At 74.6% G+C, this 46,713-nt stretch carries 42 protein-coding genes and 1 pseudogene (1 of these 43 cut by a window edge); 23 read left to right on the forward strand and 20 right to left on the reverse strand.

The annotated features are described in order from the left end of the window. The 11 genes from cobN to cobC form a co-directional block, all read left to right on the forward strand. On the forward strand, positions 1-2,207 hold the 3' portion of the coding sequence (gene cobN / locus ACZ56B_RS12870; RefSeq protein WP_468789194.1) for a cobaltochelatase subunit CobN. 1,459 nt of this gene lie to the left of the window's left edge; only the last 2,207 of its 3,666 coding nucleotides appear in the window; its start codon lies off the left edge, out of view; its stop codon occupies positions 2,205-2,207. Next, entirely contained in the window at positions 2,204-4,282 is a 2,079-nt protein-coding gene (locus ACZ56B_RS12875) for a putative cobaltochelatase (protein WP_468789196.1), read from the forward strand. The genes cobN and ACZ56B_RS12875 overlap by 4 nt, the downstream gene beginning before the upstream one ends. Then, the gene (gene cobO / locus ACZ56B_RS12880; RefSeq protein ID WP_468789198.1) at positions 4,282-4,881 is read left to right on the forward strand and encodes a cob(I)yrinic acid a,c-diamide adenosyltransferase; all 600 of its coding nucleotides are present in this window, start codon (positions 4,282-4,284) and stop codon (positions 4,879-4,881) included. The genes ACZ56B_RS12875 and cobO overlap by 1 nt, the downstream gene beginning before the upstream one ends. Beyond that, positions 4,875-6,278, forward strand: coding sequence for a cobyrinate a,c-diamide synthase (locus tag ACZ56B_RS12885; RefSeq protein ID WP_468789200.1), 1,404 nt, complete (start codon positions 4,875-4,877; stop codon positions 6,276-6,278). Before cobO ends, ACZ56B_RS12885 begins: the two co-directional genes overlap by 7 nt. Next, positions 6,275-7,006: a precorrin-2 C(20)-methyltransferase gene (cobI, locus tag ACZ56B_RS12890; RefSeq protein ID WP_468789202.1), complete on the forward strand. Its 732-nt coding sequence runs from the start codon at positions 6,275-6,277 to the stop codon at positions 7,004-7,006. The genes ACZ56B_RS12885 and cobI overlap by 4 nt, the downstream gene beginning before the upstream one ends. Positions 7,007-7,146: 140 nt before the next feature. Then, positions 7,147-7,965, forward strand: coding sequence for a precorrin-4 C(11)-methyltransferase (gene cobM / locus ACZ56B_RS12895; RefSeq protein ID WP_468789204.1), 819 nt, complete (start codon positions 7,147-7,149; stop codon positions 7,963-7,965). Continuing rightward, a complete protein-coding gene (gene cbiE / locus ACZ56B_RS12900; RefSeq protein ID WP_468789206.1) occupies positions 7,962-9,215 on the forward strand; it encodes a precorrin-6y C5,15-methyltransferase (decarboxylating) subunit CbiE in 1,254 nt (417 codons plus the stop codon). The genes cobM and cbiE overlap by 4 nt, the downstream gene beginning before the upstream one ends. Further along, on the forward strand, positions 9,212-10,975 hold the full coding sequence (gene cobJ, locus ACZ56B_RS12905) for a precorrin-3B C(17)-methyltransferase (protein WP_468789208.1): 1,764 nt from the start codon (positions 9,212-9,214) through the stop codon (positions 10,973-10,975). The genes cbiE and cobJ overlap by 4 nt, the downstream gene beginning before the upstream one ends. Next, the gene (locus tag ACZ56B_RS12910; RefSeq protein WP_468789210.1) at positions 10,972-11,568 is read left to right on the forward strand and encodes a precorrin-8X methylmutase; all 597 of its coding nucleotides are present in this window, start codon (positions 10,972-10,974) and stop codon (positions 11,566-11,568) included. The genes cobJ and ACZ56B_RS12910 overlap by 4 nt, the downstream gene beginning before the upstream one ends. Then, the gene (locus ACZ56B_RS12915; RefSeq protein WP_468789212.1) at positions 11,565-12,482 is read left to right on the forward strand and encodes a sirohydrochlorin chelatase; all 918 of its coding nucleotides are present in this window, start codon (positions 11,565-11,567) and stop codon (positions 12,480-12,482) included. Before ACZ56B_RS12910 ends, ACZ56B_RS12915 begins: the two co-directional genes overlap by 4 nt. Continuing rightward, entirely contained in the window at positions 12,454-13,545 is a 1,092-nt protein-coding gene (gene cobC, locus ACZ56B_RS12920; protein WP_468789214.1) for an Rv2231c family pyridoxal phosphate-dependent protein CobC, read from the forward strand. The genes ACZ56B_RS12915 and cobC overlap by 29 nt, the downstream gene beginning before the upstream one ends. A gap of 167 nt (positions 13,546-13,712) precedes the next feature. Here the strand turns inward: cobC and ACZ56B_RS12925 are convergent, their stop codons facing one another. Then, a complete protein-coding gene (locus tag ACZ56B_RS12925; protein ID WP_468789216.1) occupies positions 13,713-14,648 on the reverse strand; it encodes an SCO1860 family LAETG-anchored protein in 936 nt (311 codons plus the stop codon). A 176-nt stretch (positions 14,649-14,824) separates the two neighbouring features. Next, complete coding sequence (locus tag ACZ56B_RS12930) at positions 14,825-15,916, reverse strand: amidohydrolase family protein (RefSeq protein ID WP_468789218.1); 1,092 nt, start codon at positions 15,914-15,916, stop codon at positions 14,825-14,827. Positions 15,917-16,080: 164 nt separating this feature from the next. On the opposite strand from ACZ56B_RS12930, the gene ACZ56B_RS12935 reads away from it, so the two are divergent. From ACZ56B_RS12935 to thpD, 6 genes are all read left to right on the forward strand, one after another. Then, the gene (locus ACZ56B_RS12935) at positions 16,081-17,181 is read left to right on the forward strand and encodes a pyridoxal-phosphate-dependent aminotransferase family protein (protein ID WP_468789220.1); all 1,101 of its coding nucleotides are present in this window, start codon (positions 16,081-16,083) and stop codon (positions 17,179-17,181) included. 93 nt (positions 17,182-17,274) lie between these two features. Then, a complete protein-coding gene (locus ACZ56B_RS12940; RefSeq protein ID WP_468789222.1) occupies positions 17,275-17,814 on the forward strand; it encodes a DinB family protein in 540 nt (179 codons plus the stop codon). Between the two features lie 353 nt (positions 17,815-18,167). Beyond that, complete coding sequence (gene ectA / locus ACZ56B_RS12945; RefSeq protein WP_468789224.1) at positions 18,168-18,674, forward strand: diaminobutyrate acetyltransferase; 507 nt, start codon at positions 18,168-18,170, stop codon at positions 18,672-18,674. 71 nt (positions 18,675-18,745) lie between these two features. Beyond that, a complete protein-coding gene (gene ectB, locus ACZ56B_RS12950; protein ID WP_468789226.1) occupies positions 18,746-20,017 on the forward strand; it encodes a diaminobutyrate--2-oxoglutarate transaminase in 1,272 nt (423 codons plus the stop codon). A 62-nt stretch (positions 20,018-20,079) separates the two neighbouring features. Next, positions 20,080-20,478, forward strand: a complete 399-nt coding sequence (locus tag ACZ56B_RS12955; protein ID WP_468789228.1) for an ectoine synthase — start codon at positions 20,080-20,082, stop codon at positions 20,476-20,478. Between the two features lie 6 nt (positions 20,479-20,484). Further along, a complete protein-coding gene (thpD, locus tag ACZ56B_RS12960) occupies positions 20,485-21,396 on the forward strand; it encodes an ectoine hydroxylase (RefSeq protein ID WP_468789230.1) in 912 nt (303 codons plus the stop codon). A 99-nt stretch (positions 21,397-21,495) separates the two neighbouring features. Here thpD and ACZ56B_RS12965 read toward each other — a convergent pair whose 3' ends face one another. From ACZ56B_RS12965 to ACZ56B_RS12980, 4 genes and pseudogenes are all read right to left on the reverse strand, one after another. Further along, positions 21,496-22,548 (reverse strand): aminotransferase class V-fold PLP-dependent enzyme, encoded by a 1,053-nt coding sequence (locus ACZ56B_RS12965; protein ID WP_468789232.1) that lies wholly within the window; start codon positions 22,546-22,548, stop codon positions 21,496-21,498. Positions 22,549-22,617: 69 nt separating this feature from the next. Then, on the reverse strand, positions 22,618-23,391 hold the full coding sequence (locus ACZ56B_RS12970) for a DsbA family oxidoreductase (RefSeq protein WP_468789340.1): 774 nt from the start codon (positions 23,389-23,391) through the stop codon (positions 22,618-22,620). 162 nt (positions 23,392-23,553) lie between these two features. After that, a pseudogene (locus ACZ56B_RS12975) lies at positions 23,554-23,973 on the reverse strand (GNAT family N-acetyltransferase); the annotation flags it as partial. A 114-nt stretch (positions 23,974-24,087) separates the two neighbouring features. Then, a complete protein-coding gene (locus tag ACZ56B_RS12980; RefSeq protein WP_468789234.1) occupies positions 24,088-25,617 on the reverse strand; it encodes an aldehyde dehydrogenase (NADP(+)) in 1,530 nt (509 codons plus the stop codon). 142 nt (positions 25,618-25,759) lie between these two features. On the opposite strand from ACZ56B_RS12980, the gene ACZ56B_RS12985 reads away from it, so the two are divergent. The 5 genes from ACZ56B_RS12985 (at position 25,760) to ACZ56B_RS13005 (ending at position 29,938) form a co-directional block, all read left to right on the forward strand. Continuing rightward, positions 25,760-26,533, forward strand: a complete 774-nt coding sequence (locus ACZ56B_RS12985) for an IclR family transcriptional regulator (protein WP_437091868.1) — start codon at positions 25,760-25,762, stop codon at positions 26,531-26,533. 3 nt (positions 26,534-26,536) lie between these two features. Continuing rightward, the gene (locus ACZ56B_RS12990; protein WP_468789236.1) at positions 26,537-27,055 is read left to right on the forward strand and encodes a GNAT family N-acetyltransferase; all 519 of its coding nucleotides are present in this window, start codon (positions 26,537-26,539) and stop codon (positions 27,053-27,055) included. Positions 27,056-27,495: 440 nt separating this feature from the next. Further along, positions 27,496-28,101, forward strand: a complete 606-nt coding sequence (locus ACZ56B_RS12995) for a SigE family RNA polymerase sigma factor (RefSeq protein WP_468789238.1) — start codon at positions 27,496-27,498, stop codon at positions 28,099-28,101. Then, positions 28,098-28,979: a hypothetical protein gene (locus ACZ56B_RS13000; protein ID WP_468789240.1), complete on the forward strand. Its 882-nt coding sequence runs from the start codon at positions 28,098-28,100 to the stop codon at positions 28,977-28,979. Before ACZ56B_RS12995 ends, ACZ56B_RS13000 begins: the two co-directional genes overlap by 4 nt. Before the next feature lie 128 nt (positions 28,980-29,107). Continuing rightward, on the forward strand, positions 29,108-29,938 hold the full coding sequence (locus ACZ56B_RS13005; protein WP_468789242.1) for a pectate lyase: 831 nt from the start codon (positions 29,108-29,110) through the stop codon (positions 29,936-29,938). Positions 29,939-30,065: 127 nt separating this feature from the next. Here ACZ56B_RS13005 and ACZ56B_RS13010 read toward each other — a convergent pair whose 3' ends face one another. Further along, positions 30,066-30,557: a hypothetical protein gene (locus ACZ56B_RS13010; protein ID WP_468789244.1), complete on the reverse strand. Its 492-nt coding sequence runs from the start codon at positions 30,555-30,557 to the stop codon at positions 30,066-30,068. Positions 30,558-30,641: 84 nt separating this feature from the next. Here ACZ56B_RS13010 and ACZ56B_RS13015 point away from each other — a divergent pair, with 84 nt between their 5' ends. Then, positions 30,642-31,283 (forward strand): TetR/AcrR family transcriptional regulator, encoded by a 642-nt coding sequence (locus ACZ56B_RS13015; protein WP_468789246.1) that lies wholly within the window; start codon positions 30,642-30,644, stop codon positions 31,281-31,283. A 69-nt stretch (positions 31,284-31,352) separates the two neighbouring features. On the opposite strand, the gene ACZ56B_RS13020 is transcribed toward ACZ56B_RS13015, so the two are convergent. The 13 genes from ACZ56B_RS13020 to ACZ56B_RS13080 all read right to left on the reverse strand — a co-directional run bounded on the left by ACZ56B_RS13020 (position 31,353) and on the right by ACZ56B_RS13080 (position 46,233). Further along, entirely contained in the window at positions 31,353-32,426 is a 1,074-nt protein-coding gene (locus ACZ56B_RS13020; protein WP_468789248.1) for a dienelactone hydrolase family protein, read from the reverse strand. Then, positions 32,423-33,544, reverse strand: coding sequence for a pectinesterase family protein (locus tag ACZ56B_RS13025; RefSeq protein WP_468789250.1), 1,122 nt, complete (start codon positions 33,542-33,544; stop codon positions 32,423-32,425). The genes ACZ56B_RS13020 and ACZ56B_RS13025 overlap by 4 nt, the downstream gene beginning before the upstream one ends. A 97-nt stretch (positions 33,545-33,641) precedes the next feature. Next, positions 33,642-34,973 (reverse strand): pectate lyase family protein, encoded by a 1,332-nt coding sequence (locus tag ACZ56B_RS13030; RefSeq protein ID WP_468789252.1) that lies wholly within the window; start codon positions 34,971-34,973, stop codon positions 33,642-33,644. Between the two features lie 27 nt (positions 34,974-35,000). Continuing rightward, positions 35,001-35,798, reverse strand: coding sequence for a rhamnogalacturonan acetylesterase (locus ACZ56B_RS13035; RefSeq protein WP_468789254.1), 798 nt, complete (start codon positions 35,796-35,798; stop codon positions 35,001-35,003). A 145-nt stretch (positions 35,799-35,943) separates the two neighbouring features. Continuing rightward, positions 35,944-37,305: an ABC transporter substrate-binding protein gene (locus tag ACZ56B_RS13040; protein WP_468789256.1), complete on the reverse strand. Its 1,362-nt coding sequence runs from the start codon at positions 37,303-37,305 to the stop codon at positions 35,944-35,946. A gap of 69 nt (positions 37,306-37,374) precedes the next feature. Next, positions 37,375-38,904: a glycoside hydrolase family 43 protein gene (locus ACZ56B_RS13045; RefSeq protein ID WP_468789258.1), complete on the reverse strand. Its 1,530-nt coding sequence runs from the start codon at positions 38,902-38,904 to the stop codon at positions 37,375-37,377. Further along, positions 38,901-39,746 carry a DUF6807 domain-containing protein gene (locus tag ACZ56B_RS13050; protein WP_468789260.1) on the reverse strand — a complete coding sequence of 282 codons (846 nt, stop codon included), beginning with the start codon at positions 39,744-39,746 and terminating at the stop codon, positions 38,901-38,903. The genes ACZ56B_RS13045 and ACZ56B_RS13050 overlap by 4 nt, the downstream gene beginning before the upstream one ends. After that, on the reverse strand, positions 39,743-40,945 hold the full coding sequence (locus tag ACZ56B_RS13055; RefSeq protein ID WP_468789262.1) for a Gfo/Idh/MocA family protein: 1,203 nt from the start codon (positions 40,943-40,945) through the stop codon (positions 39,743-39,745). The genes ACZ56B_RS13050 and ACZ56B_RS13055 overlap by 4 nt, the downstream gene beginning before the upstream one ends. Continuing rightward, positions 40,942-41,838 (reverse strand): carbohydrate ABC transporter permease, encoded by an 897-nt coding sequence (locus tag ACZ56B_RS13060; RefSeq protein ID WP_468789265.1) that lies wholly within the window; start codon positions 41,836-41,838, stop codon positions 40,942-40,944. The genes ACZ56B_RS13055 and ACZ56B_RS13060 overlap by 4 nt, the downstream gene beginning before the upstream one ends. Further along, positions 41,835-42,770, reverse strand: a complete 936-nt coding sequence (locus tag ACZ56B_RS13065; protein ID WP_468789267.1) for a carbohydrate ABC transporter permease — start codon at positions 42,768-42,770, stop codon at positions 41,835-41,837. Before ACZ56B_RS13065 ends, ACZ56B_RS13060 begins: the two co-directional genes overlap by 4 nt. Before the next feature lie 96 nt (positions 42,771-42,866). Beyond that, positions 42,867-44,618 carry an L-arabinonate dehydratase gene (araD, locus tag ACZ56B_RS13070; protein WP_468789269.1) on the reverse strand — a complete coding sequence of 584 codons (1,752 nt, stop codon included), beginning with the start codon at positions 44,616-44,618 and terminating at the stop codon, positions 42,867-42,869. Then, complete coding sequence (locus ACZ56B_RS13075; protein WP_468789271.1) at positions 44,615-45,523, reverse strand: dihydrodipicolinate synthase family protein; 909 nt, start codon at positions 45,521-45,523, stop codon at positions 44,615-44,617. Before ACZ56B_RS13075 ends, araD begins: the two co-directional genes overlap by 4 nt. Next, the gene (locus ACZ56B_RS13080) at positions 45,520-46,233 is read right to left on the reverse strand and encodes a GntR family transcriptional regulator (RefSeq protein ID WP_468789273.1); all 714 of its coding nucleotides are present in this window, start codon (positions 46,231-46,233) and stop codon (positions 45,520-45,522) included. Before ACZ56B_RS13080 ends, ACZ56B_RS13075 begins: the two co-directional genes overlap by 4 nt. Positions 46,234-46,713: the final 480 nt, after the last annotated feature.

Genomic DNA, 46,713 nt, shown 5'->3' on the forward strand with positions numbered 1-46,713 from the left:
TGGCGGCCTACCGGTGGCTGGAGAACAGCTTCGGCGCCGACGCGATCGTGCACATGGGCAAGCACGGCACCATGGAGTGGCTGCCGGGCAAGGGGCTCGGGCTGAGCGCCGGCTGCGCGCCGGACGCGGTGCTCGGCGACCTGCCGCTGGTCTACCCGTTCATCGTCAACGACCCCGGCGAGGGCACCCAGGCCAAGCGGCGCGGGCACGCCACGGTGGTCGACCACCTCGTCCCGCCGATGGCCCGCGCGGACACCTACGGCGACCTGGCGAAGCTGGAGCAGCTGCTCGACGAGTACGCGCTGGTCTCCGACCTGGACCCGGCGAAGGCCCCGGCGGTGCGCGCCCAGATCTGGACGCTGGTGAAGGCCGCCGAGCTCCACCACGACCTGCACGTCGACGAACAGCCGGACGACGACGACTTCGACGAGTTCGTCATGCACATCGACGGCTACCTGTGCGAGATCAAGGACGTGCAGATCAGGGACGGCCTGCACATCCTGGGCGGCGGGCCCGTCGGCGAGCCCCGGGTGAACCTGGTGCTGGCCGTGCTGCGCGCCTCGCAGGTGTGGGGCGGGCGGGCGAACGCCCTGCCGGGCCTGCGGGCCTGCCTGGCCGAGCACTTCGGGCTGGTGGAGAAGGAGCTGCTGGCCGAGCCGGGCGCCCCCGTCAAGGTGCCGGTGGAGCTGACGGACCTGGTGGACGGCCCGGCCCGTACGGGCGCCGACGCGATCGACCTGCTGGAGCTGCTGTGCCGGCGGATCGCGGAAGGCATGGAGGAGCGCGGCTGGGCGGCCGGCGCGGCTCCCGCGCTGGTCCGGGAGGTGGTGGGCGCGGACCTCCCGGACGCCGTGGCCGTGGTGGAGTTCGCCTGCACCGAGGTCGTGCCGCGGCTCGCGCGCACGACGGACGAGATCGGGCACATCCTGCGGGCGCTGGACGGCGGTTACGTCCCGGCGGGACCGTCGGGCTCGCCCACCCGCGGGCTGGTCAACGTGCTCCCGACCGGGCGGAACTTCTACTCCGTCGATCCCAAGGCGATCCCCTCCCGGCTGAGCTGGGAGGTCGGGCAGTCGCTGGCGGACTCGCTGGTGCAGCGGTACCTGAGCGACACCGGTGCGTACCCGAAGTCCGTCGGCCTGACGGTGTGGGGCACGTCCGCGATGCGCACCCAGGGCGACGACATCGCCGAGATCCTGGCGCTGCTCGGGTGCCGGCCGGTGTGGGACGACGCCTCGCGCCGGGTGACCGGGTTCGAGATCGTCCCCCTGACGGAGCTGGGGCGGCCGCGCATCGACGTCACGGTCCGCATCTCCGGGTTCTTCCGGGACGCGTTCCCGCACGTGGTGGGGCTGATCGACGACGCGGTACGGGCGGTGGCGGAGCTGGACGAGCCCGCCGAGTCCAACTTCGTGCGCGCCCACGCCGACGAGGACACCGCCGAGCACGGCGACCGCCGGCGGGCCACCGCCCGCATCTTCGGCTCGAAGCCCGGTGCGTACGGCGCGGGCCTGCTGCCGCTGATCGACGCCCGCAACTGGCGCTCCGACGCCGACCTCGCCGAGGTGTACGCGGTCTGGGGCGGCTACGCCTACGGGCGCGGGCTCGACGGGCGGGCGGCGCGCGGGGACATGGAGACGGCGTTCCGGCGGATCGCGGTGGCGGCGAAGAACGTCGACACGCGCGAGCACGACCTCGTCGACGCCGACGACTACTTCCAGTACCACGGCGGCATGGTCGCCATGGTCAGGCACCTGACGGGTGCCTCACCCGAGGCCTACGTCGGCGACTCCGCCACTCCCGACCAGGTGAGGACCCGCACGCTGGGCGAGGAGACCCACCGGGTCTTCCGCGCCCGGGTGGTCAACCCGCGCTGGATGGCCGCGATGCGGCGCCACGGCTACAAGGGCGCCTTCGAGATGGCGGCCACCGTCGACTACCTCTTCGGCTACGACGCCACGGCCGGGGTCGTGGACGACTGGATGTACGAGAAGCTCAGCGCGGAGTACGTCTTCGCCCCGGAGAACCGGGACTTCATGAAGAAGTCCAACCCGTGGGCGCTGCGCGGCATCACCGAACGGCTGCTGGAGGCCGCCGACCGCGGGCTGTGGGCCGAACCGGACGCGGACACGCTGGAGCGGCTGCGCGCCACCTACCTGGAACTCGAAGGCGATCTCGAAGGCGACTCGGAGGGCGACCACCAGTGACCACCCCCTTTCCGTTCACGGCCGTCGTCGGCCAGGACGACCTGCGGCTCGCGCTGCTGCTGAACGCCGTCTCCCCGGCGGTCGGCGGTGTGCTGGTGCGCGGGGAGAAGGGCACCGCCAAGTCGACGGCGGTGCGGGCGCTCTCGGCGCTGCTCCCGGAGGTGGCCGTGGTGCCCGGCTGCCGTTTCTCCTGCGACCCCGCGGCCCCCGACCCCGGGTGCCCGGACGGTCCGCACGAGAGCGGCGGCGGCACGGCCCGGCCCGCCCGCATGGTCGAGCTGCCCGTCGGCGCCTCCGAGGACCGGCTGGTCGGGGCGCTCGACATCGAGCGGGCGCTGGCCGAGGGCGTGAAGGCCTTCGAGCCGGGGCTGCTCGCCGACGCGCACCGGGGCATCCTGTACGTCGACGAGGTCAACCTCCTGCACGACCACCTGGTCGACCTGCTGCTGGACGCCGCCGCGATGGGCGCCTCGTACGTCGAGCGCGAGGGTGTCTCGGTGCGGCACGCCGCGCGGTTCCTGCTCGTCGGGACCATGAATCCCGAGGAGGGCGAGCTGCGGCCGCAGCTCCTCGACCGGTTCGGGCTGACCGTCGAGGTGACCGCCTCGCGCGAGCCCGGCCAGCGGGTCGAGGTCGTCCGGCGGCGGCTGGCGTACGACGACGACCCGGCCGGCTTCGCCGCGCGGTGGGCCGACGAGGAGGCCGCCGTGCGGGCGCGGATCGCGGCCGCGCGGGAGTTGCTGCCGTCGGTGCGCCTCGGTGACGGGGCGCTGCGGCAGATCGCGGCGACCTGCGCCGCGTTCGAGGTGGACGGCATGCGGGCCGACATCGTGATGGCGCGCACCGCGACCGCGCTGGCGGCCTGGGCCGGGCGGACCGACGTGCTGGCCGAGGACGTGCGGCAGGCCGCCCTGCTGGCCCTCCCCCACCGGCGGCGGCGGAACCCGTTCGACGCGCCCGGACTGGACGAGGACAAGCTCGACGAGACGCTGGAGCGGTCCGGGGACGACGACGGTCCCGACACCGATCCGGACGGGCCGGACGGACCGGGCGGGGGCGGCGGGCAGCCGCCCGCCGACGGTCCCGGGGGCGGTGACGCGGGGACCCCGCCGGAGCCCCGGGGGTCCGGGGCGGCCGAGGAGTCCGGCGGGGCGGAGCCCGCGGGCGCCGGCTCCGGTGAGCGGTCCCCGGTGGGCGCCGCCGAGCCCTTCCGGACGAAGGCGCTGAGCGTCCCCGGGATCGGCGAGGGCGCCGCCGGCCGGCGCTCCCGGGCGCGGACCGAGCACGGGCGGACCACGGGCGCGCGGCGGCCGGACGGCGCGCTGACCAAGCTGCACCTGGCGGCGACCGTGCGGGCGGCGGCACCGCACCAGCGGGCACGGGGGCGGTCGGGGCCGGGTCTGGTGATCCGCCGGGACGACCTGCGGCAGGCGGCGCGCGAAGGGCGCGAGGGCAACCTCGTGCTGTTCGTCGTCGACGCCTCCGGGTCGATGGCGGCGCGGCAGCGGATGGGCGCCGTGAAGGGCGCCGTGCTGTCGCTGCTTCTGGACGCCTACCAGCGGCGGGACAAGGTGGGGCTGGTGACCTTCCGGGGATCGGCGGCCGAGGTCGCGCTGCCGCCGACGTCGTCGGTGGACGCGGCGGCGGCGCGGCTGGAGTCGCTGCCGACGGGCGGGCGCACCCCGCTGGCGGCCGGGCTGCTCAAGGCGCACGACGTGCTGCGGGTGGAGCGGCTGCGGGACCCCGCGCGGCGGGCGCTGGTGGTCGTGGTGACCGACGGCCGGGCCACAGCAGGAGGGGCGGCGCGAAGCGCCTTTGGCCGGGGTGGTGGCCGGGTGACGGGCGGGGCCGAACCGGTCGCCCTCGCCGGGCGGGCGGCGCGGCTGTTCGCCGCCGACGGGACCGCGTCGGTGGTCGTGGACTGCGAGTCGGGGCCGGTGCGGCTGGGACTGGCCGGGCGGCTCGCGGACGAACTGGGCGGTACGGCGGTGACGCTGGACGGACTGCGGGCCGACTCGATCGCCGGGCTGGTCAGGGACGTGCAGGGAGCCGGGAATCCGAGGAGGGCCGCGTAATGCCGAAGGGACAGCCGAGCGTCGTGCCGGACGACGGACTGACGACCCGTCAGCGGCGCAACCGGCCGCTGGTCGTCGTGCACACCGGGGTCGGCAAGGGCAAGTCGACGGCCGCGTTCGGGCTGGCGCTGCGGGCCTGGAACCAGGGCTGGCCGATCGGGGTGTTCCAGTTCGTCAAGTCGGCCAAGTGGAAGGTCGGCGAGGAGCGGGCGCTGCGCGTCCTCGGCGACTCCGGCGAGGGCGGGACCGTCGCCTGGCACAAGATGGGCGAGGGCTGGTCCTGGGTGCAGCGCGACGCGCAGATGGACAACGAGGAGAAGGCCCGGGAGGGCTGGGAGCAGGTCAAGCGGGACCTGGCCGCCGAGACGTACCGGCTGTACGTGCTCGACGAGTTCGCCTACCCGATGCACTGGGGGTGGATCGACACCGACGAGGTCGTGTCCGTGCTGCGGGACCGGCCGGGCACCCAGCACGTGGTGATCACCGGGCGGAACGCGCCGGAGAAGCTCGTGGACCTCGCGGACCTCGTGACCGACATGTCCAAGGTCAAGCACCCCATGGACGTCGGGCAGAAGGGGCAGAGGGGCATCGAGTGGTGACCCCGTCCCCGTCCGTGCCCCGGCTGGTGATCGCCGCGCCCTCCTCGGGCAGCGGGAAGACCACCGTCGCCACCGGGCTGATGGCCGCGCTCACCGCGCGGGGGCTCGCCGTGTCCCCGCACAAGGTGGGCCCGGACTACATCGACCCCGGGTACCACGCGCTCGCCACCGGGCGGGCGGGACGCAACCTCGACGCGTACCTGTGCGGGCCGGAGCTGGTCGCTCCGCTGTTCCTGCACGGGGCGCGCGGGTGCGACGTCGCCGTGGTCGAGGGCGTGATGGGGCTGTACGACGGGGCCGCGGGGGAGGGCGAGCTGGCGTCCACCGCGCAGGTGGCGAAGCTGCTGCGGGCACCGGTGGTGCTGGTCGTCGACGCGTCGAGGCAGTCGCGGTCGGTGGCGGCGCTGGTGCACGGGTTCGTGAGCTGGGACCCCGGGGTGCGGGTCGGGGGCGTGATCCTGAACAAGGTCGCCTCCGACCGGCACGAGGCGCTGCTGCGGGAGGCGCTGGAGTCCGTCGGGGTGCCCGTGCTCGGTGCGGTGCGGCGGGCCGGCCGGGTCGGTGTGCCGTCGCGGCACCTGGGGCTGGTGCCGGTCGCCGAGCGGCGCCGTGAGGCGGTCGAGGCCGTCGAGGCGATGGGCGCGCAGGTGGCGGCCGGGTGCGATCTGGAGGGCCTGGTCGCGCTGGCGCGGGGCGCGGGCGCGGTGCCGGGCGCGGCCTGGGACGCGGCCGGGGCGGTGGCTCCCTCGTCCCCGCCCCTGCCCTCCCCCGCCCCGGGGGCCGCGTCCCCGGGCGGGCCGGTGGTCGCCGTCGCCGCGGGAGCGGCGTTCAGCTTCTCCTACGCCGAGCACACCGAGCTGCTCGCCGCCGCCGGCGCCGAGGTCGTCCCCTTCGACCCGCTGCGGGACGAGGAGCTGCCCGAGGGGACGCGCGGGCTGGTCGTCGGGGGCGGGTTCCCCGAGGTGTACGCCGCCGAGCTGTCCGCCAACGAGCCGCTGCGGAAGGCCGTGGCCGGACTGGCGCACGGCGGGGCGCCCGTCGCCGCCGAGTGCGCCGGACTGCTGTACCTGTGCCGGGAGCTGGACGACCGGCCGATGTGCGGGGTGCTGGACGCCTCCGCGCGGATGTCGGAGCGGCTGACGCTGGGGTACCGGGACGCCGTGGCCGTGACCGGCAGCGCGCTGGCCGCCGCCGGGACGCGGATGCGCGGGCACGAGTTCCACCGGACCGTCGTGGAACCGGGGGCCGGGCCCGCGCCCGCCTGGGGGGTGCGGGCGCCCGCGCGGCGCGTCGAGGGGTTCGTGCAGCACGGGGTGCACGCGAGTTATCTGCACACGCACTGGGCGTCCGAGCCCGGTGTCGCCCGTCGGTTCGTGGAGAGGTGCCGGACGTCATGAGCAGCAGGCTGGTCGGGGTCGGGGTCGGGCCGGGAGACCCGGAACTGGTGACCGTGAGGGGCGTGAACGTCCTGCGCGCGGCCGAGGTCGTCGTCGTGCCCGTGATGGACACCGGGGAGCGGGGGCGGGCCGAGGCGACCGTGCTGCACTACGTGCCCGCCGAGAAGGTGGTCCGGGTGGTGTTCGCGCTGAACGAGCGCACCGACCGGGCGCGGCGGGAGGCCGCCTGGGACGCGGCCGGGGAGCGGGTCGCGGGGCTGCTGCGGGACCACGGGTCCGTCGCCTTCGCGACCATCGGGGACCCCAACGTGTACTCGACGTTCACGTACCTCGCCCAGACCGTCGCGCGGTCGGTGCCGGGGACGGTGGTGGAGACCGTGCCGGGGATCACCGCCATGCAGGACCTCGCCGCGCGGTCGGGCGCGGTGCTCACCGAGGGGACCGAGCCGCTCACGCTGGTGCCGGTGACCGCCGGGGCGGCCGCGCTCAAGGACGCGCTCGCCGGGCCCGGGACCGTCGTCGCGTACAAGTTCGGGCGGCAGGCGGGCGAGGTCGCCGAGGCGCTGCGGGAGACCGGGCGGATCGGCGACGCGGTGTGGGGGTCGGCGCTCGGGCTGCCGGAGGAGTCGGTCCGGCCGGCCGCCGAGCTGGACGGGACGCCCCTGCCCTACCTCTCGACGCTCATCGCGCCCCCGCGGCGCGACGGCGGGCGGGGCGGCAAGCTGTGACCCCTTCGGGCCCGCGCGGCGGGCGTCCGGCGCACGGTGCCCGCCACCGGCCCGGCCCCGCGGCATCCGCGGCGTCCGCGGCGTCCCCCGACGCCTCCCGACACCCCTGACATCCCTGACACAGGAGAGGACCGATTCCCATGGCCGATGCCCCCGCCGGCAAGGTGACCTTCGTCGGTGCCGGCCCCGGCGCCGCCGATCTGCTGACGTTCCGCGCCGCGCGCGCCATCGCCGGGGCCGACGTCGTGATCTGGGCCGCCAGCCTGGTCCAGGCGGAGGTCCTCGAGCACGCGCGCGAGGACGCGGAGATCCTCGACTCGGCGGTGATGTCCCTGGAGGACGTCGTGGCCGTCTACGAACGGGCCCACGCGCACGGGCTGAAGGTCGCGCGGATCCACTCCGGCGACCCGGCGCTGTGGGGCGGCACGCAGGAGCAGCTCGACCGGTGCGCGCGGATCGGCATCGCGACGGAGGTCGTGCCCGGCGTGTCGTCGTTCTCCGCCGTCGCGGCGCTCGTCCAGCGGGAGCTGACCGTTCCCGAGGTGGCGCAGTCCGTCGTCCTGACCCGGCTCGGCGGCGGCAAGACGCCGATGCCGCCCGGGGAGGAGGTCCGCGAGTTCGCCCGGCACGGCACCACCATGGCGGTCTTCCTGTCGGCCGCCCGCAGCGGGCAGCTGGTGCGGGAGCTGCTGGAGGGCGGCTACCCGACGACCACGCCGGTCGTCGTCGCGTACCAGGCCACCTGGCCCGAGGAGCTGGTGGTGAGGTGCACGGTCGGCACGCTGGAGGAGACGGTCAAGGAGCACCGGCTCTGGAAGCACACCCTGTTCCTGGTCGGACCGGCCCTCGACGCGCACGGCACCCGCTCGCACCTGTACCACCCCGGGCACTTCCACGGCTACCGCCGGGCCGATCCGCAGGCCCGCAGGGAACTGCGGGAGCGGGGCGCGCGCACGTGATCACCGTCGTCGGGATGGGGACGGGGGCGCCGGTCCGCGAGGACGTGGCGGCCGGGGCGGAGCTGGTGGTCGGCGGACGGCGGCACCTGGACGCCGTGCGGCTGCCGGAGGGGGCCGAGCGGGTGGTCCTCGGACCGCTGGCGCCCGCGCTGGACACCGTGGGGAAGTACGTCGCCGCGGAGCGGCCGGTCGTGGTGCTGGCCTCCGGGGACCCCGGGTTCTTCGGGATCGTGCGGGCGCTGGCCGAGCGGTTCGGGGCCGAGCGGCTGACCGTGCGGCCCGGTGTCTCCTCGGTGGCCGCCGCCTTCGCGCGGGTGGGACTGCCCTGGGACGACGCCGTGGTGGTCAGCGCGCACGGGCGGGATCCGCGGACGGCCGTGAACCTGTGCCGGGCCCACCCGAAGGTCGCCGTGCTGACCGGGCCGGGCGCCGGGCCGGCCGAACTGGGGGCCGCGCTGGCCCGCCACCGTCCCGGCCGCCTCCTGGTCGTCGCCTCCGCGCTGGGCGACCCGGAGCGCGAGCGCGTCGAGCGGGTCACGCCCGCCGAGGCCGCGGCGCGGGACTGGGGGCCGGCGGTGAGCGTCGTGCTGTGCCTGGACGCCTCCCGGGCCCTCGGTCCGGTGCGGACCGTCGCGGGCGGGGCCGCCGGGCGGCCCGCCGGCTGGGCGCTGGAGGAGTCCGCGTTCACCCACCGCGACTCCATGATCACCAAGTTCGAGGTGCGGGCCCTGGCCCTGGCCCGGCTCGGGCCGCGCCCCGGTGACCTGGTGTGGGACGTCGGCGCGGGCTCCGGGTCCGTGGCCGTGGAGTGCGCGCGGCTGGGGGCCGCCGTGACCGCGGTGGAGAAGACCCCGGACGGGGTGGAGCGGATCCGCGCCAACGCCGCCGCGCACGGGGTCGACGTGCGGGTGGTGCACGGGACGGCGCCGGAGGTGCTGTCCGGGCTCGACGGTCCCGCGGAGCCCGACGCCGTGTTCGTCGGCGGGGGCGGGCGGGAGCTGCCCGCCGTCGTCGCCGCGTGCGCGCGGCGGGCCCGGCGCACGGTCGTCGTCGCCCTGGCCGCGCTGGACCGCGTGCCGGCCGCGCGCGCGGCGCTGACCGGGGCCGGCCTCGTCTGCGACGGGGTGCTGCTGCAGTCGTCGCGGCTGGCGCCGCTGCCGGGGGACGTGACCCGGCTGGCGGCCGCCAATCCCGTTTTCCTGCTGTGGGGCGTCCGGCCCCCGGCGCACAGTGAAGGAGTAGTCCAGTGATCGGCCTCATCTCCGCCACCGCGGCGGGAGCGGCTGCGCGGGACCGGCTGGCCGCCGCCTGGCCGGACCGCACGCGCGTGTACGAGGGTCCCGTCGCGGACGCCGTGCGGGCCGCGTTCGCGAGTTGCGAGCAGCTCGTGTGCTTCCTCGCCACCGGGGCCGTGGTGCGGCTGGTGGCCCCGCTGCTGGCCGGCAAGACGGCCGACCCGGGCGTGGTCTGCGTCGACGAGGGCGGACGGTTCGCGGTGTCGCTGCTGGGCGGGCACGGGGGCGGGGCGAACGACCTCGCCCGCGAGGTCGCCGAGGTGCTGGGCGCCGAGCCCGTGGTCACCACGGCGACCGACGCCGTGGGCCTGGCCGGCCTGGACACCCTGGGACTTCCCGTGGAGGGCGACGTCGCCGCCGTCTCGCGGGCCCTGCTGGACGGCGAGGCGGTGGCGCTGCGCGCCGAGGTGGCCTGGCCGCTGCCGCCGCTGCCGGTGTCCGGCGAGGGGGCGTACACGATCCGCCTCACGGACCGTCTGGTCGAGCCGCGGGAGGGGGAGGCGGTCCTGCGGCCGCCGACCCTCGTCGCCGGGGTCGGCGCCTCGAGGGGCGCTCCCGTCGAGGAGGTGCTCGCCCTGGTCGAGGACGCCCTGCGCGAGGCCGGGCTGTCGGCCGCGTCGCTCGCCGAGCTCGCCACCGTGGACGCCAAGGCCGGGGAGCCCGGCATCGTGGCGGCGGCCCGGCGCCTGGGCGTGCCCCTGGTGACGTACGGCGCCGAGGAGCTGGCCCGCGTCGAGGTGCCCCACCCCTCCGACGCGCCGCTGGCCGCCGTCGGCACCCCGTCGGTCGCGGAGGCCGCCGCGCTGGTGCGCGGGGGCGACCTCCTCGTGCCCAAGCGGAAGTCGCGGCGCGCCGACGGACGGCCCGCGATGGCGACCTGCGCCGTGGTGCGGCGGCCGGGGCGCGGGCGGCTCGCGGTGGTCGGGCTGGGGCCGGGGGCCCGGGACCTGCTCACCCCGCGGGCGAGGGCGGAGCTGCGGCGCGCCTCCGTACTGGTCGGACTCGACCAGTACGTCGACCAGGTACGGGACCTGCTGCGGCCCGGCACCCGGGTCCTGGAGTCGGGGCTCGGGGCGGAGGAGGAGCGGGCGCGCACGGCCGTCGAGGAGGCCCGCCGGGGCCGGGCGGTCGCGCTGATCGGCAGCGGGGACGCGGGCGTGTACGCCATGGCCTCCCCGGCGCTCGCCGAGGCGTCCGACGACATCGACGTGGTCGGCGTGCCGGGCGTGACGGCGGCGCTGGCGGCCGGGGCGGTCCTGGGGGCCCCGCTGGGGCACGACCACGTGTCGATCAGCCTGTCCGACCTGCACACGCCGTGGGAGGTCATCGAGCGGCGGGTGCGGGCGGCGGCCGAGGCGGACCTCGTCGTGACGTTCTACAACCCGCGCAGCCGGGGCCGTCACTGGCAGCTGCCGAAGGCGCTGGCGATCCTCGCCGGGCACCGGGAGCCGACCACGCCGGTCGGCGTCGTGCGCAACGCGTCCCGGCCGGACGAGTCGAGCCGGCTGACGACGCTGGCGGCGCTGGACCCGGCGACGGTCGACATGATGACGGTCGTGACCGTGGGCAACACGGCGACCCGTGAGGTCGCGGGGCGCATGGTCACCCCGCGCGGCTACCGCTGGCAGGAGGCCCCGGAGGACCGGGACGCCCCGAAGGCGCAGGAGGCCCGGGAGACCCCCGGAGCCCGGCAGGCCCAGGAGGAGGCCCGGTGAACCGCGTGGTCCACCCCATCGAGCAGGAGTCCTTCCGCCGGCTGCGCGCCCGGCTGGACACCTCGCACTTCCCGCCGCTGACCCGGGCGGTCGTCGAACGGGTCGTCCACTCCTCCGCCGACCTCGGCTACGCCGACGAACTCGTCATGGACGAGGCGGAGCTGGTGAGGGCCCATGCCGCGCTGCACGCCGGGGCGCCGGTCGTGGCGGACGTGGAGATGGTCGCGGCCGGGATCACGCGCCGGGCGACCGTGTGCCGGCTGAAGGACGCGCAGGCCGGGCCGGGCCTGACGCGTTCGGCGCACGCGGTGCGGCTGGCGTACGAGGAGGTCGGGCCCGGCGCCCTGTGGGTGATCGGCTGCGCGCCGACCGCCCTGGAGGAACTGCTGGCCCTGGACGTCTCCCCGGCGCTCGTCGTCGGCCTGCCCGTCGGGTTCGTCGGGGCGGCCGAGTCCAAGGCCGCGTTGCGCGAGAGCGGACTGCCCGCCGTGAGCAACGTGTCCGAGAAGGGCGGCTCGGCGGTCGCCGCCGCCGCGCTCAACGCCCTGCTGTACCACCCCGCTTCACCCGAGACGTCCGAGGAGAACCTGTGACCACCCCGCCCGCCCTGCTCATCGCCGGCCACGGCACCCGGGACGACGCCGGCGCGGAGGCGTTCCGCGCCTTCGTGCGGGAGCTGGGACTCCGCCACCCCGGACTGCCCGTCGCCGGCGGTTTCATCGAACTGTCCCCGCCGCCGCTGGGCGAGGCCGTCGCCGAACTGGTGAAGCGCGGCGTGCGCCGGTTCGCGGCCGTGCCGCTGATGCTGGTGTCCGCCGGGCACGCCAAGGGCGACATCCCGGCGGCGCTGGCCCGCGAGAAGGAGCGCCACCCGGGGGTCTCGTACACCTACGGCCGCCCGCTGGGCCCGCACCCCTCCCTGCTGGAGGTGCTCCAGCGGCGGCTGGACGAGGCGGTGGACCCCTCCTGGGACCGCTCGGAGGTGACCGTGCTGCTGGTGGGCCGCGGGTCGACGGACCCGGACGCCAACGCGGAGGTGTTCAAGGCGGCGCGGCTGCTGTGGGAGGGGCGCGGGTACGCGGGCGTGGAGACGGCGTTCGTGTCGCTGGCGGCGCCGGACGTGCCGGGCGGGCTGGACCGCTGCGCGCGGCTGGGGGCGCGGCGGATCGTCGTCCTGCCGTACTTCCTGTTCACCGGGATCCTGCCGGACCGGGTGCGGCGCCAGACCGAGGAGTGGGCGGCGGCGCACCCGGGGACGCAGGTGCGCTCGGCGGACGTCATCGGTCCGGAGCCGGAGCTGCTGGACCTGGTCATGGAACGGTACGAGGAGGCCCTGAAGGGCGACCTCAGGATGAACTGCGACAGCTGCGTGTACCGGATCGCGCTGCCGGGCTTCGAGGACAAGGTGGGGCAGCCGCAGCAGCCGCACTTCCACCCCGACGACGACGGCTCCCACCACCACGGGCACCATCACGGGCATGGACACGCACATTCCCACGCGCACTGAGCCCCGGGGCGCCGCGCCCGCGCACGACCTGCGCCACCACGGGGACGCGGAGGTCCGCGACGACGGCGCGGCGCTGGTCGACCTCGCCGTGAACGTCCGCGCGGACACCCCGCCGGACTGGCTGCGCGAGCACATCGCCGCGTCGCTGTCCTCGCTGGCCGCCTATCCCGACGGCCGGGCCGCGCGGGCGGCGGTGGCCGGGCGGCACGGGCTGCCGGTGGAGCGGGTGCTGCTGACGTCCGGTGCGGCGGAGGCGTTCGTGCTGCTGGCGCGGGCGCTCGGGGCGCGCCGGCCGGTGGTGGTGCACCCGCAGTTCACGGAGCCGGAGGCGGCGCTGCGGGACGCGGGGCACACGGTCGGCCGGGTGCTGCTGCGGGAGGCGGACGGGTTCCGGCTGGACCCGGCGGCGGTGCCCGAGGACGCGGACCTGGTGGTGGTCGGCAACCCGACGAACCCGACGTCGGTGCTGCATCCGGCCGCGGACGTCGTCCGGCTCGCCCGTCCCGGGCGGACCCTGGTGGTGGACGAGGCGTTCATGGACGCGGTGCCGGGCGAGCGGGAGGCGCTGGCCGGGCGGACGGACGTGCCGGGCCTGGTGGTGCTGCGCAGCCTCACCAAGACGTGGGGGCTGGCCGGGCTGCGGATCGGTTACGTGCTGGCGGCGCCGGAGACCGTCGCGGAGCTGGAGCGCGCCCAGCCGCTGTGGCCGGTGTCCACGCCCGCGCTGGCGGCGGCCGAGGCGTGCGTGGGACCCGCGGCGCTCGCGGAGGCGGCGCGGGCGGCCGAGCGCGTCGCGGCGGACCGGGCGCACCTGATCGCGGGGCTGCGGAACCTCGCCGGGCACGGCCTGCGGGTCGCGGAGCCCGCCGAGGGCCCCTTCGTCCTGGTCCGGCTGGAGCACGCGGCGACCGTGCGCAGCCGGCTGCGCGGCCTCGGCTACGCGGTGCGCCGCGGGGACACGTTCCCGGGACTGGACGAGCGGTGGCTGCGGCTGGCGGTACGGGACCGGGAGACGGCGGACGGGTTCCTCGCGGCCCTGGGGCGGGTGCTGGCGGGCGGCTGAGCCGTGTGCCGCGCCCGCCCCGCCCCGGCGCCGGTCCTCCCGCGCGGTGGGCCGGGCCGTGCGGGGCGGGCCCCGGCGGGGCGGGAGACACCGCCCCCCCCCCCCCGGTCCGGATCCCCGCCGGGTCAGGGCGGCGGGGACCCGGGTGCGCGGGCCGCGCCCCGGCGTCAGCCCCGCCGGCCCCGGCGGGCCAGCGCCACCGCTCCCCCGCCCGCCGCGAGGAGGACGACCGCGCCGCCCGCGACGTACGGGGTCACCGGGTCGCCGCCGGTCTCGGCGAGGTCCTCCCCGGCGGGCGCGGCCCGCTCCGCCCGTGCCCCCTGGGGCCGGACGCCGGGGGTCCCGGGCGCGCCCGCGGCCCCCGGCCGCTCGCCGGAGGGGGCGGGCGCCTCGCACGTGGCCTCCGCCAGGGTGAGGGTGCCCCCGACCGCGGCGACGTTCAGCTTCAGCGGGTCGACCGCGACCTCCAGCCGCAGCGCGGTGGCGGCGGCCGTACGGGACGTGGTCCGCGTCCGCGACAGGTCGAGGCGCACCTCGCCGACGCCCGGCACCTTCACCTCGGCCGGTCCTGCGGAGGTCAGCGCGACGCGTCTGCCGAGCACCGTCACGGAGCCGGGCAGGGTCGCCGAGGCGAAGGGAGTCCCCCCGGCCTCGCAGACCGCCTTCGACGCGACCTTCTCGAGCTCGATCAGCCCCAGCAGCGGCAGTCCGGGCACGTGGACCCGGGCCTCGGCGAGGGTGGCGAAGGCCTCGGCCCGGTTCCCCTCCACCGTCGCCCCGGCGTCGGCGGCCCCGGCGCGCAGCACGGTGAACGGCCGGCCGCCGTCCACGCCGTCCACCCGCGCGGTCAGCGTGGTCCTCCGCGCGCTCCGCGGCGCCCGGACCTCGTCGAGGGAGACGTCGAGCGGCACGTCCGCGCTCTCGTCGAGCAGGGACACCTCCAGTGCGGTGCGCAGCACGGCGGCGCCGGCGGTGCCGCCGTGCTCCCCGGTGGCGTGCGCGGGGCCCGCGCCGACCGGCGCGGCGGGGCCGGCGGCGAGGGCGGTGGCCGCGGCGACGGTGGCCAGACGGCGTGCGGGCGTGCGGAAACCGGCGCTGTTCAAGGTGGTGGGACCCCCGGGAGACAGGTGTGGGACCCGGAAAGGATGTCCGTGCGGGAAGCGGGCCGTCAGCGATCCGGCGACCCTTCACCCCATCGTGGCGAGTTGACGCACGCTTTCGAATCCCGGGGCACGGCTGTTCCCCGGCGTCACCCCCTGGTGCCCCACCGAGGGGCGCCCTACCCGACCACGCGCCCGTTCAGTACCACCCGGCGCGGATCCGTCAGCACCCGTACGTCCGCGCGCGGGTCGGACGCGTAGACCACCAGGTCCGCCGGGGCGCCCTCCTCCAGGCCCGGCCGGCCCAGCCACCTGCGGGCCGCCCAGGTGCCGGCCGCGAGGGCCTCGACGGGCGGGAGGCCGGCCCGGACCAGTTCGGCGACCTCGTCCGCCACCAGGCCGTGCGGGAGGCTGCCGCCGGCGTCCGTGCCGACGAAGACGGGGACGCCGGCGTCGTGGGCGGAGCGCACGGTGTCGTAGCGGCGCGCGTGGAGCCGGCGCATGTGGGCCGACCAGCGCGGGAACTTGGCCTCGCCGCCGTCGGCGAGTTCCGGGAAGGTGGCGATGTTGACGAGCGTGGGGACGATCGCCACGCCCCGCTCGGCGAACAGCGGGATGGTCTCGTCGGTCAGGCCCGTCGCGTGCTCGACGCAGTCGATGCCGGCCTCGACCAGGTCCCGCAGCGAGTCCTCGGCGAAGCAGTGCGCGGTGACGCGGGCGCCCAGCCGGTGCGCCTCGGCGATCGCCGCCTCGACGGCGCCGCGCGGCCAGCAGGCCGACAGGTCGCCCAGGTCGCGGTCGATCCAGTCGCCCACCAGCTTCACCCAGCCGTCGCCGCGCCGGGCCTCCCGGGCCACGTGGGCGACGAGGTCGTCCGGCTCGACCTCCCAGGCGTAGCCCCGGATGTAGCGGCGGGTGCGGGCGATGTGCCGGCCGGCCCGGACGATCTTCGGGAGGTCGTCGCGGTCGTCGGTCCAGCGGGTGTCGGAGGGCGAACCCGCGTCCCGCAGCAGCAGGGCGCCGGCGTCGCGGTCGGTGAGCGCCTGCTTCTCGGCGACCTCCTCGGGAACCGCGCCGTGCCGGTCGAGGCCCACGTGGCAGTGGGCGTCGACCAGGCCGGGCAGCACCCAGCCCTCGACGGTCCGGACGTCGCGGGCCCCGACGGGGCGGTCGTAGGAGATCCGGCCGCCGACCACCCACAGCTCGTCGCGGACCTCCTCCGGCCCGACGAGCACCCGTCCCCTCACGTGCAGCACCGCGCGTTCGCTCATACCCGGCACCCTAGTGAGGCGCCGCCCGTCCCTGTCCAGCCCCCGTCCACCGGGGCCGGGAGCCCCGCGGTCGGGCGGGGGCCCCGGGGTCGGGCGGGGGCCCCGGGGCCGGTTACGCTCGACCGCGTCGACCCGCGAAGCCGTGAAGTGAAGAGAGCACCGCCGTGACCCATCCCCTCCTCGACCTGGCCCCGCTGAGCGCCGCCCGCTTCGCCTCGATCGAGGACCGCGTGGCGCGCCTGCTCCGCACCGGGCAGGACGTCGTCGTCATGCAGGGCGAGGCGCTGCTGCCGCTGGAGGGCGCGATCCGCGCGACCGCCGGCCCCGGCACGACCGCCCTGAACGTCGTCACCGGCCCCTACGGGCAGACCTTCGGCGACTGGCTGCGGGACTGCGGTGCCACGGTGATCGACCTGACGGTGCCCTTCCACACGGCGGTGACGGCCGGGCGGATCCGCGACGCCCTCGCCGGGCACCCGGAGATCGACTTCGTGTCCCTGGTGCACGCGGAGGCGGCCACCGGGAACACCAACCCGGTCGCGGAGATCGGCGAGGTGGTGCGGGCGCACGGGGCGCTGTTCTACCTGGACGCGGTGGCGTCGGTGGGCGCCGAGCCGGTGCTTCCGGACGCGTGGGGCGTGGACCTGTGCGTGATCGGCGCGCAGAAGGCGATGGGCGGCCCGGCCGGGGTGTCGGCGGTGTCGGTGAGCGAGCGGGCCTGGGCGCGGATGGCCGCGAACCCGCGGGCGCCGCGCCGCTCCTACCTGTCCCTGCTGGACTGGAAGGAGCGCTGGATCGACGGCGGCCGCACGGCGCTGCCGCACGCGCCGGCGCAGCTGGAGATGCTGGCGCTCGAGGCGTGCCTGGAGCGCATCGAGGCGGTGGGCCTGGAGGCGGTCACGGCCCGGCACGCGTCGGCCGCGGCGGCCACCCGGGCGGGTGCGCTCGCGCTGGGCGGCGGCCTGGAGCCGTACGTGCGCGAGGCGGCGGACGCCGCCCCGGTGGCCACGACCCTGCGGGCTCCGGCGGGCACGGTGGCCGCCGACCTGGTGGCCCGCGCCCTGGCCGCCGACCCGGCGCTTCCCCTGGCCGCGGGCGGCGGCGCCCTCGCCGGGGAGATGATCCGCGTCAACCACTACGGCCCCGACGCGACACCGGGCGCGGTGCGGGCGGCGCTCACGGCCCTGGGCACCGTCCTGGCGGAGGAGGGCCTGGCGGTGGACCTGGCGGCGGCCCTGCGCGCGGCCGGGGAGGCCTGGCGGTAGCGGGGCGGGCCGGGGCACGGCGCCACCGGCCCGAACCGGCCGTCGTGCGGCTTTCCCGGGCCGGCCCGCGGGTTCCCGTGCCATGCTCCCCCCATGCCCTCGACGAACCCGCCCCGGCCGCCCCTCGCCCTCCCCGACGGCCGTCCGGTCCCCCGGCTGACCGGTGACGAGCGGTCCATGCTGGAGGAGTGGCTGGAGTACCACCGCGGGACGCTGGCGCTGAAGTGCGCGGGGCTGGACGACGGGCAGGCGCGGCTGGCCTCGGCCGCGCCGTCGGCGCTGACCCTGCTGGGGCTGGTGCAGCATCTCGCCGAGGTCGAGCGGAACTGGTTCCAGCGGGTCGTCGCCGGCCTCGACGTGCCGCCGGTGTTCGAGGACCCGACCGGGTACGCCCTCGACCCGGCCCGGGGGCTCGACGAGGCGCTCGGGATCTGGCGCCGGGAGGTCGCGCGCGGGCGGGAGCTGTGCGCGGAGCGGGAGCTGGACGACACCGGGCGGATCACCGACGGGCCGATCGCCGGGGCGGAGGTCAGTCTGCGCTGGGTGCTCATCCACCTGATCGAGGAGTACGCGCGGCACAACGGCCACGCCGATCTGCTGCGCGAACGGATCGACGGGGTGACCGGGACATGAATTCCACACCGTTCCAGAAATCCCTCGCGCACACCTTTCCGCGACTTTCTTCCACTTATTCAGCGAATACATTCCAGAGCAGTTTCCCCTCCTCTCCTGCCCGCTCTTCCCGGTCCTAAACGCAGCGATTCCGGGAGCCGGAACCGGCGGGCCGCAGCCACCGGCCGAGGGAGTTACACAGTTGTGACCGGTTCCACATCGCGCCCGTTCTGCGCCGTATGCCCCCGGGAAAAGAGGGCATTTCGCCGATCCCTCGCGCAGACACACACGCTCGCGCGATAACACAGATCAGGCTCACACGTAACCCCGGCAGGCGATGCAATTTTGAATTTACCTGGGTAAGTTCAATTTGCATGACTGCCGCACAAGCAGACCTGCAAATCGACCGCCCCACCGTGGCGGACGGAGCCGTGCTGTGGCGGATAGCCAGGGACTCGAAGGTCCTCGACCTGAACTCGTCGTACAGCTATCTGCTGTGGTGCCGGGACTTCGCCGCCACCTCCGCCGTCGCCCGCGACGAGCACGGGGAGCCGATCGGCTTCGTCACCGGATTCCTGCGGCCGGACAGCCCGCGCACCCTGCTCGTCTGGCAGGTGGCGGTGGACGAGGCGCACCGCGGGCGCGGCCTCGCCGCCGCCCTGCTCGACGGGCTGGCCGCCCGGACCGCCGAGGAGCACGCCGTGGACACCGTGGAGACCACCATCACCCCGGGCAACACCGCGTCCGAGCGGCTGTTCACCGCGTTCGCCGAGCGCCACGGCGCCCTGCTGGAGCGCGAGGTGCTGTTCGAGGCCGGCCACTTCCCCGACGGGCCGCACGACCCCGAGGTCCTGTACCGCATCGGTCCCCTCGCGCTCTGACCGCGCGTACGGCCTCCGTCCCGATCTTCCGACTCCCTCTGACCTCCCACGCCACCGAGGAGCGATTCGTCGTGACCATCACCCAGCCCGACCTGAGCGTCTTCGAGACCCTCGAGTCCGAGGTGCGCAGTTACTGCCGCGGCTGGCCCACCGTCTTCGACCGTGCGCACGGCAGCCGCATGTACGACGAGGACGGCCACGAGTACCTCGACTTCTTCGCCGGAGCCGGCTCACTCAACTACGGACACAACAACCCCGTCCTGAAACGGGCGTTGATCGACTACCTGGAGCGGGACGGCGTCACGCACGGGCTCGACATGTCGACGACGGCCAAGCGCGCGTTCCTGGAGTCCTTCCAGAACTGGATCCTGCGCCCGCGCGACCTGCCGTACAAGGTCATGTTCCCGGGGCCGACGGGCACCAACGCCGTGGAGTCCGCGCTGAAGCTGGCGCGGAAGGTGAAGGGACGCGAGGCGATCGTGTCGTTCACCAACGCCTTCCACGGCATGTCGCTGGGTTCCCTCGCCGTCACCGGCAACGCCTTCAAGCGGGCCGGGGCGGGCGTCCCGCTGGTGCACGGCACGCCGATGCCGTTCGACAACTACTTCGACGGCACCGTCCCGGACTTCCTGTGGTTCGAGCGGCTCCTGGAGGACCAGGGCTCCGGCCTCAACAAGCCCGCCGCCGTGATCGTCGAGACGGTGCAGGGCGAGGGCGGCATCAACGTCGCCCGGCCCGAGTGGCTGCGGGCCCTGGCCGAGCTGTGCGAGCGCCAGGACATGCTGCTGATCGTCGACGACATCCAGATGGGCTGCGGCCGCACCGGCGCCTTCTTCTCCTTCGAGGAGGCCGGCATCACGCCCGACATCGTCACCGTGTCCAAGTCGATCAGCGGCTACGGGCTGCCGATGGCGCTGACCCTGTTCAAGCCCGAGCTGGACGTCTGGGAGCCGGGCGAGCACAACGGCACCTTCCGCGGCAACAACCCCGCCTTCGTCACCGCCACCGCGGCGCTGGAGGCCTACTGGGCCGACGGCTCCGCGATGGAGAAGCAGACCCGTGCGCGCGGCGAGCAGGTCGAGCGGGCGCTGGCCGCCGTCGCCGAGGAGCACCCCGCCGCCGTGAAGGAGTACCGCGGCCGCGGACTGGTGTGGGGCGTGGAGTTCCACGACAAGGAGCGCGCGGGACGGATCGCCCGGCGCGCCTTCGAGCTCGGCCTGCTGATCGAGACGTCCGGCCCGGAGGGCGAGGTCGTCAAGCTGCTCCCGGCCCTGACCGTCACCCCGGACGAGCTGGACGAGGGACTGACCACGCTCGCCCGCGCCGTCCGCGAGACCGCCTGAACCACCGGGCCGACGGCCCGGACACCTGGCAGACACCACCATCTAGGAGGCATCGCAGCACCGTGATCGTCCGTTCGTTCAAGGAGATCGAAGGCACCGACCGGCACGTGAAATCGGCGTCCGGCACCTGGGAGAGCAAGCGCATCGTCCTCGCCAAGGAGAAGGTCGGCTTCTCCGTGCACGAGACGATCCTCTACGCGGGTACCGAGACGTCGATGTGGTACGCCAACCACATCGAGGCCGTCGTCTGCACCCGGGGCGACGCCGAGCTGACCGACCACGAGACCGGGAAGACGTACCGCATCACGCCCGGGACCATGTACCTCCTGGACGGCCACGAGCGGCACACGCTCAAGGTCAAGGAGGACTTCCACTGCATCTGCGTCTTCAACCCGCCGGTCACCGGACGGGAGGACCACGACGAGAACGGCGTCTACCCGCTGCTCACCGAGGAGGTGTGAGGTTCCATGACCACCGCGACCACCACCACCGGCACCCGGGTCCCCGACCTCTACCCGACGCGCGGCACCTCCGAGGTGCTCACCCCGCGCCAGGACCCGGTCGTCTGGGGCGCCCCCGACGCGCCCGGCCCGATCACGCCGGCCGACCTCGGGGCGTTCGAACGTGACGGCTTCCTCGCCGTCGACCAGCTGATCGGCGAGGACGAGGTCGCCGTCTACCGGGACGAGCTGAACCGCCTGGTCGCCGACCCGGCGGTCCGGGAGGACGAGCGGTCGATCGTCGAGCCGAAGTCCCAGGAGATCCGCTCGGTCTTCGAGGTGCACAGGATCAGCGAGGTGTTCGCGCGCCTGGTGCGCGACGAGCGCGTCGTCGGCCGCGCCCGGCAGATCCTCGGCTCGGACGTCTACGTCCACCAGTCGCGGATCAACGTCAAGCCGGGCTTCGGGGCCAGCGGCTTCTACTGGCACTCGGACTTCGAGACCTGGCACGCCGAGGACGGGCTGCCGCGGATGCGGACGGTGTCCGTGTCGATCGCGCTGACCGAGAACTTCGACACCAACGGCGGGCTCATGATCATGCCGGGGTCGCACAAGACCTTCCTCGGCTGCGCGGGGGCCACGCCGAAGGACAACTACAAGAAGTCGCTGCAGATGCAGGACGCGGGCACGCCGTCCGACGAGGCGCTGACCTCGCTGGCGTCCGAGTACGGCATCAAGCTGTTCACCGGCAGGGCGGGCTCGGCGACCTGGTTCGACTGCAACGCCATGCACGGTTCCGGCGACAACATCACGCCGTTCCCGCGCAGCAACGTGTTCATCGTGTTCAACAGCGTCGAGAACACGGCGGTCGAGCCGTTCGCGGCGCCGGTGCGGCGGCCGGAGTTCATCGGCGCCAGGAACTTCACGCCGGTGAGGTGACGGTGTGACACCGACCGCGGGGCGGGCCTCCTCGGGTGGGACAGGGAGGCACCGGCCCGCGGCCGTGCGCACGGCGGGAGGCAAGGGGCGCCGGGGCCCTCAGCCGGACAGCGCCTCCAGCAGCCGGTCCACGTCGGCGGCCGTGTTGTACAGGTGGAAGGACGCCCGCAGGTTGCCCGCGCGGTTCGACACCTCGATGCCCGACGCGGACAGCTTTGGCTGCAGCCGTCCCAGTCCGGGCACGGACACGATCGCCGAGCCGGGCGCGGGCACGGGCTCGTGGCCCAGTGCGGCGAGGCCCGCGCGGAAGCGGTCGGCGAGGGCCAGGTCGTGGGCCCGGACGGCGTCCACGCCGAGTTCCTCGACGAGTTCGAGGGAGGCGCGCAGTCCCGCGTAGGTGAACAGGGCGGGGCTGGAGTCGAACCGCCGTGCGGAGCGGGCGAGTTGGGCGACGGGCCCGTAGCAGCTGGCCCAGGGCTCCTCCGCCGCGGCCCAGCTCGCCTGCACCGGCGGCAGGCCGCCGAGGTCCTCGGGCACGACGAGGAAGGCCGCCCCGTGCGGGCCGAGCAGCCACTTGTAGGTGATGGAGACGGAGTAGTCGAACGCGCCGGCCTCCACCGGCAGCCAGCCGGCCGCCTGGGAGAGGTCGACGTAGGTGCGCGCCCCGTGCGCCCGGGCCGCCTCGCGCAGCGCGGGCAGGTCGGCGATCCGGCCGTCGGCGGACTGGACGGCGCTGACCGCGACCAGCGCGGTGCCCGGCCGGACGGAGGCGGCGAGCCGCTCCAGCGGCACGGACCGCACCTTGAGGTCGCCCCGGGTGTGGAAGGCGTTGAGGACGGAGGTGAAGTCGTCCTCCGCGGTGAGCACCTCGGCGCCCGGCGGCAGCGAGGCCGCGACCAGCGAGGTGTGCAGGGCGGCCGTGGCCCCGGCCGCCACCTGCTCGGCGGGGACGCCGACCAGCCGGGCGTAGGCGGCCCGGCAGGCCTCGACGTCGGCGTACAGCGGGTCCAGCGGGCGGCCCTCCGCGCGGAGCCGCACGGCCTCCTGGAGCGCGGCCGCGGTACGGGCGGGCAGGAGGGCGTGGGCCGCGGTGTTCAGGTGGGTGGTCCTCGGGGCGAACTCGGCACGGACGACGTTCTCGAGACTCTCCATGGGTCCACTCTGCGGGCCCGGGGTCTTCCCGTCCATCGCCCGCCTCCCCGCGGTACGCCCGGGGGGAGCTTATGAGCCAGCCGGGACCTGCGCGTCTCGGTGCTGCGGCACCGCGCATCCGTCCGGACCGCAGACCTCCGCCGCGTCCTGGCCGTCCTGCCCGTCCGCCGCGCCGGAGCCGCCGTCGACCGGCTTCGGCCGCGGGCGCTCGCCCCAGGCCTGCGCCAGCGCCCGGGTGAAGACCTCGGCGGGCTGGGCGCCGGAGACGCCGTAGCGGCGGTCCAGCACGAAGAACGGCACCCCGGTCGCGCCGAGCCGTGCGGCCTCGCGCTCGTCGGCGCGGACCCCGGCGGCGTACGCCTCCGGGTCGGCGAGGACCCGCCGGGCGGCGTCCGCGTCCAGACCGGCGGCGACGGCCAGCTCGACGAGCCGCTCGTCGTCGCCGTAGACGGACCGCTCCTCGGCGAAGTTGGCCCGGTACAGCAGGTCGAACAGCTCCGCCTGGCGGCCCCGCTCGCGGGCGAAGTGCAGCAGGCGGTGCATGTCGAAGGTGCTGCCGTGGTCCCGGCCCCGGGTGCGGTAGGGCAGGCCCTCGGCGGCGGCCTGGACGCCCAGGTTGTCCTCACCGGCCTCGGCCTGCGCCTCGCTCACGCCGTACTTCTCGGCGAGCATCGTGATCACGGGCTGGACGTCGTCCTTGGCGCGGCCCGGGTCCAGTTCGAAGGAGCGGTGCACCACCTCGACCCCGTCGCGGTGCGGGAAGGCGGCCAGCGCCTTCTCGAAGCGGGCCTTTCCGACGTAGCACCAGGGGCAGGCGATGTCGGACCAGATCTCGACGCGCATCGTGTCGGCACTCTCCAGCTCGTACGGGTGCGGAGGCTCCCTCCGCCGACCGCGTGAACGTTCAATCAGTCGTTCCCATTCCCCGGGCACGGCGAACCGCAGGCGGAGGTGGTGGCCGTCCTCGGCGGGCGGGTGCCGCGGGTCCGGGGTCCAGCCCCGACGGGTGTGGAGGGCCTGCGCGCGGTGGTTGCCGGCGTGCACCCCGAGGACCGCCTCCCGCCGTCCGTCCGCCCGCCACTGCCGCACGCAGGCGGCGTGCAGGGCGGTGCCGACGCCCGAGCGCCAGTGGCCGGGGTCGACGTGGAACTGGAACAGCTCGACGGTGCCGGCGCTCCCGCCCTCCGGGGCGCGGAAGGAGGCGATGCCCACCGGGCGGGCGCCCCGCACCGCGCACAGCACCCGGCCGTCGGGCCGCTCGACGGCCTCCCGCCAGCGCACCCGCCAGTCCGTGCCGTCGTCCGGGAGGCCGTCCGGGTAGTAGGTGGACCGGGCGCGCCGGTGCAGTGCGGCGATCTCCGGGACCTCGGCGGCCAGGGCGGCCCTGATCAGCGGGGGACCGGCGTTTCGGTGCGGTCCGATCATGTGCCGGGAGACGTCACCGGCCGGTCGTGCGGTTCCCGGCCCGCCGCGGCACCCCGGGGGGCTAGGACCCCCGCGGCCCGGGGTTGCCCCGCGGGCCGCGCGCGGCGCGTCCGGTCAGCGTTCCAGGCGGCCGTTGAAACGGCGCGGCAGCCCGAGCGGGTTGTCGTCCCGGAGCTCCGGCGGCAGCAGCGCCGGGGGCGTGTTCTGGTACACGACGGGCCGCAGCCACCGCTCGATGGCGGTGCCGCCCACGGACGTGGACGTGGAGGTCGTCGCCGGGTAGGGCCCGCCGTGGTGCTGGGCGGGGGCCACGGCGACGCCCGTCGGCCAGCCGTTCACCAGCACGCGGCCGGCCAGCGGCGTCAGCTCCCGCAGCAGCTCCGCGCCGCGGCCCTCGCCCTCCGCCTCCCGGGCGGACAGCTGGACGGTCGCGGTGAGGTTGCCCGGCAGCCGCGCCAGCACGGCCCGGGCCTCGGCCTCGTCCTCGTAGCGGGCCACCACGGTGACCGGGCCGAAGCACTCCTCGAGGAGCAGGTCGTGCTCGCCCTCCCGGACCAGCCGGCTCGCCGGGACGGTGAGGAAGCCCGCGCCGACCGCGTGCTCGCCGGCCGCGCCCGGCGTCACCGGGGACTCCACCTCGGGCAGCCGGGTGCGCTCGGCGACCCCGGCGACGAAGTTGTCGCGCATGCGGTGGTCGAGCAGGACGCCCGCCCCGGTGTCGCCGACCGCGTCGGCCAGGGACTTCACCAGCCGGTCGCCGGCCGCGCCGGCCGGCACCAGGACCAGGCCCGGCTTCACGCAGAACTGGCCGACGCCCAGCGTCATCGAGCCCGCCAGGCCCGCGCCGATCTCCTCGGCGCGCTCGGCGGCCGCGTCCTCGGTGACCAGCACCGGGTTCAGGGAGCCCAGCTCGCCGTGGAACGGGATCGGGACCGGACGGGCGGCCGCCGCGTCGAAGAGGGCGCGGCCGCCGCGCACCGAGCCGGTGAAGCCGGCCGCCGACACCAGCGGGTGCTCGACGAGCTCGACGCCGGCCTCGAAGCCGTGCACCAGGCCGAGCACGCCCTCGGGGACGCCGTGCCGGGCGGCGGCCCGGCGCAGCACCCCGGCGACCCGTTCGGACAGGGCCGGGTGGTCGGGGTGGGCCTTGACGACGACCGGGCAGCCGGCCGCGAGCGCGCTCGCGGTGTCGCCGCCGGGGACGGAGAAGGCGAAGGGGAAGTTGGAGGCCGCGTAGACGGCGACGACGCCCAGCGGGACCTTGTGGCGGCGCAGGTCCGGGACGGGCGGGGTGGCGGTGTCGTCGGGGTGGTCGATGACGACGTCGAGGAAGGCGCCCTCGTCGACGATGTCCGCGAAGGCCCGCAGCTGGTAGCAGGTGCGGGCGAGTTCGCCGGTCAGCCGGACCGGGCCGAGGGCGGTCTCGGCGTCGGCGGTCTCGACGAGCGCGTCCTTGGCCGCCTCCAGCTCGTCGGCGGCCGTGCGCAGGAAGGCCGCGCGGACGGCGCGGTCGGCCAGGGCGTCCCGCGCGTCGTGCGCGGCCCGGACGGCGGCGTCCACCTCCTGGGCCGTGGCCTCCACCGCAACCTGTTCACGCTGCTTCCCGGTTCGGGGGTCGACACTCCAGACTGGTGCTGCTGCCACCGCGGGTCCCTCCACTTGAATGCTGCATGTCATGCCGCAGGATGTACGTCATTCACCAGGAGCGTTCGATATACTGAACACTGTCTCCGATGATGAATATGCTGGGGAGACTATTTCCCGGCGGACGAGAGGGTCAAGGGCGATGTCGGCTGGCGAGACGGGCGGCGGGGCGCAGGTCAAGTCCGCGGTGCGGACCGTTGAACTGCTCGAGTACTTCGCCGGGCGTCCCGGCATGCACTCCCTCGCGGCGGTCCAGGAGGCCGTCGGCTACCCCAAGTCCAGCCTCTACATGCTGCTGCGCACGCTGGTGGACCTCGGCTGGGTGGAGACGGACGCGACGGGCACGCGCTACGGCATCGGCGTGCGGGCGCTGCTGGTCGGCACCTCCTACATCGACGGCGACGAGGTGGTGGCGGCGGCCCGCCCCACCCTGGACCGGCTCTCGGACGACACGACGGAGACCATCCACCTCGCCCGGCTCGACGGCACCAACGTCGTCTACCTGGCCACCCGTCAGTCGCAGCACTACCTGCGCCCCTTCACCCGGGTCGGCCGCCGGCTGCCCGCGCACTCGACCTCGCTGGGCAAGGCGCTGCTGAGCACGTACACGGACGAGCAGGTCCGCAAGATGCTCCCCGAGACGCTGCCCGCCCTGACCGAGAACACCATCACCGACCGGGAGCGGCTCATCGAGGAGCTGCACCAGGTGCGGGAGCAGGGATTCGCCGTGGATCGCGAGGAGAACACGCTCGGGCTGCGCTGCTTCGGCGTGGCGATCCCCTACCGCACCCCCGCGCGGGACGCGATCAGCTGCTCGGTGCCGGTGGCCCGGCTCACGCCCGCGCACGAGCAGATGGTCAAGGACGCCCTGTTCGACGCGCGGGACCGGCTGACCCTGGCGACCCGGAGGCTCTGAGCGGTGGACCCGAGGAACCCGGGCGGCCCGGGCGACGCGACGGACGCGCCGGACATCGCCCTGCGCGCGGTGCACGACAGCGACCTGCCCGTCTTCTACCGGCAGCTGAACGACCCGGAGGCCCTGCGCATGGCGGCCTTCACCCCCGAGGACCCGGCCGACCGGGACGCCTTCGACGCCCACTGGGCGCACATCCGCAGCTCGCCGGAGATCGTCGTGCGCACCGTGCTGGGCGACGGGGACGTGGTCGGCCACGCGGCGGTGTACGGGGAGGCGGGCGAGCGCGAGGTGACGTACTGGATCGACCGCGCGTACTGGGGCCGGGGCGTCGCCACGGCCGCGCTGCGCGGGCTGCTGGCCGAGGTGACCGAACGCCCGCTGTACGCGCGCGTCGCCGCGGACAACACCGGGTCGCTGCGCGTGCTGGAGCGGTGCGGCTTCGCGGTCTCCGGGCGGGCCACGGCGTACGCGCCCGGGCGGGACGCGGAGGTCGACGAGCTGGTGCTGGAGCTGGAGGGCTGACCGCGCGGCGCGGCACCGCGGACACCGCACGGACGGGCCGTCTCCCCGGGGGGCGGCCCGTCCTCTTCCGCCCGCGCCCGCCCGGTGCCCGGGATCCGGTCGACCGGGCCGGCCGCGGAGCGGACCGGGGACGACGTCGTCCTCCGCGCGCCGGACACGGTGCCGGACCCGACGCGTGCCCCTCGGCGCCGGGGGGCCGGCGGGCGGCCGCCGGCCGAACCGCGCCCGCCCGGGACCGAGTTCGGGCGGGGTCCGGAGGACGGAGTCGGCTGTCGGCCCGTCAGACGGCGTTCGGCCCCCCGCACGAACGCATGAACGATCACTGCTACGCTCCGGATCTCGTCCGGTCGACGCCGGACGCGCACACGCCGTCCACACGGCGCGCACAGCCACACGGGTGCCCGCCGGGCGCCCGACGCCGCCGCGAGGGGAGGGAGGCCATGGGCACCGTCGTCGACGACACCGCCTCCGTGGAGTTCCACGCCTTCTTCGAGCGCCACTACGCCGAACTGTCCCGGCTGGCCCATCTGCTGACCGGTGAGGCGGACACCGCCGACGACCTGGCGGCGGACGCGCTGCTGGCGCTGTGGCACCGCTGGGACCGGGTGCGGGCCGCCGACCACCCGGTGGCGTACGCCCGGGGCGTGGTGGCCAACCTGGCCCGCACCCGCATCCGCAGCGCGGTGCGCGAACGGCGCCGGATCGCGCTGTTCTGGCCGCAGCGCGAGGAGCGGACCGAGAACCCCGACGTGGCGGGCGTGGTGGACGTGCGGGAGGCGCTGCGCCGGCTGCCGTTCCGCAAGCGGGCGTGCGTGGTGCTGCGGCACGCCTTCGACCTGTCGGAGAAGGACACCGCGCTGGTCCTCGGCGTCTCGGTGGGTACGGTGAAGAGCCAGACCTCGAAGGGGATGGCCGAACTGCAGCGGCTGCTGGGCTCGCGGGAGGTGCCGCAGCGGGTGCACGCGGCGATGGGGGCGGCCGCCCGCGGGGACACGGCCGAGGGCGTGCGCGAACGCTCCGGCGGGGCCGAGGGAAGGGACCGGTGACGATGCGGCAGGACGTGCACGAGGAGCTGCGCGCCCGGCTGCAGGAGGCGGCCGGGGCGCACGAGCCCGACCGGGAGCGCATGCTGGCCCGGATCGAGCGCGGCATGGCCGGTCCGGCCCGGCCGGACCACCGGGCCCGGCGCCCACCGGTGTTCGGCTGGCTCCGGGTGGCGGGCGCGACGGCCGCGGTGGCCGGTGTGCTCGCGGTGGGCGGTTACGCCGTCGCCTCCGCGGTGAAGGGCGACGCCCCGCCTGCGCAGCGGCACGTGGCCGTCTCGCCGGACCCCTCGCCCACGCCCTCCCCGGACGCGACGAGCAGGGCGCCCGTGCCGCCGGTGGCGCCCTCCTCAAGCGCCCCGGACCGGCCGCGGGACACCGGCGCCCCGTCCGCCGGGACGCCGAGTGCGTCCGGCACCGTCCGGCCGCCGGCCGGGACGGAGGACGGGCCGCTGTGGTCGGACGGCTCGGTGGACCCGCACAGCCACGAGTTCTGGGCGCAGAGCAACGTCACCCTGAAGACCGCCGAGCGGCTGACCGCGCTCACCGTGGAGCTGCGGATCGCGCAGACCGGCAAGGTGGCCTCCACGGGCGCCTGGCGTTCGCTGCCCGAGGCCGACTTCGACCTCACGGTCCGGGAGCGGGACGGCTTCCTCGTCTACACCTGGACCCTCAGGGAGGGCCGTGCGGTCCCGCCGGGCGAGTGGGTGTTCGCGGGGCAGTACGACCACGAGCGCGGCGACCGGGACGCCGGGGACGACCGCTACACCGCGACGGCCGCCACCGGGTCGCACCAGTTCTCCGTGGGCGGTGACTTCGCGCGTCAGGGCGACGAGGACACGGCGGACGGGGGCGGTCCGCCCGACGACGGGGGCTCGTGACGGCCGGACCCGGTACCGGTCCGGACCTCGTGACGGCCGGCCCGGAAAAATTCTCCGGAGAGGCGGCAACCCTTCCCGCGCCGGCGGCGACCAGGAGACGCAAAGACCCTCTCCACGCAAGGAATGGCATGACTGCACGAGCCGAACAGCGCGTCTCCCACCGGCGCCGCACCGCCAAGAAGCGGACGCTGATCGCCGGGTTCTCCGCGCTCGGCATCACGGGTGCGGCGATCGTCTCCTCGACGATGCTGTCCACCGCGAGCGCCGCCCCGTCCTGGCCCTCGGACACCGGCAGCAAGCCGGTGTCGAAGACCGTGCCGGTCTCCGGCGTCTACGACGGCGGCATGAAGAAGTTCTACGGCACCGGCGCCCTGGGCGGCGACAGCCAGGACGAGGGCCAGGACGCGATCTTCGAACTGGCCGACGGCGCCACGCTGAAGAACGTCATCATCGGCACCCCGGCCGCCGACGGCGTGCACTGCAAGGGAAGTTGCACGCTGGAGAACGTCTGGTGGCTGGACGTCGGCGAGGACGCCGCCAGCTTCAAGGGCAAGTCGTCGTCGGCGCAGTACAAGGTGATCGGCGGCGGCGCGCGGAAGGCCGACGACAAGGTGCTGCAGTTCAACGGCGCCGGCACGCTGACCGTGAGCGGCTTCCAGGTCGAGGACTTCGGCAAGCTGGTGCGCTCCTGCGGCAACTGCAAGACGCAGTACAAGCGCACGATCGTGCTGAAGGACATCGACCTCACCGCGCCCGGCAAGTCGATCGTGGGCATCAACACCAACTACGGCGACACCGCCACGCTGTCGGGGATCCGCATCCACGGCGACAGCAAGAAGAAGATGAAGACCTGCACCCGCTACCAGGGCAACAGTTCGGGCAAGGAGCCGAAGGACCTCGGTTCCGGTCCCGACGGGAAGTACTGCAAGTTCTCGGACTCGGACATCACCTACAAGTGATCCCGCCGCGTCCGTGACACGACTCCGGGCCGCCGTCTCGACGTCCGGCGGCCCGGCCCCGGCGACGCCCGAACCCCCCTCGGGCCCGCCGGAACCCCGGCTCTTCGGACCCCCATCCGAAGGGCCGTCAGGGCGCCTCCGCCGGTCCACACCCGGCGGGGGCGTCCGCGTTCCCCGGTGCGGAGTCCCCCGGTGCGGGTTCCTCCGCGCGGGGCTCCGGGGCCGGCCGCACGGGGGCGGCGGCCAGCAGCAGCGCGGCGAACGCGGGGGACGCCGCCGTCTGGTAGGCGATCCACACCTCGCCCCCGGCCCCGCTGCCCGACCGCGCCATCAGCACGGAGGCCAGCGTCGCCAGCGCCCAGCCGCCGTCGTAGACGGTCATGAGCCGCGTGCAGGTGGACATCGAACGGCGGCGCACGTACCGGACCTCGATCCCGCCGACGGCCAGCAGGACGGCACCGGAGGCGATCATCAGCCAGACGGGCACGCCGATCAGGTCGCCGATCCGGGACGCGGCGGCGACGAAGGCGGCACCGAGCAGCACCTTGACGACGCCGTCCGCGACGGCTCCCACCACCTGGAACGTCGCCACCGACGTCTTCGCCCGACTCCGCGCCATGCGTGTCCCTCCCTGCCGCCCGTGCCGCTCCCGTTTCCGTTTCCGTTTCCGTAATGACGTTACTACGATAATAACATTATGAGAATGACGAGAGCGGAGACCAAGGAACGGAACCGCCGCGCCCTGCTGGACGCCGCGTTCCAGGTCGTCTCCCGGGACGGGCACCGCGCCAGGCTCGAGGAGATCGCCGAACGGGCCGGGCTGACCACCGGCGCCGTCTACTCCTTGTTCGGCAGCAAGGGCGGTCTGATGACCGCCCTGGTCACCGATCACCTGCGGCCGCACTACGAGGAGATCGAGCAGGCGGTTCCGGCCGGGCTGGACCTCCTCGGAGCGGTCGACGCCTTCGCCCGGCACTACCGGCGCGGCTGTGACGCCCCCGGTGCACGGACCGGCCTGGTGCTGCAGCTCACCCTGCTGGACATGGCCCTGCACGACCCCGAGCTGGGGTCCCGGATCGCCGCGTCCGTCCGGACCCAGGAGAACCACCTGGTCGCGTTGTTCACCGGCCGGTCCCACCGGGGAAGTCCCGTGACGGCGCACCAGGCGCACCGTCTGGTCACCGCGCTCAGGGCCCTGCTCACGGGCCTCGGCCAGGGCGTCGTCATCGGTCTCGCCCCCGACGCCGACGAGCAGTACTTCGCCGACGCCGCCCGCGCCCTGGCGTCCGGCGCGGTCCTCGCCGGTCACGGCGCGCAGGCTCCCGGGCCGCACGGTCCGCCGTGACGGCGGTGGCCGGGACCGCCCCGGCCCCGTCGCGGCACGGGAGGCGCGGCCGGGTCCCGGCCGCGCGGATCAGCCGCGCAGGACGGAGCCGAGCCAGGCGTGCACCTCGTCCTGCATCGCGGCGTCGAAGACGTGGCCGGCCGCGGGCCAGGTCTTCAGCCGCAGCCGCTCCCCCGCCCCGCACGAACGCCAGACGGCGCGCAGCCGGTCGTACGCGGCCCGCACCCCGTCGGCGGGGAAGAGGGCGTCGCGTCCGCCGTGGAAGAACAGCATCGGCTTCGGCGCGGCGATGCTCGCCACGTCGGGGATGTCGAGGTACCGGGAGAGCCCGGGGTGGAGCATGTGGAACGCCGACTGCCCGCGCAGCGTGTTGTTGCCGGGGACCATCATCTCCCTCAGGCCCGTCATCCAGCACACGCTCGCCGCGGCCGCGACGTCGTCGCTGAGGGCGGCGACCTGCCAGGCCCGGTAGCCGCCCATGGAGAACCCGAGGGCGGCGACCCGGCGCGCGTCCACCCGGTCCAGTCCCGCCAGGAAGGCCGCGGCCCGCTGGTCCTCGCGGGCGTGGAGTCCGGCGAGCGAGGAGCCGAGGTGGAAGAGGTTGCTCGCCAGCGCCTGCTGCTGCTCGTAGGCGAGGGGCCCGCGCTCGCCCCAGCCGAGGGCGTCCAGGCAGAGCACCACGTGGCCGCGCCGGGCGAGTTCGTCGCCGACGAAGCGGCCGTCGAAGTGCCGGCCGGCCCATTCCTCGGCGGAGGCGAGCCGGGTGTCGTCGTACCAGGGCCGGACGGCCTTCTCCTTGCCGATGTCGAACCGGGAGCCGTGGTCGTGCAGCAGCAGCACGGCCGGGAAGGGGCCGGCGCCCCGCGGGGTGAGCAGGGCACCGCGGGCCCGCGTGTGGCGGGTGAGGGTGACGGTCACGAGTTCGCGGGTGAAGCCGTCGGCCTCCGAGCGGTCCGTGTACCGCGGCGCGTACGGGGTGCCGTCCTGGCGGGGGACGACGAGCAGTTCCTCGACCTTGGCCCGGGCCGCCCGCCGCCACGCGGGGAAGTCGCGGACCGGCGAGGTGCCCCAGGCCAGCGGGAAGCGCAGGTCGTCCCTGAGCGCCCGGTGGAGGCCGGGCGGGCCGGGGACGGGCGCCGTCACCGGGGCCGCCAGTCGCCGAGGTGGACCCGCGGGGTGTGGGAGGCGGCCCGGACCCGGTCGAGCTGGGGCCGGTTCTCCGGCACGGTGATCACGGCACCCGGTCCGGTGTTGCGGTACTCGGCGAAGCGCTGCTCCTGCCAGGGGTGGCCGCTCGACATGGTCGCGTACGGGGCGACCGCGTCGATGCCGGCGTCGAGGCGGGTCTCCCGGACGGTGAGCATCGGCCGGGCGGTGGGGTCGGAGCTGGGCACCCAGGGGCGGGCCAGCTTGTAGAAGCCGTCGGGGGCCTCGCTGCTGATCCGGCTGCGGGTGACCAGGTAGCCGCGCGGGTTGGCACCGGCCGTGGAGGGCGCGAAGACGAAGCCGTACGGGGGGCCCGTCAGGTCGGTGCGGGCCAGGGCGCGGAAGTGGCAGTGCGCGAAGACGGCGGTCGCCCGGCCGAAGACGAAGTCGACGTCGCCCTCGACGTGGCAGTGGGAGAAGTACTGACGGGCGAAGGTGTCCAGGGAGGGGGTGTCGGCGTACAGGGTGTCCTGGTGGCCGAGGAACCGGCAGTGGTGGAAGGCGCTGCGGTCGCCCTGGACCTTGAGGGCGACGGCCTGGGTGCCGCCGGTCCCGGGGTGGTCGGCGCGCAGCCAGTCGTTGGCGAAGGTGATCCGGCGGGCGGTGAAGCCGTCGGGGCGCAGGGTGGTGGTGGCCGAGCCGGAGGTGCCGAGGGTGCCGCCGCCGGGCCTCGGGGTGCCGGCCGCGTTGTCGTGCACGACGACCGTGTCGCGGGGGTCCGCGGAGACGCCGATCCAGGTCATGCCGGTGCGGTCGGCGTCGACCGTGACCGTCTCGCGGTAGGTGCCCGGCGCGATGACCAGGGTGTACCCGGCGCCGGCCGCGGCGTCCACGGCGGCCTGGACGGTGGTGAAGTCGCCGGCGCCGCCCGGGTGGACGTACAGCGTCTTCGCGGTCGGGCGCGCGGCGGGCGAGCCGTACCGGCCGAACGGGCGGTGCGGCCGGTGCGCGGCCCGCGCGGTGGCGGCGGGCAGGGCGAGCGCGGTGCCGGCCGTGGCGCCGGCGAGCAGGAGACCCCTGCGGGACAGGGGCGCGGGGCGGTGGGGCGGGGGCATGCGGGTGCTCCTTCGGTGCGGGCGGCGCCGGGGCCGGGGCGGGGGCATTCCGCAGTGGGGGCGGGATGCGTCCCGCCCCGGCCGGCTCTCGGGGGTGTCAGCGGATGCGGCCCGCACCCGCGTACAGCTTGACCAGCGCCGGCACCGCCTGCGCCGGGTGGACGGCGGTGCGCAGGACGGGGGTCCAGCCGGCGCCGGAGCGCAGCGGCGCCTGCGGGTTCTCCGCGTTGTGCGCGGCGATCAGGTCCACGCGTTTGCCGTTGACCCGGTTGTGTGCGGCCGTGAGCGGCGCGTCGTTCCACCGCTTGAGCACCTTCGCCGGGCTGGTGCCCTTCGGCAGGGTGAACGCGTTGTGCTCGGCGACGAGCTGGGACTCCTTGCCGATGCCGAAGCTGTAGCCGTAGCCCGCGCCGGCCACGAAGTGGTTGTTGTACACGTCGACCTGCCCGAAGCGGACGCGCGGCGTGCGCTCGGTCAGCTCCGCGAACAGGTTGTGGTGGAACGTCGCCTTCAGTCTGCCCCGGTCACCGGCGGCGGTGGACTCGCCGTCGCTGTTGCCGATCAGGATCGTCTTGTCGTGCTCGGTGAAGACGTTCCAGGAGGCGGTCACGTAGTTCGCGCCCCGGACGATGTCCAGCTGCCCGTCGTGCTGCTGGTACAGCATGCTGAAGTGAGTGGGCGCCTCGCTGTCGGGGTGCTCGCCGTCGGTGAAGGTGTTGTGGTCGAACCAGACGTGCGTGGAGTTGTGCACCACGGCCGTGTCGTACTCGGAGTTCCAGTTGCCCTTCTCGCCGTCGGTCGGGTCCCACTGGGGGAAGCAGTCGACCGGGCTCTCCAGGGTGAGGTTGCGGACGATGACGTTGTCCACGTCCCTGATCTGGAGGCTGGCGCCCTTGACCGCGGCGTTCCGGCCGACACCGATGATCGTGGTGTCGGAGGGGACGTTCACCTTGACGGCCCGGTTCTGGTTCGCGGCCGAGGCCCTGCGCAGCCCCTCCGGGCTGTCGTCGGGCTCGGCGCTCAGGTCCTCCTCGTGCCCCCAGGTCCCGGGGGCGTACTTCTCGAGGTAGGCGTCGAAGTCGTAGCCGGGCGCGGCGAACGCCCCGCAGCCCTCGGAGACCGCGTCGACGGTCCCCTTCACCTTGATGATCCTCGGCGCGCCGGCGTCGTCGGCCAGGGCGGCCCTGAACTCGGCCCAGTTCGTCACGGTGTACACGTGCGCGGCGTCCGCGGCGGCGCCCCCGGTGGTGCCGGTGCCGTGGGCGGCCCAGCCGTCGCCCGGGGCCAGCGTCTGCCGGGCGGGGTCGCGCTGGGGGAACGGGGAGTGCGCCTGGGCCCCGGTGCCGGTCAGGGCCAGCACCAGGGCGGTGCAACCGGCCAGCGAAGCGGTTCTCGTTATGGCGTGAGCATGCCATTTCGATCGGTTCACGGTGGGGTTCTCCTCGGATTCGGGGGGTCAGGCGGTGGCCTGCGGCCAGGTGATCCAGGACTCGGGGACCGTCTCGTCCAGCCGGCGCACGTCGCGCGGCGCGAGCACCCGGGTGCGCAGCAGCTCCCGGACGACCAGCCGGGCCACGGCGATCGCGCCCGTGGGGCTGAAGTGCGTGTTGTCCTGCTCGTCGGGCGTCCAGTCGAAGTACTTCTTGGTCTCCTCGGCGCCGAGCTCCTGCCACAGCTCCAGCGACAGGGCCTGGACGTCGAGCAGCGCCACCCGCTCCTCGCGGGCCAGCGCCCGCATCGCCGCCGGGTACGCGCCGTGGCTCGGCACGGCGTCACCGTCCGCGTCGAACCGCCGCCGCTCCACGGCGGTGGCCAGCACCGGTTGCGCCCCGCGGGCCCGCGCCCCGTCGACGTACCGCCGCAGGTACTGCTGGTACGTCGTCCAGGGCTCGGTGTGACGGCTCGGGTCGGTGGCCTTCTCGTCGTTGTGCGCGAACTGGACGAGGAGGAGGTCGCCCGGCCGGACGGCGGAGAGGAGCGCCTCGAGGCGCCCCTCGTCGACGAAGCTCTTCGAGCTCCGCCCGTTCACGGCGTGGTTGGCGACCTCGAGGTGCCGGCCGAGCAGGAAGGGCAGCGCCATGCCCCACCCGGTCTCGGGGGCGGCGTCGGCGTACTTCTGGGCCGCGGTGGAGTCACCGGCGATGTGGAGGGTCCGGGAACGCCGTCCCGGGGCGGCCCGCGCGGTCGCGCTCACCCCGAGGGCGAGGGGGGCGCCGAGACCGGCGACGGCGATCTGTCTGCGCGTGAGGGACACGGGCGTGTGCCTTTCAGCAGGAGGTGGGTGGACTCCCTCGGGGGTGCGGGGCCGCGGGGCGCGGGACCGTGTCGATGCCGGTGCGCGGCCGGCCCGGGGCGGCCCGCGGACCCGAAGCCCCCGGGCCGTCCCGCGGCGGAGCCGTTCACCCCATCTGCTCGTCCCACTCGGCCTTGGCCTCGTTCAGCTGCTCGGCCAGCTTGTCCAGGAAGTCCTTCGCGCTCAGGTCCCCGTTCAGCACCTTCTGGAAGTTCGCCTCGTTGTCGGCCTTGGAGATCGTGTTCCAGTCCGGCAGGTAGTACGGCAGCTGGACGATGGTCGTGGAGCCGTCGCTCAGCGCGTCCGCGGCCAGCTTCGTCGGCTCCGCCTTCTCGATCCAGGCGTCCTTCGCGGCGTCCGTGTTCGACGGCACCTGCCCGGCCGACTCGTTGAACTTCGAGTTCGCCTCGTGCGAGGTGGCGTACTCGATGAACTTCCAGGCGGCTTCCTTGTTCTTGGAGCTCTTGAACAGGCCCAGCCCGTCGACCGGGTTGGAGACCTGGACCCGCTTGCCGCCGGGGCCGGTGGGCTGCGGGATGCCGCGGAACTTCTCGGCGCCCAGCGCCTTCACGTGGTCCTGGTAGGACCCGAGGTTGTGGTTGAGCATGCCGATCGTGCCGGAGTCCCACTGCGCGACCATCTTGGTGAAGTCGTTGTTCAGGTCGGCCGCGGGAGTGACCCTCTTGAACAGGCCCGCGTACTTCTCCAGGGCCTCGACGTTCTTCGGGTCGTCGACCGTGGTCTTCTTGCCGGTGGAGTCCCAGAACGTGGTGATGCCGGACTGGCCGTACATCGCGTCCAGGGCCTGGGCGATGGAGCCGGCGCCGCCGCGGATGGTGTAGCCGAACTCGTTCTTGCCCTTGTTCGTGAGCTTCTCGGCGGCCTCGTAGAAGCGGTCCCAGGTCGTCGGCTCCTGGAGGCCCGCCTTCTCGAACAGGTCGGTGCGGTAGTACAGCACGCCGTTGTTCGCGGAGGTCGGGACCGAGTAGAGCTTGTCGTCGCCGCCGCCGGCGGCGCGCAGCGACTCGACCATGTCCTTGTTGAGCTTGCCGTTCAGGGAGGACTTCTCCAGGCGTTCGTCCAGCGGGTCGAGCGCCTGCTGGGCGGCGAAGCCCGCGAGCATGGCGGCGCCGACACCGCCGACGTCCGGCAGGCCGCCGCCCTGGATGGCGGTGTCGACCTTGGACTGGTACTCGGTGGCGGCGATGCCGACGTACTGGACGTCGATGTCCGGGTTGGCCTTCTCGAAGTCGGCGATGATCTCCTTCCAGACGTCGGTGCGGACACCGCCGTTGTTGTCCCAGAAGACGATCCTGCCCTTGCCGTCGCCCTCGGCCCCCTTGTCGCCGCCCGCTCCGCTGCCGTCGTCGCCGCAGGCGGTGACGGTCAGGGCGAGCACGGCCCCCAGGGCGACGGCGGCCGAGGTGCGGCGTCTGCCGGTGCTGTTTCCGAGATTGCTGATCTTCATTGGTCGGCTCTCTTCTTCTGGATCCAACGGGATGGGGCGTTGTGGGGGGTGGTCGTCGCCCGGCGGCGTTCAGCCGTGCGACGCGGCCCGGGTCCTGAACCGGGTGAACACGGCCGCGCCGGCGTGTCCCTGGCCGGCGGGCGCGAGGGCGACCAGGCCGAGCAGGGCGCCGACCCAGCGCCAGGGGGTGGCGGCGAAGACCTGGCCGGAGGGGCGGAAGCCGCCCCCGGTGTCGTAGGAGAAGCGGCAGCGCGCCCCGGCTCCGATCTCGACGCGCAGCCGGGCCCGGCCCTCGGGAGCGGTCCGCGGGTGATCGGCGTCCCGTTCCTCCCGCGCGACCGTCTCCGCGAACCGGTGCACCAGGCGCACGGTGCCGTCCGCGCCCCGCTGGAGCCCGATCCAGCAGTACGCGTCCCCGAGGACCACCAGGCCAGCCCGCGCGCCGGGCTCCTCGCTGTCGAGCCGCAGCTCCACCTCGACGGTGCACGGGGCGCCGGGCAGCCGCTGGGTGAGGACGTGGGGCAGTCTGCGCAGGTCGTGCGCGTCGGTGGAGCGCACGCAGGTCAGCCGCAGTCCGTCGGCGGAGTGCTGGGTGGTCCAGCCCTCCCGGGGGTTGGCGGTCCACTGCCACTGGCGGCCGTGGCGGCCGCCGGGGAAGTCGTCGTCGGTGGCGGGCGCGACGGGCGGCTGCGGCGGCAGGTCCGGGCGGCGGTGCGCGATGACGGGGGCGCCGCGGTCCCCGAGCACCGGCCAGCCCCCGTCGTCCCAGCGCATCGGCTGGAGGTGGACCACCCTGCCGTACGCCCCGCGCTGCTGGAAGTGCAGGAACCAGTCCTCGCCGGACGGGGTGCGCACCCAGCCGCCCTGGTGGGGCCCGTTGACGTCGGTGTCCTTCTGCTCCAGGACGACCTTCTCCTCGTACGGGCCGAAGAACTCCCGTGCGCGGAAGGCGCCCTGCCAGCCGGTCTCCACTCCCCCGGCGGGCGCCAGGATCCAGAACCAGCCGTCGTGCCGGTAGAGCTTGGGGCCCTCCAGGGTGAACCAGCCGGGGATGCGGTCGGCGTCGACGATCACCTTGCCCTCGTCGAGGAGTTCGGTGCCGTGGGGGTGCATCCGGTGGCCGGTGAGGCGGTTCTTGATCCCGGAGCGGGACTTCGCCCAGGCGTGCACCAGGTAGGCCTCGCCGGTCTCCTCGTCCCACAGCGGGCACGGGTCGATCAGGCCCTTGCCGGCCTTCACCAGGTGCGGGCGGGTCCAGGGTCCGCGGATCTGGGGGGCGTTGACCTGGAAGACGCCCCGGTCGGGGTCGCCCCAGAAGATCCAGAACCGGTCGTCGTGGTGGCGCAGGGACGGGGCCCAGACGCCGCAGTCGTGCCGGGGCACCGCGAACTCCCCCTCGGGTTCGAGGCGTTCGAGGGCGTGGCCGACGAGGGTCCAGTTGACCAGGTCGCGGGAGTGCAGCAGCGGCAGTCCGGGGACGCGGCCGAAGCTGGAGGCGGTCAGGTAGAAGTCGTCGCCGACGCGGATCACGTCCGGGTCGGACCAGTCGGCGTTCAGGACCGGGTTGCGGTAGGTGGTGTCCGTCGGCTCGGCGGTCACGGGCTCACCGCCTTGCGGACCAGGGCGGCGGCCTCGTCCCGGCTGAGGCGGCCGTCGGCGACGACGGTGACGATCCGGCGGACCACCGTCCGGCCGGGCGGGACCGGCAGCCGCGCGTCGTGGGCGAGCGAGGAGCCGACGCCCGGGTACTCGGCGGTGCGCACGAACCAGGGGTCGCGCCGGGTCTCCTCGGTGGCCCCGGCGAAGACCAGCGTCCAGGTGGAACCGGCCAGGGCGAGCCAGTCCGCGCGGCGGCCGTGGACCTCGTCCTCGCCCCGTGCGTCGGCGGTGAAGGCGTCCGGCGGCGCCTGCTCCTTGCGGGCCCGCCAGAAGAAGCCGCCGTAGGCGGCGCCGGGGCGGCCGTTGGTGGCGGGGCTGCCGAAGGAGAGCGGGCCGGTGGTGACGTTGGTGAGGGAGAAGGTGAGGTCCAGTGCCCAGGCGCGGTCGGTGAGGGGGGTGGCCGCGACCGTGCGGCGCTCGCGCAGCAGTTCGCCCGGTGCGGCGACCCAGCGCAGCTCCTGGACGAAGCCGTCGGGGTCGCGCAGCGGGAAGGCGGTGTGCCGCTGGAGACCGTGGTTGTCCAGCTCGGTCGGCCCCCGGTCGCGGACGAAGGTGCGTCCGCCCCAGAAGTTGTGCCCCTCGACGTCGGGAACGGCGACACCGACGCCGAGGTGGTGTGCGTGGTCGGCGGGGCTCAGCTCGGTGACCGCCGTGCCGGCCAGGGTGGTGACGGGGTGCAGGTACGGGCGCGGGGAGAGCCGGGCCGGCAGCTCGGGCCGGACGACGTACCGGCCGACCGGCCGGCCCGCGACGCGCAGGACCGTGGAGTCGTCGCCGCTCAACGGGTGCTCACCTCTTTCGGCAGGTGTTCGGCGGGCCGTGCCCAGGGGGCGCCCAGCTCGGAGTAGAGGGACAGGGTGTCGGCGGCGGCCGCGACGAGTCCGTCGACGCCGGGCACGGCCCGGCGGTTCTCGCCGGGGACGCGGCGCCAGGCGTCGGCGGGCAGCGGGACCGGGTCGGGGGCCCGCCGGATCGCCTCGACGACCTTCATGAAGGCGCCGGTCTCCTGTGGGGGGACCAGCAGGGGGTCGCCGGCGGTGAGGTGGGCGACGAGGTTCTCCAGCAGGTCGGTGCGGCCGTGCTCGAACTCCTCCGGGCCGTGGTCCGCGCGCTGGAGCAGGACACGGTCCTGCTTGTACCAGAAGGTGATGCGGCCGCTGGTGCCGTGCACCATGACGTACGGTTCGCCGGCCCGCTCGGCGCACAGCGTCGCGGCGACGGTGACCGGACGGCCCTGCGCGGTGGTGACGCGGACGCAGGAGGTGTCGTCGGACTCGATGTCGTGGGCGCGCAGCAGCTCGGTCTCGATGCCGGCGACGTCCTCGGCGCGGGTGCTGCCGCCGAGCGCGAGGGCGGTGGCGACGGCGTGGGCGAGCGGGTTGGTGAGCGCGCCGTCGACCACGTCGGCGCCGTTCAGCCGCCGCCGGCCCGCCCAGGGCGCCCGCCGGAAGTAGTCCTCGTCGCGCACCCAGGCCCCGGCCCCGCCGATCCCGACCGTCCGGCCGATGGCGCCCTCGGCGATCAGGGCGCGGATCGCGGGCACGGCGTGCGAGCCCAGCGACTGGAAGCCGATCTGGCAGGCGACGCCGGCCGCGGCGACCCCGTCGGCCATCCGGCGGAACTCCGCGTAGGACGGCGCCGGCGGCTTCTCCAGCAGGAGGTGCACGCCCCGTTCGGCCGCCGCCAGGGCCAGGTCGGTGTGGGTCGGGATCGGGGTGCAGACGACCGCGACCCGGGCGCCGGTGGACTCCAGCAGGGCGCCGAAGTCGGCGGACTGCTCGGGGAGTTCACCGCCGAACTCGTCCTCGGTGAGCGGGGTGAGCTCGCAGATCCCGACGAGCCGCACCAGCCCCTTCTCCTGGAGCCGGCGGATGTTCGCCACGTGCCAGCGGCCGTGGCCGCGGGCGCCGGCGAGGACGACGGGCAGGGGCCCGCCGGTTCCCGCCCCGGTGGGCGCCGGGGACGCCGGGAGTGACGTCATCCCTTCACCGCCCCCGCGCTGAACCCGGTGATCAGCCACTTCTGGATGAAGGCGAACACGAGCACCACGGGGACGGCCGCGATGATGCCGCCCGCGGCGAGCGCGCCGAGGTCGACGCTGTCCGCGCTCATCAGGGTGTTGAGGCCGACCGGGATGGTCTGCTTCTCCTGGTTGTTGAGGAACATCAGGGCGAACAGGAAGTGGTTCCAGGAGTGGACGAAGGCGAAGGAGCCGACGGCGATCAGGCCGGGCCGCAGCAGCGGCAGGACGACGACCAGGAAGGCCCTCATCCGGTTGCACCCGTCGACCCAGGCGGCCTCCTCCAGGGAGTACGGCACGTTCTTGATGAAGTTGCTGATCAGGATGATCGACAGCGGCAGCTGGAAGACCGTCTCGGCGATGATGACGCTGCCGAGGGAGTTGATCATCTGCAGTTCGGCGAAGATCTCGAACAGCGGGACCAGCAGCAGCGCGCCGGGCACGAACTGGGAGCACAGCAGGGCCAGCATGAAGCCCCGCTTGATCCGGAAGTCGAACCGGGCGAGGGCGTAGCCGCCGGCCAGGGCGACCAGGGTCGTCATGACCAGGGTGGCGATGCCGACCAGCACGCTGTTGGAGAAGAAGGTGCCGAAGCTGCGGTCCGTCCAGACCTTCTCGAAGTGGTCGAAGGTCATCGGCCAGGGCACGAGCGAGGTCGAGCCGGCCGGACGCAGCGCGAAGAGCAGGATCCAGTAGAACGGGACGAGGGTGAAGACCAGGTAGATGCCCAGCGGGAGGTAGATCTGCCAGCGGGGCGCCTCGTCCCAGGCCCGGTGCCGCTTCGGCGGGCGGGGCGGTTCGGGTGCGGTGCGCGCGGGGGCGGGGGCGGCCGGGGCGGCCTCTTTGGTGATCACTTGCTTTCGCCTCCGAACTTGCTCAGCCGCAGGTAGACGATCGAGCAGAAGAGCAGGATCACGAACGCGACCGTGGTGAGGGCCGACGCGTAACCGAAGTCGTGCGCGTCGACGGAGGTGTTGGCGATGTACAGCGGCAGCGTGGTGGTCTCGCCCGCGGGTCCGCCGCCGGTCAGGGTGTAGAGCAGGTCGACGTTGTTGAACTCCCACACCGCGCGCAGCAGCGTGGACAGGATGATGGCGTCCTTCAGGTGCGGCAGCGTGATGTGCCAGAACTGCTTGATGCGGCTGGCCCCGTCGACCTCGGCGGCCTCGTAGAGGTCCTTGGAGACGGACTGGAGGTCGGCGAGGATGAGGATCGCGAAGAAGGGGACGCCGCGCCACAGGTCGGCGACGACCGCCGCCGGGAAGACGGTGGAGGTGTCCGACAGCCAGCTGACGCCGTAGTCGCCGATGCCCAGGTCCGCGAGGTAGCGGGTGATGCCGGTCTGGGAGTTGTAGAGCAGCACCCAGATCGCGGAGGTGAGCACGCCGGAGACGGCCCACGGGGAGAAGACCAGGGCGCGGCCGAGGCCCCGTCCGACGAAGGTCTGGTTGACGATGAGGGCCAGCGCGAGGCCGAACAGCAGCTGGAGGCCGACCTCGACGAAGACCCACTTGGCGCTGAAGACCAGCGTGTCCCAGAACAGCGGGTCCTCGGTGAAGATGTGGACGAAGTTGTCGAAGCCCGCGTAGCCGTTGCGCCACGGCTTGGTGGGGTTGTACTCCTGCAGGCTGTAGTAGAAGACGCTGATGACCGGGTAGGCGATGAAGCCCAGCATGAGCAGGGCGGCCGGCGCGATCAGCAGGTAGGGGAGCCTGCGGGGCGTGGCGGAGGCACGGCGCCGCCGGGGTGGCTCGGGCGGTTTCGCCACGGCTGCGGCTTGGGCCATGACTGTTCTCCGTTTCTCGGTACGTCGTGCTGTGTCGTGCGTGAGCGGGTGAAGCGCTTTCTTCGTAGGTGTGCGGGGACCGGGCCGGACGCCGGGTCAGCCCGCGTAGGGGTCCTGCACCTTGCCCGGCCGGGCGAGGAACTCGAAGTCGCAGCCGGTGTCGGCCTGGGTGATCTGGTCGTGGTAGAGCGCGCCGTAGCCGCGTTCGTACCGCACGGGCGGCGGCGTCCACTGGGCCCTGCGCCGGTCCAGTTCCTCGTCGCTCACCTCGAGCCGGAGGACCCGGTTCGCCACGTCGAGGGTGATCATGTCCCCGCTGCGCACCAGGGCCAGCGGTCCGCCGACGTACGACTCGGGGGCCACGTGCAGCACGCACGCGCCGTAACTCGTCCCGCTCATGCGGGCGTCGGAGATCCGCACCATGTCCCGCACGCCCTGCTTGAGCAGGTGGTCGGGCAGCGGCAGCATCCCGTACTCGGGCATGCCCGGGCCGCCCTTGGGGCCGGCGCCCCGCAGCACGAGCACGTGGTCGGCGGTGATGTGCAGCGACGGGTCGTTGATGGTCCGCTGCATCTCCTTGTAGTCGTCGAAGACGACGGCGGGACCGGTGTGCTTGAGCAGGTGCGGTTCGGCGGCGATGTGCTTGATGACGGCGCCGTCCGGGCAGAGGTTGCCGCGCAGCACGGCCACCCCGCCCTCGGGCGCGACCGGGTTGTCGCGGGGGCGGATGACGTCGTCGTCGTGCACCTGCGCGCCGGCGATCTGCTCGCGCAGGGTGTCGTGGCAGACGGTGGGCCGCTCCAGGTGGAGCAGGTCCGGGATGCGGGAGAGGAACCCGGGCAGGCCGCCGGCGAAGTGGAAGTCCTCCATCAGGTACTTCTGTCCGCCGGGCCGCACGTTGGCGAGCACCGGGACGGTGCGGGCGATGCGGTCGAAGTCGTCGAGGGTGAGCCTCACCCCCGCGCGGCCGGCCATGGCGATCAGGTGGATCACGGCGTTGGTGGAGCCGCCGAGTCCGAGCACGGTCGTCACCGCGTCCTCGAACGCCTGGGCGGTGAGGATGTCGCTCAGCCTGCGGTCCTTGTGGACCAGGTCGACGATCGCCATGCCCGCCCTCGCGGCCATCCGGTCGTGCCCGGAGTCGACGGCCGGGATGCTGGACGCGCCCGGGACCGTGACGCCGAGGGCCTCGGCGGCGGCGGTCAGCGTGGACGCCGTCCCCATCGTCATGCAGTGGCCGGGCGAGCGGGCCAGGCCGCTCTCCAGTTCCTGCATCTCGCAGTCGCCGATGACGCCGGCCCGCTTGTCGTCCCAGTACTTCCACATGTCGGTGCCGGACCCGAGGGTCTGTCCGCGCCAGTGGCCGGGGAGCATCGGCCCGGCGGGCACGAAGACGGTGGGCAGGCCGGCGCTGGCCGCGCCCATGAGCAGGGCGGGCGTGGACTTGTCGCAGCCGCCCATCAGCACGGCCCCGTCGACCGGGTAGGACCGCAGCAGCTCCTCGGTCTCCAGGGCGAGGAGGTTGCGGTAGAGCATGGGGGTCGGCTTCTGGAAGGTCTCGCTGAGGGTGGAGACCGGGAACTCCAGCGGGAAGCCGCCCGCCTGCCACACCCCGCGCTTCACGGCCTGCGCGCGGTCCCGCAGGTGGACGTGGCAGGGGTTGATGTCGGACCAGGTGTTGAGGATCGCGACGACGGGCTTGCCCAGGTGCTCCTCGGGCAGGTAGCCCAGCTGGCGGGTGCGGGCGCGGTGGCTGAAGGAGCGCAGGCCCGACGCGACACCGCTGCCGTACCACTGGTGGCTGCGCAGCTCCTCGGGCCGCTTGCGCTGTTCGGCGGGGGTGCTCATGCGGACCATCCGGCGGCGATGGCGGCGACCTCGGCGCGCTCGCTCTCGGGCAGGGGCTTGCTCGGCGGGCGGACCTCGCGGCGGCACAGGCCGAGGGAGGCGAGGGCCTCCTTGACGACGGTGACGTTGTTGGCGGAGCCGTTGGCGGCGCGCAGTTCCTCGAAGCGGCGGATCTGCTCCCACACCTTCATGGCGGCCGGGTAGTCACCGGCGCGCAGCGCCTCGATCATGTCCCGCGAGACGGACGGGGCGACGTTGACCAGCCCGGAGGTGAAGCCGGTGGCGCCGGCCGAGAAGTAGGAGGGCGCGTACGGCTCGGCGAGGCCGGCCACCCACACGAACCGGTCCAGGCCCGCGTCCCGGGCGAAGGCGGCGAACCTCGCCGCGTCCGGCACGGAGTACTTCACCCCGATGACGTTGGGGCAGGCGTCGCCGAGTTCGGCCAGGCGGGCGCCGGTGAGCTGCGCGTTGCGGATGTAGGGGACGACGCCCAGCTCGGGCACGGCCTCGGCGATGGCGCGGTGGTAGTCGACCCAGCCGCTCTGGGAGACGTAGGGGTGGACGGGCTGGTGCACCATCACCATCCGCGCGCCGGCGTCCCGGGCGTGCCGGGCGGAGGCGACGGCGGTCGGCACGTCGTGGCCCACGCCGACCAGGACCGCCGAGCCGTCGCCGGCCTCCTCGAGGGTCAGCTCGGTGACCAGGCGGCGCTCTTCGGGGGTCAGGGCGTAGAACTCGCCGGTGTTGCCGTTGGGGGTGAGGGTCGTGATGCCGCCGTCGAGGAGACGGCGCAGCAGGGTCCGGTAGGTGCCGGGGTCCACGGAACCGTCCTCGGCGAACGGGGTCACCGGGATCGCCACCACGTCGGCCAGGGCCGTCCGCTGGGTCTCGAACGTCGTCGTCATGCCTGAGCGTCCTCTTTCTGGGCGTCCTGAATGTGCGGGGCGTCCGGGGCGTCCGGGGCCTCCGGGATGTCGCATCCCGCCTCGGGGAACGCCCTGCGCACGAACGACGCGATGTGCGCGTGCAGGGCGCGTGCCGCGCCGTCGGCGTCCCCGCCGAGGGCGAGCCGCAGGATCTCGCGGTGCTCGCTGGCCTCCTGTTCCCAGGAGGGGTCGGCGGCCCAGGCGACGGCGGAGACGAGGGCGGCCTGGTCGCGGACCTCGTCGAGCATCCGGCCGAGCAGCGGGTTGCCGCACGGCAGGTAGAGGGCGCGGTGGAACTCGCGGTTGGCGAGCGACCGTTCGGCCGTGTCGGTGGCCTCGTCGGCCCGGGTCAGCGCGGAGCGGGCGGCGTCGAGGGAGGCGCCGCGCCGCACGGCGCGCTTGAGGGCCTCGGGTTCGAGGAGCAGGCGCACGTCGTAGACCTCGCGCGCCATGTCCGCGTCGACCATGCGCACCGTGACGCCCTTGTACTGGCTCATCACCACCAGACCGGTGCCGGCCAGGGTCTTGAGCGCCTCGCGCACCGGGGTCTTGGACACCCCGAACTGCGCGGCGAGATCGGTCTCGACCAGGGCCTGGCCCGGCGTCAGCCGGCCGGTGAGGATGCGGCGTTTGATCTCCTCCAGCACGTACTGCGTGCGGGAGGGGATCGGGGTGGGCACAGAGGTCATGCGCGCCTCTCGGATCTCGCATATCGCGTCTCATATATGACGTACGAAGTACGACGCGGATGACCGTAGGAGTGGCCCCGCGGGTCCGTCAATGCTTCTGACAAAGGAACTTGCGGTTGCCGTCCGGCCACCGGACGGGTGACCCGCCGGGCGGCCCGGACGGGACCGCCCGCGGAAGCGGCGTCCTTCGGCGCCGGGTGCGTCCGTTCGCCGTCGCGACGCCCGCGGCCGTCCGCCTCACGGAGGAACGGGCCGGTGTCGCGGGCGGGTCCGACGGGGACGGAAGGCGTCCGTCGCGGGCGGGGCCCGCCCTCGAACTCCCGGTTCCGTTGGAGCGGCGGGGTCCCCCCGGTCTCCGGGCAGGCCGGCCCCGGGGGGGGGGGGGGGGGGGGGGGGGGGTCGGGGGGGGGGGGGGGGGGGGGGGGGGGGGGGGGGGGGGGGGGGGGGGAGGGGGGGGGTGGGTCTTGAGGCGGGGGAAGA

The sequence above is a fragment of the Streptomyces sp. NPDC034670 genome, assembly GCF_055574875.1.

Coding starts and splice junctions, on each gene's coding strand:
- cobO (WP_468789198.1), top strand. CDS start 4,282: ATGCCGAAGGGACAGCCGAGCGTCGTGCCGGACGACGGACTGACGACC.
- cobI (WP_468789202.1), top strand. CDS start 6,275: ATGAGCAGCAGGCTGGTCGGGGTCGGGGTCGGGCCGGGAGACCCGGAA.
- cobM (WP_468789204.1), top strand. CDS start 7,147: ATGGCCGATGCCCCCGCCGGCAAGGTGACCTTCGTCGGTGCCGGCCCC.
- cobC (WP_468789214.1), top strand. CDS start 12,454: ATGGACACGCACATTCCCACGCGCACTGAGCCCCGGGGCGCCGCGCCC.
- ACZ56B_RS12930 (WP_468789218.1), bottom strand. CDS start 15,916: ATGAGCGAACGCGCGGTGCTGCACGTGAGGGGACGGGTGCTCGTCGGG.
- ACZ56B_RS12940 (WP_468789222.1), top strand. CDS start 17,275: ATGCCCTCGACGAACCCGCCCCGGCCGCCCCTCGCCCTCCCCGACGGC.
- ectA (WP_468789224.1), top strand. CDS start 18,168: ATGACTGCCGCACAAGCAGACCTGCAAATCGACCGCCCCACCGTGGCG.
- thpD (WP_468789230.1), top strand. CDS start 20,485: ATGACCACCGCGACCACCACCACCGGCACCCGGGTCCCCGACCTCTAC.
- ACZ56B_RS12965 (WP_468789232.1), bottom strand. CDS start 22,548: ATGGAGAGTCTCGAGAACGTCGTCCGTGCCGAGTTCGCCCCGAGGACC.
- ACZ56B_RS12970 (WP_468789340.1), bottom strand. CDS start 23,391: ATGCGCGTCGAGATCTGGTCCGACATCGCCTGCCCCTGGTGCTACGTC.
- ACZ56B_RS12985 (WP_437091868.1), top strand. CDS start 25,760: ATGTCGGCTGGCGAGACGGGCGGCGGGGCGCAGGTCAAGTCCGCGGTG.
- ACZ56B_RS12995 (WP_468789238.1), top strand. CDS start 27,496: ATGGGCACCGTCGTCGACGACACCGCCTCCGTGGAGTTCCACGCCTTC.
- ACZ56B_RS13005 (WP_468789242.1), top strand. CDS start 29,108: ATGACTGCACGAGCCGAACAGCGCGTCTCCCACCGGCGCCGCACCGCC.
- ACZ56B_RS13010 (WP_468789244.1), bottom strand. CDS start 30,557: ATGGCGCGGAGTCGGGCGAAGACGTCGGTGGCGACGTTCCAGGTGGTG.
- ACZ56B_RS13015 (WP_468789246.1), top strand. CDS start 30,642: ATGACGAGAGCGGAGACCAAGGAACGGAACCGCCGCGCCCTGCTGGAC.
- ACZ56B_RS13025 (WP_468789250.1), bottom strand. CDS start 33,544: ATGCCCCCGCCCCACCGCCCCGCGCCCCTGTCCCGCAGGGGTCTCCTG.
- ACZ56B_RS13040 (WP_468789256.1), bottom strand. CDS start 37,305: ATGAAGATCAGCAATCTCGGAAACAGCACCGGCAGACGCCGCACCTCG.
- ACZ56B_RS13055 (WP_468789262.1), bottom strand. CDS start 40,945: ATGACGTCACTCCCGGCGTCCCCGGCGCCCACCGGGGCGGGAACCGGC.
- ACZ56B_RS13065 (WP_468789267.1), bottom strand. CDS start 42,770: ATGGCCCAAGCCGCAGCCGTGGCGAAACCGCCCGAGCCACCCCGGCGG.
- araD (WP_468789269.1), bottom strand. CDS start 44,618: ATGAGCACCCCCGCCGAACAGCGCAAGCGGCCCGAGGAGCTGCGCAGC.
- ACZ56B_RS13075 (WP_468789271.1), bottom strand. CDS start 45,523: ATGACGACGACGTTCGAGACCCAGCGGACGGCCCTGGCCGACGTGGTG.
- ACZ56B_RS13080 (WP_468789273.1), bottom strand. CDS start 46,233: ATGACCTCTGTGCCCACCCCGATCCCCTCCCGCACGCAGTACGTGCTG.